This is a genomic window from Rothia uropygioeca (assembly GCF_004136585.1).
Lineage (GTDB): Bacteria > Actinomycetota > Actinomycetes > Actinomycetales > Micrococcaceae > Rothia.
This window is the reverse complement of the sequence record NZ_NOIR01000001.1, coordinates 922,103-975,077: the sequence shown is the minus strand read 5'-3', so window position 1 is coordinate 975,077 and position 52,975 is coordinate 922,103. Positions and strand designations below refer to the sequence as shown.

The 52,975-nt window shown below is 61.5% G+C and carries 51 protein-coding genes, 1 tRNA gene, 1 pseudogene and 2 riboswitches (1 of these 55 only partly in view); of the genes and pseudogenes, 7 read left to right on the top strand and 46 right to left on the bottom strand.

The window, feature by feature from the left end; translation table 11 throughout:
- Positions 1 to 81 precede the first annotated feature (81 nt).
- From rpsQ to gcvP, 31 genes and pseudogenes are all read right to left on the bottom strand, one after another.
- Positions 82 to 354, bottom strand: a complete 273-nt coding sequence (gene rpsQ / locus EWR20_RS04355; RefSeq protein WP_129359331.1) for a 30S ribosomal protein S17 — start codon at positions 352 to 354, stop codon at positions 82 to 84.
- Entirely contained in the window at positions 351 to 677 is a 327-nt protein-coding gene (gene rpmC, locus EWR20_RS04350; RefSeq protein WP_129359329.1) for a 50S ribosomal protein L29, read from the bottom strand. Before rpmC ends, rpsQ begins: the two co-directional genes overlap by 4 nt.
- Before the next feature lie 2 nt (positions 678 to 679).
- Positions 680 to 1,096, bottom strand: a complete 417-nt coding sequence (rplP, locus tag EWR20_RS04345; RefSeq protein ID WP_129359327.1) for a 50S ribosomal protein L16 — start codon at positions 1,094 to 1,096, stop codon at positions 680 to 682.
- Positions 1,097 to 1,924: a 30S ribosomal protein S3 gene (rpsC, locus tag EWR20_RS04340; RefSeq protein ID WP_129359325.1), complete on the bottom strand. Its 828-nt coding sequence runs from the start codon at positions 1,922 to 1,924 to the stop codon at positions 1,097 to 1,099. It lies immediately after the preceding gene.
- Positions 1,925 to 2,290, bottom strand: coding sequence for a 50S ribosomal protein L22 (gene rplV, locus EWR20_RS04335; RefSeq protein ID WP_129359323.1), 366 nt, complete (start codon positions 2,288 to 2,290; stop codon positions 1,925 to 1,927).
- 62 nt (positions 2,291 to 2,352) lie between these two features.
- A complete protein-coding gene (rpsS, locus tag EWR20_RS04330; RefSeq protein WP_030015038.1) occupies positions 2,353 to 2,634 on the bottom strand; it encodes a 30S ribosomal protein S19 in 282 nt (93 codons plus the stop codon).
- Positions 2,635 to 2,646: 12 nt separating this feature from the next.
- Positions 2,647 to 3,486: a 50S ribosomal protein L2 gene (gene rplB, locus EWR20_RS04325; protein ID WP_129359321.1), complete on the bottom strand. Its 840-nt coding sequence runs from the start codon at positions 3,484 to 3,486 to the stop codon at positions 2,647 to 2,649.
- 35 nt (positions 3,487 to 3,521) lie between these two features.
- A complete protein-coding gene (gene rplW / locus EWR20_RS04320; protein ID WP_129359319.1) occupies positions 3,522 to 3,824 on the bottom strand; it encodes a 50S ribosomal protein L23 in 303 nt (100 codons plus the stop codon).
- A complete protein-coding gene (gene rplD, locus EWR20_RS04315) occupies positions 3,821 to 4,444 on the bottom strand; it encodes a 50S ribosomal protein L4 (RefSeq protein ID WP_129359317.1) in 624 nt (207 codons plus the stop codon). Before rplD ends, rplW begins: the two co-directional genes overlap by 4 nt.
- A 5-nt stretch (positions 4,445 to 4,449) precedes the next feature.
- Positions 4,450 to 5,106, bottom strand: a complete 657-nt coding sequence (rplC, locus tag EWR20_RS04310) for a 50S ribosomal protein L3 (protein WP_129359315.1) — start codon at positions 5,104 to 5,106, stop codon at positions 4,450 to 4,452.
- A 16-nt stretch (positions 5,107 to 5,122) separates the two neighbouring features.
- Positions 5,123 to 5,431: a 30S ribosomal protein S10 gene (gene rpsJ, locus EWR20_RS04305; RefSeq protein WP_030015043.1), complete on the bottom strand. Its 309-nt coding sequence runs from the start codon at positions 5,429 to 5,431 to the stop codon at positions 5,123 to 5,125.
- A gap of 479 nt (positions 5,432 to 5,910) precedes the next feature.
- Complete coding sequence (locus tag EWR20_RS04300) at positions 5,911 to 6,534, bottom strand: hypothetical protein (protein WP_129359312.1); 624 nt, start codon at positions 6,532 to 6,534, stop codon at positions 5,911 to 5,913.
- Positions 6,535 to 6,548: 14 nt separating this feature from the next.
- Positions 6,549 to 7,670 (bottom strand): GMC oxidoreductase, encoded by a 1,122-nt coding sequence (locus EWR20_RS13045; RefSeq protein WP_202864768.1) that lies wholly within the window; start codon positions 7,668 to 7,670, stop codon positions 6,549 to 6,551.
- Between the two features lie 310 nt (positions 7,671 to 7,980).
- Positions 7,981 to 8,151: pseudogene (locus tag EWR20_RS13120) on the bottom strand (twin-arginine translocation signal domain-containing protein); the annotation flags it as partial.
- 335 nt (positions 8,152 to 8,486) lie between these two features.
- Entirely contained in the window at positions 8,487 to 9,677 is a 1,191-nt protein-coding gene (tuf, locus tag EWR20_RS04290) for an elongation factor Tu (protein ID WP_129359310.1), read from the bottom strand.
- 181 nt (positions 9,678 to 9,858) lie between these two features.
- Positions 9,859 to 11,973, bottom strand: coding sequence for an elongation factor G (fusA, locus tag EWR20_RS04285; protein WP_129359308.1), 2,115 nt, complete (start codon positions 11,971 to 11,973; stop codon positions 9,859 to 9,861).
- 66 nt (positions 11,974 to 12,039) lie between these two features.
- The gene (gene rpsG, locus EWR20_RS04280) at positions 12,040 to 12,510 is read right to left on the bottom strand and encodes a 30S ribosomal protein S7 (RefSeq protein WP_129359306.1); all 471 of its coding nucleotides are present in this window, start codon (positions 12,508 to 12,510) and stop codon (positions 12,040 to 12,042) included.
- Complete coding sequence (rpsL, locus tag EWR20_RS04275) at positions 12,510 to 12,884, bottom strand: 30S ribosomal protein S12 (protein ID WP_129359304.1); 375 nt, start codon at positions 12,882 to 12,884, stop codon at positions 12,510 to 12,512. Before rpsL ends, rpsG begins: the two co-directional genes overlap by 1 nt.
- A gap of 399 nt (positions 12,885 to 13,283) precedes the next feature.
- Complete coding sequence (locus tag EWR20_RS04270; RefSeq protein WP_129359302.1) at positions 13,284 to 14,069, bottom strand: IclR family transcriptional regulator domain-containing protein; 786 nt, start codon at positions 14,067 to 14,069, stop codon at positions 13,284 to 13,286.
- Complete coding sequence (locus EWR20_RS04265) at positions 14,066 to 14,791, bottom strand: 3-oxoacid CoA-transferase subunit B (protein ID WP_129359300.1); 726 nt, start codon at positions 14,789 to 14,791, stop codon at positions 14,066 to 14,068. Before EWR20_RS04265 ends, EWR20_RS04270 begins: the two co-directional genes overlap by 4 nt.
- Complete coding sequence (locus EWR20_RS04260) at positions 14,788 to 15,474, bottom strand: 3-oxoacid CoA-transferase subunit A (protein WP_129359298.1); 687 nt, start codon at positions 15,472 to 15,474, stop codon at positions 14,788 to 14,790. Before EWR20_RS04260 ends, EWR20_RS04265 begins: the two co-directional genes overlap by 4 nt.
- 6 nt (positions 15,475 to 15,480) lie before the next feature.
- Positions 15,481 to 16,671 carry a thiolase family protein gene (locus tag EWR20_RS04255; RefSeq protein WP_129359439.1) on the bottom strand — a complete coding sequence of 397 codons (1,191 nt, stop codon included), beginning with the start codon at positions 16,669 to 16,671 and terminating at the stop codon, positions 15,481 to 15,483.
- A 49-nt stretch (positions 16,672 to 16,720) separates the two neighbouring features.
- Positions 16,721 to 17,998, bottom strand: coding sequence for a bifunctional 3-oxoadipate enol-lactonase/4-carboxymuconolactone decarboxylase PcaDC (gene pcaDC, locus EWR20_RS13115; RefSeq protein ID WP_129359296.1), 1,278 nt, complete (start codon positions 17,996 to 17,998; stop codon positions 16,721 to 16,723).
- Positions 17,995 to 19,233: a lyase family protein gene (locus EWR20_RS04245; RefSeq protein ID WP_129359294.1), complete on the bottom strand. Its 1,239-nt coding sequence runs from the start codon at positions 19,231 to 19,233 to the stop codon at positions 17,995 to 17,997. The genes pcaDC and EWR20_RS04245 overlap by 4 nt, the downstream gene beginning before the upstream one ends.
- Positions 19,234 to 19,236: 3 nt before the next feature.
- Positions 19,237 to 19,881 (bottom strand): protocatechuate 3,4-dioxygenase subunit alpha, encoded by a 645-nt coding sequence (pcaG, locus tag EWR20_RS04240; protein WP_129359292.1) that lies wholly within the window; start codon positions 19,879 to 19,881, stop codon positions 19,237 to 19,239.
- Positions 19,881 to 20,714 (bottom strand): protocatechuate 3,4-dioxygenase subunit beta, encoded by an 834-nt coding sequence (pcaH, locus tag EWR20_RS04235; RefSeq protein ID WP_129359290.1) that lies wholly within the window; start codon positions 20,712 to 20,714, stop codon positions 19,881 to 19,883. Before pcaH ends, pcaG begins: the two co-directional genes overlap by 1 nt.
- Positions 20,715 to 20,959: 245 nt before the next feature.
- The gene (locus EWR20_RS04230) at positions 20,960 to 24,853 is read right to left on the bottom strand and encodes a DNA-directed RNA polymerase subunit beta' (protein WP_129359287.1); all 3,894 of its coding nucleotides are present in this window, start codon (positions 24,851 to 24,853) and stop codon (positions 20,960 to 20,962) included.
- A gap of 53 nt (positions 24,854 to 24,906) precedes the next feature.
- Positions 24,907 to 28,422 (bottom strand): DNA-directed RNA polymerase subunit beta, encoded by a 3,516-nt coding sequence (rpoB, locus tag EWR20_RS04225; protein WP_129359285.1) that lies wholly within the window; start codon positions 28,420 to 28,422, stop codon positions 24,907 to 24,909.
- 346 nt (positions 28,423 to 28,768) lie between these two features.
- A complete protein-coding gene (locus EWR20_RS04220) occupies positions 28,769 to 30,217 on the bottom strand; it encodes an L-serine ammonia-lyase (protein ID WP_129359283.1) in 1,449 nt (482 codons plus the stop codon).
- Between the two features lie 56 nt (positions 30,218 to 30,273).
- Complete coding sequence (gene gcvT, locus EWR20_RS04215; RefSeq protein ID WP_129359282.1) at positions 30,274 to 31,458, bottom strand: glycine cleavage system aminomethyltransferase GcvT; 1,185 nt, start codon at positions 31,456 to 31,458, stop codon at positions 30,274 to 30,276.
- Between the two features lie 28 nt (positions 31,459 to 31,486).
- Positions 31,487 to 34,360: an aminomethyl-transferring glycine dehydrogenase gene (gene gcvP, locus EWR20_RS04210; RefSeq protein ID WP_129359280.1), complete on the bottom strand. Its 2,874-nt coding sequence runs from the start codon at positions 34,358 to 34,360 to the stop codon at positions 31,487 to 31,489.
- Positions 34,361 to 34,386: 26 nt separating this feature from the next.
- Positions 34,387 to 34,483: riboswitch (glycine riboswitch) on the bottom strand.
- Positions 34,484 to 34,575: riboswitch (glycine riboswitch) on the bottom strand. It lies immediately after the preceding riboswitch.
- A 181-nt stretch (positions 34,576 to 34,756) separates the two neighbouring features.
- On the opposite strand from gcvP, the gene EWR20_RS04205 reads away from it, so the two are divergent.
- The gene (locus EWR20_RS04205) at positions 34,757 to 36,187 is read left to right on the top strand and encodes an MFS transporter (RefSeq protein ID WP_238147558.1); all 1,431 of its coding nucleotides are present in this window, start codon (positions 34,757 to 34,759) and stop codon (positions 36,185 to 36,187) included.
- A gap of 93 nt (positions 36,188 to 36,280) precedes the next feature.
- Here EWR20_RS04205 and EWR20_RS04200 read toward each other — a convergent pair whose 3' ends face one another.
- From EWR20_RS04200 to modA, 6 genes are read right to left on the bottom strand one after another with little or no spacing between them, the layout of a single operon-like run.
- The gene (locus EWR20_RS04200; protein WP_129359278.1) at positions 36,281 to 36,751 is read right to left on the bottom strand and encodes a molybdenum cofactor biosynthesis protein MoaE; all 471 of its coding nucleotides are present in this window, start codon (positions 36,749 to 36,751) and stop codon (positions 36,281 to 36,283) included.
- Complete coding sequence (locus EWR20_RS04195; RefSeq protein ID WP_129359276.1) at positions 36,741 to 37,226, bottom strand: MogA/MoaB family molybdenum cofactor biosynthesis protein; 486 nt, start codon at positions 37,224 to 37,226, stop codon at positions 36,741 to 36,743. Before EWR20_RS04195 ends, EWR20_RS04200 begins: the two co-directional genes overlap by 11 nt.
- Complete coding sequence (moaC, locus tag EWR20_RS04190; protein WP_129359274.1) at positions 37,223 to 37,714, bottom strand: cyclic pyranopterin monophosphate synthase MoaC; 492 nt, start codon at positions 37,712 to 37,714, stop codon at positions 37,223 to 37,225. Before moaC ends, EWR20_RS04195 begins: the two co-directional genes overlap by 4 nt.
- Positions 37,711 to 38,994, bottom strand: coding sequence for a molybdopterin molybdotransferase MoeA (locus tag EWR20_RS04185; RefSeq protein ID WP_129359272.1), 1,284 nt, complete (start codon positions 38,992 to 38,994; stop codon positions 37,711 to 37,713). The genes moaC and EWR20_RS04185 overlap by 4 nt, the downstream gene beginning before the upstream one ends.
- On the bottom strand, positions 38,987 to 39,862 hold the full coding sequence (locus EWR20_RS04180) for a molybdate ABC transporter permease subunit (protein WP_238147557.1): 876 nt from the start codon (positions 39,860 to 39,862) through the stop codon (positions 38,987 to 38,989). Before EWR20_RS04180 ends, EWR20_RS04185 begins: the two co-directional genes overlap by 8 nt.
- Positions 39,846 to 40,676, bottom strand: a complete 831-nt coding sequence (gene modA / locus EWR20_RS04175; protein WP_129359268.1) for a molybdate ABC transporter substrate-binding protein — start codon at positions 40,674 to 40,676, stop codon at positions 39,846 to 39,848. The genes EWR20_RS04180 and modA overlap by 17 nt, the downstream gene beginning before the upstream one ends.
- 216 nt (positions 40,677 to 40,892) lie before the next feature.
- Here modA and moaA point away from each other — a divergent pair, with 216 nt between their 5' ends.
- From moaA to EWR20_RS04155, 4 genes are read left to right on the top strand one after another with little or no spacing between them, the layout of a single operon-like run.
- Positions 40,893 to 41,933 carry a GTP 3',8-cyclase MoaA gene (moaA, locus tag EWR20_RS04170; RefSeq protein ID WP_238147556.1) on the top strand — a complete coding sequence of 347 codons (1,041 nt, stop codon included), beginning with the start codon at positions 40,893 to 40,895 and terminating at the stop codon, positions 41,931 to 41,933.
- Positions 41,934 to 41,936: 3 nt separating this feature from the next.
- Entirely contained in the window at positions 41,937 to 42,206 is a 270-nt protein-coding gene (locus tag EWR20_RS04165; RefSeq protein ID WP_129359264.1) for a MoaD/ThiS family protein, read from the top strand.
- Positions 42,207 to 42,209: 3 nt separating this feature from the next.
- On the top strand, positions 42,210 to 42,866 hold the full coding sequence (gene mobA / locus EWR20_RS04160; protein WP_129359262.1) for a molybdenum cofactor guanylyltransferase: 657 nt from the start codon (positions 42,210 to 42,212) through the stop codon (positions 42,864 to 42,866).
- A complete protein-coding gene (locus tag EWR20_RS04155) occupies positions 42,863 to 44,056 on the top strand; it encodes a molybdopterin molybdotransferase MoeA (RefSeq protein WP_129359260.1) in 1,194 nt (397 codons plus the stop codon). The genes mobA and EWR20_RS04155 overlap by 4 nt, the downstream gene beginning before the upstream one ends.
- Positions 44,057 to 44,503: 447 nt before the next feature.
- On the opposite strand, the gene rplL is transcribed toward EWR20_RS04155, so the two are convergent.
- The 8 genes from rplL to EWR20_RS04115 all read right to left on the bottom strand — a co-directional run bounded on the left by rplL (position 44,504) and on the right by EWR20_RS04115 (position 49,964).
- The gene (gene rplL / locus EWR20_RS04150; RefSeq protein WP_129359258.1) at positions 44,504 to 44,893 is read right to left on the bottom strand and encodes a 50S ribosomal protein L7/L12; all 390 of its coding nucleotides are present in this window, start codon (positions 44,891 to 44,893) and stop codon (positions 44,504 to 44,506) included.
- 120 nt (positions 44,894 to 45,013) lie between these two features.
- Positions 45,014 to 45,553 carry a 50S ribosomal protein L10 gene (gene rplJ, locus EWR20_RS04145; protein ID WP_129359256.1) on the bottom strand — a complete coding sequence of 180 codons (540 nt, stop codon included), beginning with the start codon at positions 45,551 to 45,553 and terminating at the stop codon, positions 45,014 to 45,016.
- A gap of 301 nt (positions 45,554 to 45,854) precedes the next feature.
- Positions 45,855 to 46,910, bottom strand: a complete 1,056-nt coding sequence (locus EWR20_RS04140; RefSeq protein ID WP_129359254.1) for an ABC transporter ATP-binding protein — start codon at positions 46,908 to 46,910, stop codon at positions 45,855 to 45,857.
- A gap of 167 nt (positions 46,911 to 47,077) precedes the next feature.
- Positions 47,078 to 47,773, bottom strand: coding sequence for a 50S ribosomal protein L1 (gene rplA, locus EWR20_RS04135; RefSeq protein WP_129359252.1), 696 nt, complete (start codon positions 47,771 to 47,773; stop codon positions 47,078 to 47,080).
- Positions 47,774 to 47,909: 136 nt separating this feature from the next.
- Positions 47,910 to 48,338, bottom strand: coding sequence for a 50S ribosomal protein L11 (gene rplK / locus EWR20_RS04130; protein WP_129359250.1), 429 nt, complete (start codon positions 48,336 to 48,338; stop codon positions 47,910 to 47,912).
- A gap of 240 nt (positions 48,339 to 48,578) precedes the next feature.
- On the bottom strand, positions 48,579 to 49,430 hold the full coding sequence (gene nusG, locus EWR20_RS04125; protein ID WP_238147555.1) for a transcription termination/antitermination protein NusG: 852 nt from the start codon (positions 49,428 to 49,430) through the stop codon (positions 48,579 to 48,581).
- An 82-nt stretch (positions 49,431 to 49,512) separates the two neighbouring features.
- Positions 49,513 to 49,797 carry a preprotein translocase subunit SecE gene (gene secE / locus EWR20_RS04120; protein WP_129359245.1) on the bottom strand — a complete coding sequence of 95 codons (285 nt, stop codon included), beginning with the start codon at positions 49,795 to 49,797 and terminating at the stop codon, positions 49,513 to 49,515.
- 94 nt (positions 49,798 to 49,891) lie between these two features.
- A tRNA-Trp gene (locus tag EWR20_RS04115) sits at positions 49,892 to 49,964 on the bottom strand.
- Between the two features lie 307 nt (positions 49,965 to 50,271).
- Here EWR20_RS04115 and EWR20_RS04110 point away from each other — a divergent pair.
- Together EWR20_RS04110 and EWR20_RS04105 are read left to right on the top strand one after the other, a co-directional pair.
- Complete coding sequence (locus EWR20_RS04110; RefSeq protein ID WP_129359437.1) at positions 50,272 to 51,483, top strand: pyridoxal phosphate-dependent aminotransferase; 1,212 nt, start codon at positions 50,272 to 50,274, stop codon at positions 51,481 to 51,483.
- A 209-nt stretch (positions 51,484 to 51,692) separates the two neighbouring features.
- Positions 51,693 to 52,724 (top strand): 6-phosphofructokinase, encoded by a 1,032-nt coding sequence (locus tag EWR20_RS04105; protein WP_129359243.1) that lies wholly within the window; start codon positions 51,693 to 51,695, stop codon positions 52,722 to 52,724.
- Between the two features lie 109 nt (positions 52,725 to 52,833).
- Here the strand turns inward: EWR20_RS04105 and ygfZ are convergent, their stop codons facing one another.
- Positions 52,834 to 52,975, bottom strand: partial view of a CAF17-like 4Fe-4S cluster assembly/insertion protein YgfZ gene (gene ygfZ, locus EWR20_RS04100; RefSeq protein ID WP_129359241.1) — the end only. The gene runs 1,010 nt beyond the window's last position; the window shows 142 of its 1,152 coding nt (coding positions 1,011–1,152); its start codon lies off the right edge, out of view; it ends in the stop codon at positions 52,834 to 52,836.

The following is a 52,975-nucleotide window of genomic DNA, read 5'->3' as shown; positions in this document are numbered from 1 at the left end:
ACCCCAGCCCCCTTAACGCAAAAACCCCCTCCCGCACGAAGCGGGAGGGGGTTTCCGTAGGAGCGGATCGCCCAGCGTGCCTTACTTGGCGCGCTCGACGATGTCCACGATCCGCCAACGCTTGTTGGCTGACATGGGACGGGTCTCCATAATGCGCACGAGGTCGCCAACGCCGGCGGCGTTCTGCTCGTCGTGCACCTTCACTTTGTGGCTACGACGCATAACCTTGCCGTACAGACCGTGGGTCACGTGGTCTTCGACCTCGACGACAACTGTCTTGTCCATCTTGTCGGAGACGACGTAGCCGCGACGGGTCTTGCGGAGATTACGCTCTTCCGTCTTCTGTTCACTCACTTGGCATCACCTTCGGTAGCGCTAGCCGTGTCGGCCTTCTTCGCTGCCTTTGCAGCCTTCTTGTCGGCCTTCTTGTCAGAGGCATCGTCCGAAGACTCGGCCTCGGGTCGGATGCCCAGTTCGCGCTCACGCAACACCGTGTAGATGCGCGCGATATCGCGCTTGACAGCCTTGAAGCGGCCCGCATTCTGGAGCTGCCCGGTGGCCTTCTGGAAACGGAGGTTGAACAGCTCCTCCTTGGACGAACGCAGCTTCTCGGTGAGAGCTCCGTTGTCCAATTCAGCCAGCTGCTCGATGGACTGATCCTTGGATCCTACTGCCATTTCTATTCACCACCTTCGCGACGCACAATGCGTGCCTTCATGGGGAGCTTGTGGATTGCCAGGCGCAAGGCCTCTTTGGCGACTTCATCGCTCACGCCGGCCAGTTCGAATACGACACGACCGGGCTTGACGTTGGCAACCCACCACTCAGGCGAACCCTTACCGGAACCCATGCGGGTTTCGGCAGGCTTCTTGGTCAGCGGGCGGTCCGGGAAGATATTGATCCAGACCTTACCGCCACGCTTGATGTAGCGGGTCATGGCGATACGAGCAGCCTCGATCTGACGGTTAGTCACATACGCGGGTGCCAGCGCCTGAACGCCCCACTCACCGAACGAAACGGTGGTGCCGCCCTTGGCGACGCCGCTGCGCTTCGGGTGGTGCTGCTTGCGGTATTTTACGCGACGGGGAATCAGCATTTATGCCTCACCGTTTTCTGCAGTCTTGGCTTCGTTGGCGGGGGCCTCCGAAGCGCTGTTCTGCTGCTCGTTGCGTCCACCGCGACGACCTGCGCCACCGGCGGTGTTACGACGACGACGTTCACCGCCTCCGCGACGATCGTTACCGCGGCGGTTGCCCTGTGCGGCCTGCTGAGCAGCAAGTTCCTTATCGGTCAGATCACCCTTGTAGATCCACACCTTGACACCGATGCGACCGAAAGTGGTCTTGGCTTCGAAGAAGCCGTAGTCGATGTTTGCGCGGAGGGTGTGCAGGGGCACGCGGCCCTCTCGGTAGAACTCCGAGCGGGACATCTCGGCACCGCCGAGACGACCAGCGCACTGGATACGGATGCCCTTGGCTCCGGCCCGCTGAGCGGACTGGATGGCCTTCTTCATCGCGCGGCGGAAAGCCACACGAGAAGCGAGCTGCTCGGCGACTCCCTGCGCCACCAGCTGAGCGTTGACCTCGGGGTTCGAGACCTCGAGGATGTTCAGCTGGATCTGCTTGCCGGTGAGCTTCTCGAGCTCGCCGCGAATGCGGTCGGCTTCGGCGCCACGACGGCCGATCACAATGCCCGGGCGCGCAGTGTGGATATCCACACGGACGCGATCACGGGTGCGTTCGATCTCGACGTTGGCGATGCCTGCGCGCTCCATGCCGTTCGACATGAGCTCACGGATCTTCACGTCCTCGCGGATGAAGTCCTTGTAGCGCTGGCCTTCCTTGTTGGAGTCAGCGAACCAGTGCGACTTGTGGTCCGTAGTGATCCCCAGTCGGAATCCGTGCGGGTTAATTTTCTGTCCCACTTAGCGGTCCTCCTCATTATCCGGGGTAGCGAGAACCACGGTGATGTGGCTGGTTCGCTTGTTGATGCGGTATGCACGACCCTGAGCTCGCGGTTGGAACCGCTTCATGGTCGGGCCCTCGTCGACGAACGCTTCACTGATGAAGAGTTCTTCTTCCTTGAAAGCGACGCTATCGCGATCAGCGAGCTGGCGGGCGTTGGCCACTGCCGACTCGACGATCTTGAATACCGGTTCCGAAGCACCCTGCGGGGCAAACTTCAGAATCGCCAGTGCCTCATTCGCCTGCTTGCCACGAATCAGGTTGACGACGCGCCGGGCCTTCATAGGCGTCACGCGAACGTAGCGCGCAGATGCCTTGGCTTCCATTGCCTATCTCTCTTTCGTCTATTGCCGAAGAGTTACACGCTGCTAAATCGGTCCGAACCGATTTAGCGACGCTTACCCTTGCGGTCGTCCTTCACATGGCCGCGGAAAGTCCGCGTGGGAGCGAATTCGCCGAGCTTGTGCCCGACCATCGACTCGGTGATGAACACGGGTACGTGCTTGCGTCCGTCGTGCACGGCGATCGTGTGCCCGAGCATGTCGGGGACGATCATCGAGCGGCGGGACCACGTCTTGATGACGTTCTTGGAACCCTTATCGTTCTGAGCGGCAACCTTCAGGAAGAGGTGCTGGTCAACGAAAGGGCCCTTCTTCAAACTACGAGGCATGTTTCAGGCTCCTTAGCGCTTGTTCTTGCCAGTACGACGACGACGCACAATGAGTTTGTCGCTTTCCTTATTGGGGCGACGGGTGCGTCCCTCGGGCTTGCCGTTCGGGTTGACGGGGTGACGACCACCGGATGTCTTGCCCTCGCCACCACCGTGGGGGTGATCGACGGGGTTCATGACGACACCGCGAACGGTCGGGCGGATGCCCTTCCAGCGGTTACGGCCGGCCTTGCCCCAGCTGATGTTGGTCTGCTCGGCATTGCCGACCTGACCGACGGTTGCGCGGCAGCGGACGTCGACGTTGCGGATTTCGCCGGAAGGCAGACGGAGCTGACCGTACTTGCCTTCCTTCGCGACCAGCTGGACCGAAGCACCGGCTGAACGAGCCAGCTTGGCACCGCCGCCGGGGCGGAGCTCAACGGCGTGGATCACGGTACCAACAGGGATGTTGCGCAGCGGCAGGTTGTTGCCGGGCTTGATGTCCGCGTTGGGGCCGGACTCGACGACGTCGCCCTGCTTCAGGCGGTTCGGCGCGATGATGTAACGCTTGGCGCCATCGACATAGTGCAGCAGCGCGATGCGCGCCGTGCGGTTGGGATCGTACTCGATGTGTGCGACGCGAGCATCGACACCGTCCTTGTCGTGACGGCGGAAATCGATCAAACGGTAGGCCCGCTTGTGTCCACCGCCCTTGTGACGGGTCGTGATGCGACCGCTGTTGTTTCGTCCGCCGTTCTTGGACAACGGACGCAGCAACGACTTCTCGGGAGTCGATCGCGTGATTTCTGCGAAGTCGGCAACGCTCGAGCCACGGCGGCCCGGCGTTGTCGGCTTGTATTTACGGATAGCCATAATTTAGTTCCTCGTTAAAGTGGTCTCCGCGGGCGCTAGGCCTGCGGACCGCCGAAGATATCGATGGTGCCTTCGCTCAGGGTCACAATCGCACGCTTGGTGCTCTTGCGGGCTCCCCAGCCGAAGCGCGTGCGCTTCCGCTTGCCGGCACGGTTGATGGTGTTGACGTTGGAAACCTTGACGCCGAAGATACGCTGAACGGCATCCTTGATTTCCGACTTGTTCGAGCGAGTGTCGACCTCGAAGGTGTACTTGCCCTCGTCGATCAGCCCGTAGCTCTTCTCCGAGACGACAGGCGCAATGATGACGTCACGGGGATCCTTGATGGTGGCGCTCACTTGGCGTCCTCCTGGTTCTTTCCAGCCTTGCTGGCGATTGCCACAAACACGTCGTAGGCATCCTTCGTGAAGACCACGTCGTCGGCGCGCAACACGTCGTACGTGTTGAGCTGGTCCGCGTACAGGACGTGGGCGAACTCGAGGTTGCGAACGGAAAGGGCGACGTTATCTTCCTTGCGGTCGATAACAACCAGCACGTTCTTGCGAGAGGTCAAGTCCCTCAGGGCGGCCTTGGCTGCCTTGGTGGAGATCTCAGTGACGAGCGAATTGACCACATGAATGCGGCCGTGGTTCGCACGGTCGGAGAGGGCACTGCGCAGAGCTGCGGCCTTCATCTTCTTGGGCGTGCGCTGCGAGTAGTTGCGCGGCACAGGTCCGTGCACGACGCCGCCGCCGGTGTGCTGAGGCATACGGACCGAACCCTGACGGGCGCGGCCGGTACCCTTCTGCTTGAACGGCTTGCGTCCTGAACCGGAGACCTCGCCGCGGTTCTTCGCCTTGTGGGTGCCCTGGCGGGCAGCGGCCAACTGCGCGATGACGACCTGGTGCATCAGAGCCTCATTGGGCTCGACGCCGAAGACATCGGCCGGCAGATCAACCTTTACGGTTTCAGTAGCCATTGGAGTTAGGCTCCCTTCACAGCGGTGCGAACCAGAACGACGCCGCCCTTGGGACCAGGAATGGCACCCTTGATCAGCAGAACATTGTTCTCGGTGTCGACACCCTGAATCGTGAGGTTCTGGGTGGTGTGGCGGTTGTTGCCCATACGTCCAGCCATACGCATTCCCTTGAATACGCGGGCGGGGTAGGACGCGCCGCCGATGGAACCCGGCTTGCGGTGGTTCTTGTGCTGGCCGTGCGAAGCACCGACGCCCTTGAAGCCGTGACGCTTCATAACACCTGCAAAGCCCTTGCCCTTGGTCTTGCCCACGACGTCGACGCGCTGGCCGGCTTCGAAGAGCTCGACGGACAGTTCCTGACCGAGGGAGTACTCGGAGGCGTCCGCGGTGCGAACCTCGACGAGGTGGCGGCGCGGAGTGGTCCCGGCCTTCTCGAAGTGTCCGACGAGGGGTTTGGTTACCTTGCGGGGGTCAATCGCACCGAAACCGATCTGAATGGCGTTGTAACCATCGGTGTCCTGACCGCGCAGCTGGGTGACAACATTGGAATCGGCCTTGACGACGGTGACCGGCACAAACTTGCCGTTCTCGTCCCAGACCTGGGTCATGCCAAGCTTGGTGCCCAGCAGGCCCTTCACCTGGCGCTCGAATTTGGTAGTCATTGGGATGCGATCCTCTTTACAGCTTGATTTCGATGTTCACGTCTGCCGGCAGGTCCAAGCGCATGAGCGAGTCAACAGCCTTGGGCGTGGGGTCGACGATGTCGATCAGCCGCTTGTGCGTACGCATCTCGAAGTGCTCGCGGCTGTCCTTGTACTTGTGCGGCGAGCGGATTACGCAGTACACGTTCTTCTCGGTGGGCAGCGGCACGGGGCCAACAACCGTCGCACCAGCGCGCGTCACCGTCTCAACAATCTTCCGAGCCGAAGAGTCGATGACCTCGTGGTCATACGACTTCAGCCGGATGCGGATTTTCTGTCCCGCCATCTGTCGGACTCTCTTTCTTCAAGTACTTCCCTGTGTAGGGACCTCGAGGGCCCCTCTGTATGGCGTCTTCTGGCAGCAACCGCTCGTATTCCGGACGATGGACACCGTCCAGATTCCGTGCGGATTCCTGGCGCCGCCTCACACGAACTGAATCCGGCATTCCCGGGTTCCTCAATTCGTTGAAGCACCGACCCCCGAACTCGGGCGTGTCGCGAAGTGTTCGCACACGTCAATCCAGAGTCGTTCGGACCGGGTCATTTTGGGCTTGGACGGACCTGCTCCGTATCCCTGGGATTCGGGCAGGTCAACGCCAACAAGCGCTTGAACAACGTTGTCTATCCTGCCAGAGGCTCTCAAGGACGCGCAAGCCCGGATTCTCGAAGTGGCCAAAGACACTCTCCACAGCGATGGTCCGGGGCCGACCATATCGATCGGTCCCGGACCATCAAGGAGATCATGACAGCCAACGGTCCAAGGTGTCAGAAGACGCTCGTGAACGGTACGTGCCCAATCCTGAGACTGTTGTCGTCGTAGTCCCCATCTCGCTCATCTTCCACCCAGGCCGCCACCAGCACATTGAAGGCTACATGCACGAAGGGTGGGTTGACGAAGTACCGCAACGGAATCTCTAGACTCTGCCCTGGTCCGAGCTGGCCAGCGCACTTGTACGTGAACCTGGCGCCGGGTCCAGATGCCGCTCCCCTCCCGTCTTCGGACCAGAGAACAGCCGGGTTGGTCGTAACTGCCTTGAGCCTATTCGCACCCCAGGGCGAGTAGTCCGAAATATAGTCGCGGATGGTGATCTCGACGGTGCCGCTAGGATTCACGGCAGTCACACGTCCGACATTCGTGATCCGAATCCGAGGAGGTAGAGATCCCCGTCCCGCGATACGGTCACCCGTTGATTTTCTGTATACGGGAATCTCTTGCTTCGGCTCCCATTTCTCTAGATCGTACGGTGGGTCGATGACGTCGATGGCCAGATCGGTCTTCCAACTGCTGGCCATCGCAGGCACGGCGCTCGTCGCCGCGATGACGGGCACGGCCCAGGCGGTCGTCATGAGGGTCCGGCGCTTGAGACGTGTATGGCGATGTTCTGCCATGGTGTCCACCTCTGCTAGAACCGTTGCGCCGAGACCAACCGGTCCATATTGCGTTCTGCGAGGGCCGTGATGGTCACGAACGGGTTGACGCCGATCTTGGCCGGAATGAGGGAACCGTCCATGACGAAAAGCCCCGGGACACCTTTGACCTCCCCCTGGAGATCGGTGACCTCCCCCAGCACCGCCCCGCCCAACGGGTGATACGTGAAGTAGTCGGAGTATGTCTTGTTCTGTTCGAAGAGATCGGCTCGGGGCCCGGTACCCGGGTTGGCGAGATTGATGCGGTTGAACAGCTTGCGCGCCGCTCGCACGGACGGTTCGGAATGCCCCGGACCCCAATCGAGCTCCATCTTGCGGCTTCCACGGTTCCATGTGAAGGTGCCCGTGTTCGGATTGTTGGTGATTGCGAGGTACACCCCGGTCCTGAGATCGATTCCCGCCGGGAACGGTGCGATTTCGGCGAACACCGAATCCACGGAATCATCCCAGTTGGACAACCCCATCACGGGAATCGTCGACTGACGCGCACCGGACCATGTCCTGAGTCTGCGGGCGTGCATTGTATTGCCGTTCGGCCCCCATCCCCGCCCCAGGGACTCCGACATGCCTGTGATAGCGCCCTCGGCCTGCGCGGAGAGAAGCAGCCTGGTCGTACCGACGGAACCCGCCGCCAAAACCACGCGGTCGTAATCCCTCGTACGCTCTTCGATGAGGTTTCCGTTGAAGTCGATGGTCTTAGTTCGGAGCTGGAAGGTTCCGTCCGCCTTGCGCTCAATGGACTGCACCTCCGTCATCGGGATGAGATTAACCCGCCCCGTGGACAAAGCCTCCTTGAGTAGCGTCTTGGGCAAGGAATTCTTGCCGTGGTCGTTGCCGAAGATCACCTGCTTGTCCAAAGCAGACCGTGGCACCTGGCCATAGACTTCCTTCCGCATGTAGTCGAAGTCGTAGACATTGGGGACCATAACGTGGTCGATGCCGGCCTTTTTGGCCTGCGCCGCACTGACCCTGGCGAACTGGTACCACGGAGTGTTCATAACCAGGTCCATCGCGGGATCGTGCACCCTCAGGTCGCTGTTCGCACGGGGGAAGTACACGTTGTACATTTCGTCCGCGTCCACTTGGGGCAGAACCATTTTCGAAGAAGGAACGGCGCGGTGTCACGGCCATGCCCCCGTTGACCAGCGACCCGCCTCCAACGCCTCGACCGACGTAGACCTTCATGTTGGCGAAGTACTCGATGTCCAAGGCTCCGGCACCCGGGTCGATGCGCCGATTGACCAAGTCCATGCCACCGAGATAGCTGAAGGGCATGTCTGTACGGGCTTTGAACCACATGGAACGTGAGGAGGGTGCAGTCATCGTGGTGAAGACCCGCCCATTGATCGGCTTCATCTTCTCCCAGTCGGTTCCCATTTCGATCAGGTCGACCTGCCTGCCCATCGAAGCCAGCTTGCGCGCGGCGACCGCTCCCCCATATCCGGAGCCGATGATCGCGATTCGCGTGGATCCCTCGGTTGCAACCGCCGGCTGTGCGGCTCCGGCAACGGCGGGAGCAGCGGCGGCGGCAACCGCCGTTGCTTTCAAAAGTGTTCTGCGAGTTATGTTGAACGACATAGTTCCACCCTTAGAAGTGCGAGTAATAGGTGAATCTCGTAAGTAACGAGCCGCTCTCATTTTATACTTTTCTTGAAATCTTCACTTCAGGTCTTCTTTTTCAGAATCCTGGCAGGGCGGGCCTACAACGCCCGCGAGGAGGCCAATTTCCCTCCCGTGGCTAACGCTTCGACGCAGAATCTGACCAGTTTCGTGGACACGAATTTCATCATTTCCCGAGGTGACCGAGACAATACATCGGAGAGCAAAAGAAAAGGGCCCCGGCAAAAGCCGGGGCCCTTTCTAGGACGGTCATCGCAATATCACGCGCTGGCCGCCGGGATCACAAAGAAATGTTACTTGGTGATCTTGGTAACGCGACCCGAACCAACGGTGCGGCCACCCTCACGGATAGCGAAGCCGAGGCCCTCTTCCATAGCGATGGGCTGGATCAGCTCAACGGTCATCTCGGTGTTGTCGCCGGGCATAACCATCTCGGTGCCCTCGGGCAGAGTGATGACGCCGGTAACGTCCGTGGTGCGGAAGTAGAACTGCGGGCGGTAGTTCGAGTAGAACGGGTTGTGACGGCCGCCCTCATCCTTGGAAAGGATGTAGACGTTCGCCTCGAAGTTGGTGTGCGGGGTGATCGAACCCGGAGCAGCAACAACCTGGCCACGCTCGACATCGTCACGCTTGAGACCACGCAGGAGCAGGCCGCAGTTCTCGCCGGCCCATGCCTCGTCGAGCTGCTTGTGGAACATCTCGATACCGGTAACGGTGGTCTTCTGGATCGGGCGGATGCCGACGATCTCGACGTCCGAGTTGAGACCCAAGGTACCGCGCTCGGCGCGGCCGGTCACAACGGTGCCGCGACCGGTGATCGTGAAGACGTCCTCGATCGGCATGAGGAACGGCTTGTCCTTGTCGCGAACCGGGTCCGGAATGAAGTCGTCAACGGCCTCCATGAGGTCCTCAACCGACTTGACCCACTTCTCGTCGCCTTCGAGGGCCTTGAGAGCGGACACGCGAACGACGGGAGCGTTGTCCCCGTCGAATTCCTGCGAAGACAGCAGCTCGCGGACCTCCATCTCGACGAGGTCGAGAAGTTCCTCGTCCTCCACCATGTCGGCCTTGTTCAAGGCGACGAGGAGGGAGGGGACGCCAACCTGACGGGCGAGCAGAACGTGCTCGCGAGTCTGGGCCATGGGGCCATCAGTAGCGGCGACCACGAGGATAGCGCCGTCCATCTGGGCAGCACCGGTGATCATGTTCTTGACGTAGTCAGCGTGACCGGGGGCGTCAACGTGAGCGTAGTGACGCTTGTCGGTCTGGTACTCAATGTGAGCAATGTTGATGGTAATGCCGCGCTGCCGCTCCTCAGGAGCGGAGTCGATCATACCGAAGTCCTGCTTCTCATTCAGGTCCGGGAACTTGTTTGCGAGAACCTCGGAAATTGCAGCAGTCAGCGTGGTCTTACCGTGGTCAACGTGACCGATGGTACCAATGTTGACGTGCGGCTTGGAGCGCTCGAACTTTGCCTTAGCCACTATGTTCCTCCTAGAACGTTTGATGGAAACTTGCGCTGGCTTTCTGCGCAGTCCGTGGTTGAAGACGGATTCCTGATCAACAATAACGGAAAATTCATCCCGTATGAAAACCAGCGCAAGCTTCCGAGGCTTTGTTTATTTGGGTTGGGAAGGCGGCCCGGAAGAGCCGCCGTGCGGAGAATTACTCCCCGCGGCTCTTCTGGATGATCTCCTCGGCAACTGCCTTCGGGACCTCTGAGTAGCTGTCGAAAGCCATCGAGTACACCGCACGGCCCTGCGTCTTGGAACGCAGGTCGCCGATGTAGCCGAACATTTCGGACAGCGGCACCAGGGCTGATACCAGCTTGACGCCGGCAACATCTTCCATGGATTGGATGTGGCCACGGCGCGAATTCAGGTCACCGATGACATCGCCCATGTACTCCTCGGGAGTACGAACTTCGACGGCCATCAGCGGCTCGAGCAGCACCGGGTTGGCGCGACGTGCGCCTTCCTTGAATACCATCGAACCGGCGATCTTGAAGGCCATCTCGGATGAGTCGACGTCGTGGTAGGCGCCGTCAACCAGGGTGGCCTTCACGCCAACCACGGGGTATCCCGCGAGGATGCCGAGCTGCATCGCACCTTGGATGCCGGCATCCACCGAAGGGATGTATTCACGGGGCACGCGGCCACCGGTGATCTTGTCCTCGAACTCGTAGAGCTCTTCGGAGTCAAGAGCGATCGGCTCGAAGTTGACCTGCACCTTCGCAAACTGACCGGAACCACCGGTCTGTTTCTTGTGGGTGTAGTCGACCTTCTCGACGGCCTTCTTGATCGTCTCGCGGTACGCAACCTGCGGCTTGCCGACGTTGGCTTCCACGCGGAACTCGCGCTTCATGCGGTCCACCAGGACGTCCAGGTGGAGCTCGCCCATACCACCGATTTCGGTCTGGCCGGTCTCGTCGTTGAGGTTGACCGTGAAGGTCGGGTCCTCAGCGGAGAGCTTCTGGATAGCGGTCGAGAGCTTCTCCTGGTCACCCTTGGTCTTGGGCTCGATGGCCACGTAGATCACGGGCTTGGGGAAGGTCATCGACTCGAGGACGATCGGATTGGCCTGATCGCACAGCGTATCGCCGGTCGTGGTCTCCTTGAGACCGATCGCGGCGTAGATGTGGCCGGCCTGGATCTCCTCGACCGGATTCTCCTTGTTGGAGTGCATCTGGAAGAGCTTGCCGATGCGCTCACGGCGACCCTTGGTCGAGTTGAGAACCTGCTGACCCGAGCTCGCGATACCGGAGTAGACGCGAATGTAGGTGAGCTGTCCGTAGAACGGGTGAGCAGCGACCTTGAAAGCGAGGGCCGAGAACGGCTCGTCCTTGGCAGGACGGCGAGTCAGCTCGACCTCTTCGTCCTTCGGATCGTGACCGATCATCGGGGGCACGTTCAGCGGGGACGGGAGGTAGTCGATGACCGCATCGAGCATCGGCTGCACGCCGCGGTTCTTGAACGCCGAGCCACAGAAGACCGGGTAGGCCTCGTTTTTGACGGTCAGCTCGCGGATGCCGGCCTTGAGCTCGTCGATCGTCAGCTCTTCGCCCTCGAGGTACTTCTCCATGAGCTCTTCAGACGTCTCCGCGACCTGCTCGACGAGCTGGTTGCGGTACTGCTCAGCACGCTCCTGAAGATCCTCGGGGATCTCGCGGGTTTCGTACGAAGCACCCAACGTCACGTCGCCCTTGGAGTCGCCAGGCCAGACGTAGGCCTTCATCTCGAGCAGATCGATGACGCCGATGAAGTCGTTCTCGGCACCGATCGGCAACTGCATCACGATCGGGGTAGCACCGAGGCGCTTCACGATGGTGTCGACCGTGAAGTAGAAGTCGGCACCCAGCTTGTCCATCTTGTTGACGAAGCAAACACGGGGAACCTCGTACTTGTCAGCCTGACGCCACACGGTCTCTGACTGGGGTTCAACGCCCTCCTTGCCGTCGAAGACGGCAACGGCGCCATCGAGCACGCGCAGGGAACGCTCCACCTCAACGGTGAAGTCGACGTGGCCCGGCGTGTCGATGATGTTGATCTGGTTATTCTTCCAGAAGCACGTGGTAGCCGCGGAGGTGATAGTGATTCCGCGTTCCTGTTCCTGGGCCATCCAGTCCATCGTGGATGCACCGTCGTGGGTCTCACCGATCTTGTGATTAATACCGGTGTAGTACAGGATGCGTTCGGTAGTGGTGGTCTTACCGGCATCGATGTGAGCCATGATGCCGATGTTGCGGACCTTGTTCAGGTCGGTAAGCACGTCAAGTGCCACGATGTTTCCCTTTCAGGTGGATCAACCGGATGGCCCACCCGCACGGAGCGGGCCAGCAGGAAGAAATTACCAGCGATAGTGAGCGAAGGCCTTGTTGGACTCGGCCATCTTGTGGGTATCTTCGCGACGCTTCACAGCGGCACCGAGACCATTGGAAGCATCCAAGATCTCGTTCATCAGGCGCTCGGTCATGGTCTTTTCGCGGCGGAGCTTGGAGAAGCCAACCAGCCAGCGAAGAGCCAGCGCGGTCGCGCGGCCCGAACGGACCTCGACCGGGACCTGGTAGGTCGCGCCGCCGACGCGGCGGGAGCGAACCTCGAGCGAAGGCTTGATGTTGTCCATCGCCTTCTTGAGGGTCGTCACAGCATCGGTATCGGTCTTCTGAGCCACGCCTTCGAGCGCGCCGTAGACGATGCGCTCTGCGGTGGACTTCTTGCCGTCCTGCAGGACCTTGTTGATCAACTGCGTCACGAGCGGGGAACCGTAAACCGGATCGACCACGAGCGGACGCTTGGGAGCGGGACCCTTACGAGGCATTACTTCTTCTCCTTCTTTGCGCCGTAGCGGGAACGAGCCTGGCCACGGTTCTTGACGCCCTGAGTATCCAGTGCGCCACGAACGATCTTGTAGCGAACACCGGGGAGGTCCTTCACACGACCGCCGCGAACGAGCACGATGGAGTGCTCCTGGAGGTTGTGTCCCTCGCCCGGGATGTAAGCCGTAACCTCGACGCCGCCGTTGAGCTTGACGCGGGCGACCTTACGCAGAGCGGAGTTCGGCTTCTTGGGGGTAGTCGTGTAAACACGGGTGCAAACGCCGCGCTTCATGGGGCTGCCCTTGAGTGCGGGCGCCTTGGTCTTCACGACCTTGGGAGTCCGGCCCTTGCGGACCAGCTGCTGAATTGTAGGCACTTTTGAGTTCTCCGTTTGATCTTGGCTTCCCCGGAAGGAAAGCCTTGAAATGTATGCCTCGTGCGGAGTGGCCGCGCTGAGAGCACTGATAAACCGGTCTAGCGTTTCTTGGAAAATGGGCACAATTAACCGATGGCATTTTGACACAAAAAAATAAAAAAGTGTGTCAGAGGACCGTATCCATACCTGCCATTGATTCCGAAGCCCATCCCGGTCGCATACTGTGAGAAGGCTTCCGAGCTCGCAACGTAGAAGAATCCTAAAAAACCGACGTCGCACCGCTCAGACACACTACACACAGCACACTCGCACTGAGACTGAGTACTTCGTGGTTAACAGTACCCCAGGATCAGCGTCTTGGCGAATGGATGTGGCGGACGTGACCCTTCTCAGCTCCACTCAGGAAGGGAAGCTGAGCCCGGCTCCGGAACGATAGGCGTGACCGATCCTGAGCGAGGTCTCCCGCAAGCGAGGCAGGATCTTCTCCTGAAGTCTCTCGGCGCGCGCATTGTCGGTTCCGACGCGCATCGAGACGTTGACCGCAGCCACGTGCCGGCCTTTTGCATCGAGCACAGGAGCGGCCACCGAACGAAGTCCGAGTTCCAATTCCTGGTCGACGATTTCCCATCCCCGCTTCTGTACACGCAGGATGCGCGCGCGCAGTTCATCCACATCCGTCACGGTGTATTCCGTAAATTCTTCGGGCCCCTGCCGATCGAGATACTCCTCAAGCTGCTTCTCCCCCAGCCCGGCCAGAAGCACACGTCCCATTGAGGTCGCGTGCGCGGGGAAGCTGGTCCCCACACTGATGGCGACGTGCATGATCCGACGGGCGTGGACCCTGGCGACGTATATGATGTCGTCACCTTCCAGAACCGACATCGACGTGGACTCCCCCACCCGGCCGGACAGCTCTCGCAGATGCGGGTATGCGAGATCCGGCAGTGACAGGCTGGAGAGGTAGGAATAGCCGATGCCCAGAACGGTCGGGCTCAACCGAAATTCTTTCCCGTCCGTGTGTACGTAGCCGAGTTCCACCAGGGTGTGGAGGAAACGCCGGGCCGTGGCGCGAGTCAGCCCCGTCTTCTGCGCAACTTCGGACAGGGACATGCTCGCGTGATCGGCGTCGAAGGCTCGCAGGACCGATATTCCGCGTGCCAAGGACTGCACGTATGCATCGCTCATGGCCGCGCCGAACCCGTGGGTTCCGATGCACCGGGTTTTTCGTCGCGGTCCGAGAGGGGACCGTGCAATTCAAGGTCGAGCTCTTCGGCGAGCTCCTCGGCATCAATCCCGAACGTCTCGCGAACATGGACTCTCCCTCGGTCCAACTCGAAGATCGCTACATCGGTGTACGCGCGCGAAACGCAACCGACCCCAGTCAGCGGGAACGTGCACTCCCGGACCAACTTGGCAGAACCGTCCTTGGACCGCAGATTCATCATCACGAAAGTCTGTTTGGCCCCGATCGCCAGGTCCATCGCACCGCCCACGGCCGGAATCGAACCGGGCGCGCCCGTAGACCAATTCGCCAGGTCCCCGTTCTCGGCCACCTGAAAGGCCCCAAGGACACAAATGTCCAGATGTCCTCCACGCATCATCGCGAAGGAATCCGCATGGTGAAAATAGGACGTGCCCGGTGTTTCCTTGACCGGGATCTTGCCGGCATTGATCAGGTCTGGGTCGATGTCCTCGCCGTGTGCCTCAGGTCCCATGCCCAACATCCCGTTCTCGGTATGCAAGGTCACGCCGTTCTCCGGATCGAGGTAGTCCGCGACTTTGGTCGGCTGTCCGATTCCGAGGTTGACGAACGCTCCCGCGGGGATGTCCTGAGCTACCTTGCGGGCCATTTCCTCCCGGGTCAGGGGCTTCTCGGTGATTCGAGGGGTCTGGTGGAGTGAGCTCATGAGCCTGCGCCTTTCGTTGTGACGTCTGCGATCTTCACGACCGTGTCCACGTAGATTCCGGGGGTCACTACGGCTTCCGGATCAATGCTTCCGGTCTCGACCTTCCGAGCGACCTGGACGATGGAATGGTTCGACGCGGCAGCCATAATCGGCCCGAAGTTTCTCGCGGTCTTCCGGTAGGTGAGATTCCCGACGCCGTCGCTTTCCTCGGCCTTCGTCAAAGCGAAATCCGCCCGCAAAGGGTATTCCAGAACGTAGTGGACACCGTCGATCTCGCGCGTTTCCTTGCCTTCGGCCAATTCGGTTCCGTAGCCGGTGGGAGTGAAGAATGCTCCGATTCCGGCGCCGGCGGCACGGATCCGTTCGGCGAGGTTCCCCTGGGGCACGACCTCGAGCTCTATTTCGCCGGAACGGTATTTTTCGTCAAAGTGCCACGAATCCGTCTGTCGCGGAAAGGAACAAATGATCTTTTTGACTCTCCCCAGCTCTATGAGCCGGGCAAGACCAACGTCACCGTTGCCCGCGTTGTTGTTCACGACCGTCAGACCGGCCGCACCGTTGTCGATCAGGGCATCGATCAGCTCAACGGGTTGACCCGCGACCCCGAAGCCACCGATCATAATCGTCGAGCCGTCCGAAATGTGGCTCACGGCCTCTGCAGCTGTGTTCACGAATTGCGTCATCGACTCTTACCTTCCCTCGTCGTTCTCCAGCACCACGGCCAGTCCTTGCCCGACGCCAATGCAGATCGCCGCGACTCCCCAACGGGTTCCGGATTTCCTCATCGAGCGCGCCAACGTGCCGAGGATCCTGGTACCGGAGGCGCCCAGCGGATGGCCGATCGCTATGGCTCCACCGTGCGCGTTGACGATGCTCGGATCAATTCCCCACGCGTTAACGCACGCCAGGGACTGGGCGGCGAAAGCCTCGTTGAGCTCGACGGCTCCCACATGAGACCAGCCGATACCGGCTCGCTCGAGGGCCCGGTTAGCCGCTTCGACCGGGGCATAACCGAAGTATTGGGGCTCATTGGCCGCCGATGCCCGGCCCGCTATGCGCGCGAGCGGATCGAGACCGATCAGATCGGACGCCTTTTCGCTGCCCAGGAGGGCGGCCGACGCCCCGTCGTTAAGCGGTGAGGCGTTACCGGCCGTGACTCGACCATTGTCCTTTCGGAACACGGTGCGCAGAGACGAAAGCGTCTCGGCTGTACTGTCTGGGCGCAATGATTCATCCCGCGTCAAGTCGGTGCCGGGCACCTGCTCGACCAGGTCATCGTAGAAACCTGACGCCCACGCCTCCGCCGTCAGCCGGTGCGAACGCGCGCTGAATTCGTCCATCTCTTCGCGTTCCACGCCGTACTTCTCGGCCAACCGCTCGGTCGCTTCACCGAGTGAGACCGTCCACTCGTCTTTCATCTGGGGATTGACCAAACGCCATCCGAGGGTTGTGGAAGCCAAATTCAGATCACCGGCGGGAAATGGTTTGCTCGTCTTCGGCAGGACCCAGGGGGCGCGGGACATGGATTCCACGCCGCCGGTGACCACGACGTCGGCCTCGCCCACGTTGATGGCACGGCTAGCTTGCATTGCGGCGTCCAGGGAAGAACCACAGAGTCTGTTGATTGTCGTGCCCGGCAAGGACTCGGGCAGTCCCGCCAGAAGGGTTGCCATCCGAGCGACGTTCCGGTTCTCCTCCCCCGCCCCGTTCGCGTTGCCCAGATAGACCTCATCGACTGACTGTCCGTCAAGCCCCGGGGCTCGCTCGACGAGTCGGCGAACCACGAATGCAGCCAGATCATCGGGACGGACGCCGGACAGTCCTCCGCCGTACTTTCCAAAAGGGGTGCGAACCGCGTCGTAGACATACGCAGAGTGCAAGTCGTTCATTGGGGTCCTTCCAGGTGTTCGTGAGCGTGGTATGTGGGTCTTAGAGGTCGCCGAGCCCGTCCAGGACTTCGTGAGCCCTGGCGAACGCCGTGTTGGCTGCGGGGACACCGCAATAGATGGCCGATTGCAGGATGACCTCCTGGATTTCTGCGACGGCGACGCCGTTACGACGCGCGGCCCTGACGTGCATCTCGAATTCAGACCAGTGGCCCAGAGCGATCATGGCCGTCAGTGTGATCGCACTGCGCGTTTTCCGGTCGAGACCCGGCCTGGTCCAGATCTCGCCCCACGCATATCGGGAAATGAGATCTTGAAAAGGAGCCGTGAAGGCGGTCGTCCGTGTCTCGGCCCGGCTCACGTGCTCATCGGACAAGACTTCCCGCCGCACCTTCATCCCTGCGGCCTTCACGTCCGCGCGGCTCATGGTCTGGTCCGGCAGGATCGGCGACGAATCCTCGGCACTTCGGGTGGAGTCCTCCGCAGACCCCGGTGACTGTGAGCGGAAGAAGTCGACAATCTCGTTCGCGGCACGCTCAGGCTGCTCGGCAGGCAAGAGGTGTGCGGCCTCGTCGAAGACCACGGCCTTCGAGTCCTGGACCGCGTCGGCGATTTGTCGGAGGCTCTCGGGAGGCGTGGCGACGTCGTGCGACCCCGCCAAAGTCAGAACCGGAACCCGGACGTCGCCGAGGCGCTCCCGTACATCGAATCGGGCCAGAGCCCGGCACACGAGACCGTAATTGTGTCGGTCGGCCTCTTGGAGGCTGTGCAGGAGTTCGGTGCCGACCACGTGCTCTTCACCCAGGAATCCGGGTGCGAACCATTTCTTGGCCGATCCGATCACTTGGGTGGGGGTACCCGAGGTCTCGACGAGCTGCGCGCGCTCGATCCAACCGGATGGATCACCGATTTTGGCCCCCGTGCAGATCGCGGCGATCGCCTTCAGCTCATCGGGGTGGGCCAGTGCCAGGGCAAGTCCGACTGCGCCGCCGACCGAAACCCCGGCGTAGAAATACGCTTCGGTCGGGGTACCGCGTTCCTCCTGGACACGGCGAGCAAGCACGTGCACGCTCTCGGCCAGCTCTTCGACGCTGAACTCCTCCTCGACGACACCGCCCCGGCCATGACCGGGCAGCTCCCACCCGACGAGATCGTATCCCTCCCTCAGGTGCTCAGCGGCAGGCGCCCACAAAGGCGTCACGGAAGTCCCGAGCGAGGGCCCGAGGACCAGCAGCGGCTTGGCGCGTCGTATCTGTTCATCCTGACGCGTTCCCTCGAGGTTCTCGCCAAGGGCCACTGGGGTAAGTTCCGGGATGCTCATTGGTTCTCCTTTGCGTGCTTCCATCGACGTGCGGCGGTGCGAGCTTGGTCGGCGCTGTTGCCGATATTCCGCTTTTCCGGTGCGTCGCTCCCGTCCAGGCACAGATTGGCGTTCATGGCATCGGCGTGAACCTCGAGGTCGGACACCAGATCGGACAACATCGTGCTCGCCACGATCCCGTGCTGGGCGACCGACCGAACAGGTTCCCACTCCAGGTGCCACGCGAGTTCGGATCTTTCCTCGACGGCGAGGGCCTCGGATTCCAACAGCGCGCCCATGGATCGGGCAGCCACGACCGCCGAGCGTCGGATGAGGATCGACATGCTCGGATTCCGTTTGTGGGGCATCGACGACGATCCACCGCGTCCAGCCGCGATGGGTTCCGCGAGTTCGGCGATCTCGTCCCTGGACGAGATCACGATGTCGCCTGCAATCTTGCCGCAGGCCGTTGCCGCTTGCGCCAGAGGTTGCACCGCATCGATCATCGGGCGACGACGCGTATGCCAAACCTGCTCGACCGCGGGGCCGTTCAAGCCAAGTCGTTGCGCCCACATCAGCCCGAGGCGGTCTGGAGCGGGCATGTTCAAGGATTCGTCATCGTGAAGGTTCATCAGGTCGAGAACCGCCGCGTTCGTTCCAGCGGCGCCACCCCCGGAGACCGGAAGCCATAGAAGTCCAGGATCCGTCGCCCATACCGCGGCCGCGACAGCGTCCAGCCATCGGCCCACCCTGGCACCGAAAGTCGTGGGCAAGGCATGCTGACCCAACGTCCTGGCCGCCATCGGCGTCTCGGCGTGCATTTCGGCCATCGCGGACAGATCGTCCGCGGCCTGGCACAGTGCCGCATGGGTTTTTCCCAACGAGTCCCTGATCACAAGCATCAGGGCCGTGTCCAGGACGTCCTGGCTCGTGAGCCCCCGGTGCACCAGAGCTGTGCCTGAGTCGTCCCCGTTCGGCGAAGCCTCTGCGACCTTGGACTTCAGCGCTTTGACCAGGCCGATCACGGGGTTGCCGCCGCCCTCGGAGCCTTCGGCGATCTCCGGCAAGTCATCGTGTAGGCAGGATTCGATCACCGAAGCGATCCGCACGGCGCTCGGGGCATCCGCGAAACCCGCGTCGGCCTGCGCAAGAACCCAGGCGGATTCCGTGCGGACCAGAGCGTGAAGGATAGCGGCATCCCCCACCACGGACTCGGCACGGTGACCTCCGGGGACCAAAAGATCCGTGAAAGACATGCCCTAGCTCTCGATTCCCGGGAACTTCAGAAACACGGTTTCGTCCTCGCCCTGCAGGCGAATGTCGTGGTGCAACGACCCGTCGTCACGTCGGGTGGCAATGAGGGTTCTGCGGCGGTCCGCTGGCAGGGACCGCAACAGCGGATCCGCAGCCAACGCTTCGTCGTCCTCCGGAAGGTAGACGCGTGTGAAAAGGCGGTTGAGGAGACCACGCGCGAACACCACCATCAGGAAGTACGGTGCGTGACCGCGGCCTGTGGCCCCGGGATCGACCGTCGTGAAATTGTACGTCCCCAATCGGTCCACGGCGTGGCGCCCCCATCCGGTGAAGGTGAATCCGTCACGGTTCAGCGACCCCGTCTCGAAAGGAATATTCCCGTTTTCGTCGGCTTGCCAGATCTCGATCATCGCGTCGGGGACGACCTCGCCCTCCCCGTCGAATATTTGACCGAAGAGGCGCACGGAATCCGGACGCGACTGACTCACGAGCTCATTGCCGCCTCGATAAGGCAGGCCCATTTCCTCGTGAGCCGTCGCGTATCCGAAGAAAGGTCCGATCGTCTGTCCGGGCGTCGGTGTGAGGTCCTCAGGCGCCTCGTCAACGGGTTGGCCGTAGCTGACAGGAATTGCGGTTTTCTCGCGGTTCATCACTCTGCATCCTCCGGTTCCATCCAGGTGCGGTTGCTGCCACCCAGTACGATGTCCCAGTTGTAGCCCAGCAGCCATTCATGTTCGGATACGCCGTGGTCGTAGGTTGCGACCAAGCGTTCGCGTGCCTTCGGATCGACAATGGACTGATATATCGGGTCCAGGGCAAAGAGCGGATCTCCCGGGAAATACATCTGCGTGATCATGCGCTGTGTGAAATCTGTACCGAACAACGAGAAATGAACATGCGCGGGTCGCCAGGCGTTGCGGTGGTTCTTCCAGGGGTAAGGTCCCGGTTTGATGGTTGTGAATTCGTAGGAGCCGTCCTCACCAGTGATGCATCGCCCGACCCCGGTGAAGTTCGGGTCAATCGGCGCCGGATGCTGATCGCGCTTGTGAATGTACCGACCCGCGGCATTGGCCTGCCAAATCTCCACGAGTTGATGGCGCACGGGACGTCCGGCCGAATCCATGACCCGGCCGCGGATCTTGATCCTCTCACCAATGGGCTCGCCCCCGCCCTGAATCGTCAAATCGGATTCCAGCTCGTGTATGTCACGATGGCCGAATGCCGGCGAGGTCAGCTCGATCAGTTCCGGATCGGTGTGATGCAGGTCCTTGGTCGGGTGCCGCAGGACCGAACTGCGATACGGCGCATAGTCGAGTCGCGGCTGGCTTTCCTCCGCTCCCGATGATTGGTACTGGTCCTTTTGTTCCCGAACTTGCCGGTTGATGAAGTCTTGGCTGTCCGCAGCGGCGTCGGGGTTCGTCACCGTCCGTTCGGTGAAGTTTTCTTCGTCCAGATTTTTCTCGGCGTGGTCTTCGACCGCCATGTCGATCTCCCTTCCGCAACGGGTGTGATGCATAACCCGTTCAGTGGTCAATCTACCGGCTGCCCGTTCGTAATGTGACTCGGCGTACGCAATGCGAACGGGTGCACAACACCTTGTGAAAGCTCGATTCGCTGTCCGTGGTCTGGAAGCCCTGACACAACGACGATGGCCGGCCCTCTCCATCGGGAGAGAACCGGCCGTCGTCAAGCGTGGGGCGGACTCAGCCGCTCACGTGCGTTTTATATTCAGTTGCTGCCGAAATCGTAGTCATCCAAAGGGATGGCCTGGAACTCGGCCGCCACGGAGGAGTCGTTCTCGGCCGCGTAGCTGAAATCACCGAACCCGGTCGAGTTGGCGTACAGCTTCTCGCGAGCTTCCTCGGTCGGCTCGACCTCGATGTTGTTGTAACGATCGAGACCGGTACCGGCCGGGATGAGCTTACCGATGATCACGTTCTCCTTGAGACCGACCAAGGGATCCGACTTGCCCTCCATCGCGGCCTGGGTCAGGACGCGAGTGGTCTCCTGGAAGGAGGCCGCGGAGAGCCACGAATCCGTCGCCAGCGAAGCCTTGGTAATACCCATGAGCTCCGGACGACCAGCCGCGGGACGCTGCTGGTTGACCATGGCCTTCTTGTTGGCCTGCTGGAATGCGACGGTCTCCACGAGCTCACCCGGAAGCAAGGAAGTGTCTCCCGACTCGATGACCGTGATACGACGTGTCATCTGGCGGATGATGACTTCCACGTGCTTGTCGTGGATGCCCACACCCTGAGACCGGTACACACCCTGGACCTCGTCCACCAGGTGCTTCTGCGCCTCGCGGGGACCGCGAATACGCAGAACTTCCTTCGGATCCACGGCGCCGGAGACCAGCTGCTGGCCGACCTCCACGCGGTCGCCGTCTTCAATGAGCAGACGCGCACGGCGGAGGATCGGGTAGGCAATCGCCTCGTCGTCCTTGTTGTCCGGGGTCACGATGATCTTGAGAGCCTTGTCCGTGTCCTCGATCGACACACGGCCTGCGATCTCGGAGATCGGCGCGACGCCCTTCGGGGTACGAGCCTCGAAGAGCTCCTGAATACGAGGCAGACCCTGCGTAATATCCTCTGCCGAAGCAACACCACCAGTGTGGAAGGTACGCATGGTCAGCTGGGTACCGGGCTCGCCAATGGACTGGGCGGCGATAATGCCGACGGCCTCGCCGATGTCCACCAGGTTTCCGGAAGCCATCGAACGGCCATAGCATTTTGCGCACACGCCGACCGCAGACTCGCACGTCAGTACCGAGCGAACGCGAACGTTCTGAATGCCCGCCTTGTACAGCGTCCGGATCACGGTGTCCGACACGTCATCGCCCGCGTTGGCTAGAACGTTTCCGTCCTCGTCCTTCACATCGACCGCAAGAATACGACCGTGGATCGAGTTCTCGACGTCCTCGTGCAACATGACCGAGCCGGTGTCCTCGTCGATCTGGACGAGCGGCAGGTTCAGTCCGCGGCGCGTCTGGCAATCCAGCTCGCGGACGATGACGTCCTGCGAGACGTCGACCAGACGACGCGTCAAGTAGCCCGAGTTGGCGGTACGCAGCGCGGTATCCGCGAGACCCTTACGGGCACCGTGGGTAGCGATGAAGTACTCCAGAACCGACAAGCCCTCACGGTAGGAGGACTTGATCGGGCGGGGCATGATCTCGCCGCGGGTGTTGGCCACGAGACCACGGATACCCGCGATCTGGCGAACCTGCATCCAGTTACCGCGAGCTCCCGAAGACACCATGCGGTTGATCGTGTTGAGATCCGTCAAGTTGTCGCGCATGGCCTGGGCGACCTCGTCGGTCGCCTTGGTCCAGATGTCGATCAACTCGGAACGGCGCTCGTCGTCGTCGATCAGACCCAACTCGTACTGGCCCTGGATCTCGTCGGCCTGCTTCTCGTAACCGGCCATGATCTCCGGCTTGGCCGGAGGTGTCGCGATATCGGAGACCGCAACGGTCACGCCCGAGCGAGAAGCCCAGTAGAAACCGGTGTCCTTGAGGTTGTCCAAGGTGCGAGCGACGTCGACCATCGGGTAGTTCTCCGCCAGATCGTTGACGAGCTGGCCGAGCCCCTTCTTGTCAGCGATGCCATGGAACCACGGGTAATCGGCAGGAAGGGTCTCGTTGAAGAGAACCTGACCGACGGTGCATTCGACCAGAACGGGCTGACCCTGTTCCCAACCCTCGGGAGCTTCCCATCCTTCGTACGGGACGAAGTCATCGAGCACGATCTTCACGCGTGAGTTCAGGTGAATCTCTTTGCGTTCCATGGCCATGAGCGCTTCGGCCAAGGACGAGAACGCGTGGCCCTCGCCCTTTTCGCCTTCGCGCACCGTGGTCAAGTGGTAAAGACCGATGATCATGTCCTGGGACGGAACCGCCACGGGACGACCGTCGGAGGGCTTGAGGATGTTGTTCGAGGACAGCATCAGAACACGCGCCTCGGCCTGCGCCTCGGGGCTCAGCGGCAGGTGCACTGCCATCTGGTCACCGTCGAAGTCGGCGTTGAACGCGGAGCACACGAGCGGGTGCAGCTGGATGGCCTTGCCCTCGACGAGTTGCGGTTCGAATGCCTGAATACCCAAACGGTGCAGAGTCGGCGCGCGGTTCAGCAATACGGGATGCTCAGTGATGATCTCTTCGAGAACATCCCACACCTGCGGGCGGAAACGCTCGACCATTCGCTTGGCCGACTTGATGTTCTGAGCATGGTTCAGATCGACCAGGCGCTTCATCACAAACGGCTTGAAAAGCTCCAGGGCCATCTGCTTGGGCAAACCACACTGGTGCATCTTCAGCTGGGGCCCGACGACGATCACGGAACGACCCGAGTAGTCGACGCGCTTTCCCAAAAGGTTCTGACGGAAACGTCCCTGCTTGCCCTTCAGCATGTCGGACAGTGACTTCAGCGGACGGTTGCCAGGTCCGGTGACCGGGCGGCCGCGACGGCCGTTGTCGAACAGCGAGTCAACCGCTTCCTGGAGCATGCGCTTTTCGTTGTTCACGATGATCTCGGGGGCACCGAGATCCAGCAGGCGCTTGAGACGGTTGTTGCGGTTGATCACGCGACGATACAAATCATTGAGGTCTGAGGTCGCGAACCGGCCGCCGTCCAGCTGGACCATCGGGCGAAGCTCCGGGGGAATGACCGGAACCGCGTCGAGGACCATGCCCAAAGGCGAGTTGTTGGTCGTCAGGAATGCGTTGATGACCTTGAGGCGCTTGAGCGCACGGGTCTTCCGCTGCCCCTTGCCGTTCTGGATGATGTCGCGCAGCGCTTCCGCTTCGCCGGCCATGTCGAAGTTCTCGAGACGGTTCTTGATGGACTCGGCGCCCATCGACCCCTCGAAGTACATGCCGTACTTGTCGACCATGGAACGGTAGAGCGCCTCGTCGCCCTCGAGGTCGCTGACCTTGAGGCTCTTGAAGCGGTCGAAGACCTGATCCATGTGTGCGATCTCGGCATCGACACGCTTGCGCACCTGCGCCATCTGGCGCTCCGAGGAGTCGCGCAGCTTCCGCTTCTCGGCGGCCTTGCCGCCTTCGGCCTCGATACGGGCAAGTTCTTCCTCGGTTTCCTTCGCGATTGCCGCAATATCGGCGTCGCGCTCGGTCTCGAGAGCTTTCTTGTCCTTGTCGTGTGCCGCCTGGAGATTAGGCAGATCGTCGTGACGACCTTCCTCATCGACCCAGGTGATCATGTAGGCGGCGAAGTAGATGATCTTCTCGAGATCCTTCGGCGCCAAGTCGAGCAAGTAGCCGAGGCGTGAAGGAACGCCCTTGAAGTACCAAATGTGTGTCACGGGCGCGGCCAATTCGATATGGCCCATACGCTCACGACGCACCTTGGCACGAGTCACCTCGACGCCGCAGCGCTCACAGATGATGCCCTTGAAGCGCACGCGCTTGTACTTGCCGCAGTAGCATTCCCAGTCGCGGGTCGGACCGAAGATCCGCTCGTCGAACAGGCCTTCTTTCTCCGGCTTCAGGGTTCGGTAATTGATGGTCTCAGGCTTTTTGACCTCACCGTATGACCAGTTTCGGATGTCTTCCGCGGTGGCCAGGCCAATCCGCATCAGGCCAAGTGAAGATTCGTTGGACATGGGGTCCTTTTCTCTCAAAAACTCTTGAAGGATCTGGTGTGGATGAGTGAGATTTAGACTTCCTCAACCGAGCTGGGCTCGTTGTGGGAGAGGTCAATACCCAATTCATCTGCAGCCCGGAATCCTTCATCCTCCGAGTCGCGCATTTCGATCGCATTGCCTTCGGTCGAGAGAACCTCGACGTTCAAGCACAGAGACTGCATTTCCTTGATGAGCACCTTGAAGGACTCGGGAACACCCGGTTCTGGGATGTTGTCGCCCTTCACGATGGCCTCGTAGACCTTGACGCGTCCGTGGACGTCGTCGGACTTGATGGTCAGGATTTCCTGCAGGGTGTAGGCGGCGCCGTACGCCTCGAGTGCCCACACCTCCATCTCGCCGAAACGCTGTCCGCCGAACTGAGCCTTACCGCCCAGCGGCTGCTGGGTAATCATCGAGTAAGGACCGGTCGAGCGGGCGTGGATCTTGTCGTCCACCAAGTGGTGCAGCTTGAGGATGTACTGGTAACCCACCGAGATCGGCTCCGGGAAGGGTTCGCCGGTACGACCGTCGAACAAGAGTGCCTTGCCCGAACGGTCGATGAGACGTTCACCGTCGCGGTTCAGATTGGTGTGATCCAGCAGGTCGAAGATTTCCTCTTCATCCGCACCGTCGAACACCGGGGTTGCAACCTTGGTCGGGCCGGATTCCTTGGGGAAATTCGGCAGGTTGTCCAGCCACTCAGGGTTGCCCTCGATCTTCCAGCCCTGCTGGGCCAGCCAACCGGTGTGGACCTCGAGGACCTGACCGATGTTCATACGTCCGGGCACACCCAGCGGGTTCAGGATCACGTCGACAGGAGTTCCGTCGGCCATGAACGGCATGTCTTCGACCGGCAGGATCTTGGAGATGACGCCCTTGTTGCCGTGACGGCCGGCGAGCTTGTCGCCGTCGGTGATCTTGCGCTTCTGAGCCACATAGACGCGGACGAGCTGGTTGACTCCGGGAGGCATGTCCTCATCGTCTTCGTCCCGGTCGAACACGCGAACGCCAATGACCGTACCGGACTCGCCGTGCGGAACCTTCAAGGAAGTATCGCGAACTTCACGAGACTTCTCGCCGAAGATCGCGCGCAACAGGCGCTCTTCCGGTGTCAACTCGGTCTCGCCCTTGGGCGTGACCTTGCCGACCAGGATGTCGCCGGCCTCGACCTCGGCACCGATGTGGATGATGCCTCGCTCGTCGAGAGCCGAGAGGACGTCCTCGGAGACGTTCGGGATGTCGCGGGTGATCTCTTCCGCGCCCAGCTTGGTATCGCGGGCATCGATCTCGTGCTCCTCGATGTGAATCGAGGTAAGAACATCCTCGGAGACCATGCGCTGGGACAGAATGATCGCGTCCTCGTAGTTGAGGCCTTCCCAGGACATGTAAGCGACCAGCAGGTTCTTGCCGAGAGCCAATTCGCCCTGATCAGTCGACGGACCATCGGCGATCAGACCGCGAGCACCCACGCGGTCCCCCTCGGAAACGACAACACGGTGGTTGTAGCAGTTGCCCGGGTTGGAGCGCAGGAACTTGGCGATCGGGTACGACGTCGTGGTGCCGTCATCGTTGGCGATGACGACCATGTCGGCCGAGACCTCGCGAACAACACCGGCCTTTTGGGCCAGCACGGAATCGCCGGAGTCCATCGCGGCGTAGCCTTCCATGCCGGTGCCGACGATCGGGGATTCCGATTCGAGCAGCGGCACGGCCTGACGCTGCATGTTGGCACCCATGAGGGCGCGGTTGGCGTCGTCGTGTTCGAGATACGGGATCAGTGACGTACCAACCGACACCATCTGGCGTGGGGAAACGTCCATGTACTGGACATCGTCGGCCGGCTTGGCCTCGGCCTCGCCGGAACCGTCCGAGGCACGGCACAGCACGTATTCCTCGACGAAGTGCTGGTCATCGGTCAACGGCGCGTTGGCCTGAGCGATGATCTTGCCCTTCTCGTCGTCCGCGGTCAGGTAGACAACCCTCTCGGTCACCTTGCCGTTGATGACCTCGCGGTACGGGGTCTCGATGAAGCCGAACGGGTTGATGCGCGCGAAGGTCGCGAGTGAGCCGATAAGGCCGATGTTCGGGCCTTCAGGAGACTCGATCGGGCACATGCGTCCGTAGTGGGACGGGTGCACGTCGCGGACCTCCATGCCCGCACGGTCACGGGACAGGCCGCCGGGGCCGAGGGCGTTGAGACGACGCTTGTGCGTCAGTCCAGCCAACGGATTGTTCTGGTCCATGAACTGCGAGAGTTGCGAGGTGCCGAAGAATTCCTTGATGGAGGCGACGACGGGGCGGATGTTGATCAGGGTCTGCGGCGTGATGGCCTCGACGTCCTGAGTGGTCATGCGCTCACGAACCACGCGCTCCATGCGGGACAGACCCGTGCGGATCTGGTTCTCGATCAGCTCGCCGACCGCACGGATGCGGCGGTTGCCAAAGTGATCGATGTCGTCGGTGTCGACCAGGATGTCCTGCTCAACGCCGTCGCGCTTGCCCTTGATGGACTTGCCACCGGCGTGCAGGGTCACGAGGTAACGAATCATCGCGACGATGTCTTCCTGGGTCAGGACCGAGGAATCGTTGTCGCCAATGGGCTTGTCCACGCCGAGCTTGCGGTTGATCTTGTAACGACCGACCTTGGCCAGATCGTAACGCTTCGGGGTGAAGTACATGTTGTCGAGCAGCGACTGGGCCGCGTCGACCGTCGGCGGCTCACCCGGGCGAAGCTTCTTGTAGATATCGATGAGAGCTTCGTCGCGAGTCTCGACCGTGTCCTTCTCGAGGGTTGCACGAATCGAATCGTACTCACCGAATTCCTCGAGAATCTTGGAGTCGGTCCAGCCGAGTGCCTTGAGCAGTACTGTCACGGACTGCTTGCGCTTGCGGTCCAGGCGCACGCCGACCTGATCGCGCTTGTCGATCTCGAGCTCGAACCAGGCACCGCGCGAGGGAATAATGCGCGCTGAGTAAATGTCCTTGTCCGAGGTACGGTCCACGGCCTTTTCGAAGTAGGCACCGGGCGAACGAACCAGCTGGGAGACGACGACGCGCTCGGAACCGTTGATCACGAACGTGCCGGACTCGGTCATGAGCGGGAAGTCACCCATGAACACGGTCTGCTGTTTGATCTCACCGGTTTCGTTGTTCATGAACTCGGCCTTGACATATAGCGGGGCCGAGTAGGTGGCATCACGATCCTTGCACTCCTCCATGGAGTACTTCGGATCAGCGAATTCCGGTTCCGAGAAGGACAGGGACATGGTGCCCTGGAAGTCCTCGATCGGTGAGATCTCTTCGAAGATCTCCGTCAGGCCGGAAACACGGGAAACGGAGTTGTCGTCGGTCTTGTCCGCTTCGGCAACGCGCTGAATCCAGCGGTCGTTGCCAACCAGACGATCGAAGCTCTCCGTCTGCAGGGCCAGCAGGTTGGGAACGCTGAGTGGTTCGTGAATCTTTGCGAATGAAATGCGTGAGGCGGAACCGTCGTGCGGGTTTCCCTCCGCTTGAGCGGCATCATAATTGGAGGTGCTCGAGGCGACCAAGATTGGATCCTTCCACAGACCTGTCTGTACACGAAGGCTTGCCCGGATCCACGGTTTCCCACGTTCCGGCGGGCGATCTTAGGCACACGAGGTTCGGCCCAGAAATGGGCGATCTCTGTGAGTCGGTGGTCGTGGTTGCCTGGAAGCGTGAGCTGGATCCATCAGTTGTACCCACCGCTATATGAAGGCACAAAAATTTAGGGAAAGCGCAAATTTTTACTCTACACGGTTCCGGCAGTTCTGTCCACCCGCGATGGTGCCAGTTCGTCGCCGTAAGCTGGAAGCTCTGCTCGGTCGGCGACGGTGGCATCCGGCCGAATTGCCACCTCGAGGGGAATTCGCTCCGTCAGCACTCGACCACGTTGACGGCCAGACCGCCCTGAGAGGTCTCTTTGTACCTGTTGGACATGTCGACGCCGGTCTGCCGCATCGTCTCGATGACTTGGTCCAGGGAGACCCGGTGTTCCCCGTCTCCGCGCATCGCCATCTTCGCTGCGTTCACGGCCTTGGCCGCGGCCATGGCGTTCCGTTCGATGCAGGGGATCTGGACGAGACCACCGACCGGATCACAGGTCAACCCGAGATTGTGTTCCATCGCGATTTCGGCGGCGTTCTCGACCTGCTCGACGTTGCCACCGAGAACCTGCGCGAGCCCCCCGGCCGCAATCGACGAGGCCGAGCCCACTTCGCCTTGGCAACCGACTTCGGCCCCGGAGATCGACGCGCGTTTCTTGTACAGCGTTCCGACCGCGGACGCGGCGAGGAAGAAGTCGATAACCGCTTTCTCGCGGACTTTTTTCCCTCCGTGGCGGATCGCAGGAATGTAGTTCACCGCGTAGTGGAGCACCGCCGGCACGATTCCGGCCGCACCATTCGTCGGAGCCGTGACGACTTTGCCCCCGAAGGCGTTTTCCTCGTTGACCGCGAGCGCAATGAGATTGACCCAGTCGATCGCGTACTGCGGATCCTTGTTGGGATCTTCATCTAGCAGTTCCCGATGCCAGCGCTGGGCCCGGCACCGGACCTTGAGGGCACCTGGCAGATACCCGATGCGCGTCAGCGAGGATCCGATGCATTCACGCATGACGCGGTAGATCCGAAGGATCCCGGCCTCGACGTCCTCGCGAGAACGCGCCGTCATCTCGTTGGCCATCTTGAGTTCCGCAATCGAAATGCGTGCCTCGTTGGCTTGTGAGATCAATTCCTCGGCGGAGTCGAACGCGTACGGAACGTCCGTGAGGCTGTCTCCCCCGGCGGCCTCTTCTCCTTCTTCGATCACGAATCCGCCGCCCACGGAAAAGTACGTCCTCTCGTCCAGCATCAGCCCGTCCGCGTCAGTCGCGGTGAATCGAATGCCGTTGGTGTGCCGTTCCAGGACGGTCAGCGGCCGCAGCACCATCGCCGCTTCGCTGACCTCGACCTCGGGTCCGGATACCAAGAGGTCCCGGCCGGCCTCGGACGGGGCCACCTCGGGGCCGAATCCAGCGAGCACGAGTTTTCCGGTTGCCTGGTTCTCGGAAACTAGCCTTTCCGCCTCTGCGACGTCAATGGTCTCCGGGACCCAACCCACGAGTCCCTTGACGACCGCGGACATGGTTCCGTGTCCTGCGCCGGTTGCGGCCAAGGAACCGTAGAGGTCGACCTTGACCCCTGCGACCTCGTCGAGGCGGCCGGCACCGATCAGTTCGGTGACGAATCGGTTGGCAGCCCTCATAGGCCCCACGGTGTGGGAGCTCGAGGGACCCACACCGATGCTGAACAGGTCGAAAATGCTGATATCGGTGGTGCTTTTCATGGCCTTCCACACCTCCCCTGGTACTTGTGCTCCGGCGGAACCGGAAGTCACGGAATCTATTTCGATCGGCTGTAGAACGGCAGTTCCACGACCTCGAAATCATTGGATTTTCCGCGGATGTCGACCGCGATGGTTGTTCCCACGTCGGCTTGTCGGGCCTCGACGAAAGCCAGCGCTACAGGGTAGCCCAGGGTCGGCGACGGAATCCCGGAGGTGACTTCCCCGATCTCCCGACGATCGTCCCCATCGCCTTCGATCAGGGTCGAACCGGCACGTGCGGGCCGTTTGGACAGGCCTTTGAGCCCGACGAGTACCCGATGGTCTGCGTCCTCTGCGGCGCTTTTCGCCTTCTCCAACGCGCTCTTGCCGACGAAGTCCGCCTTGCTCTTGAGCGCGCTGTCGACCATTCTTCCCAATCCCGAGGTATAGGGAGAGATATCGGCTCCGAGCTCGTGGCCGTAGAGCGGCATGCCCGCTTCCAGTCGCAAGGAGTCGCGGGCAGCCAGGCCCGCAGGCACGACCCCTTTGTCCTGCCCCGCCTCTTGGAGAAGTTTCCAAAGGACCTCGGCCGACTCATTGGGTACGTACAGTTCGAATCCGTCCTCACCCGTGTACCCGGTGCGGGCGAGCAGAACGTCGACGCCGCCCACGGTCGCGGGCGCGGACGCATAATACTTGAGTCCGGAAAGTTCTGTGCCCCCGTCGGCGAGGTGGAGTTCATCGAGGACATTCTCCAGGACTTCGGCCGCAACGGGTCCCTGCAATGCAACGAGCGAGGTGGCCGCGGTTTCTTCGTGGACGCTCGCATCGAATTCGGTTCCACGGACGGTGAACTCGCGGAGGACGGCGTCCGCATTGGAGGCGTTGGGAACGACGAGGTATTCCTCCTCGGCCACACGATACGTAATGAGGTCATCGACCAACCCGCCTTGTTCATTGGCCATCACGGAGTACTTCGCGCGGCCGACGGTGAGCTTGGAGAAGGAAGAGACCAGCGCATAGTCGAGAAGCGCGGAGGCATCTGGGCCCGTGATCCGTATTTCGCCCATGTGGGACAGGTCGAAAAGACCGGCGGCCTCTCGAACCGCTTTGTGTTCGGCGACGTCGTTGTCGTACTTCAGCGGCATTTCCCAACCGCCGAAGTCGGTGAAGGACGCACCGAGGGCTTCGTGAACGCCGTACAGGGCCGTCTTGCGGGGGCTTTCGGGGTTCGGAATGTAGTCCTGGTTCTGAATCGTCATGGCAATGCTCGTTTCTCTTCAGGAGTGGTTACTCGGAGGTGGATTCGGCACTCGTTGCTTCGAGGTCGAAGGCCTCGATCGGAGGGCATTCGCAGACGAAATTGCGGTCGCCCGCTGTACCGTCGATTCGGCCGACCGGTGCCCAGTATTTGTGGCGACGCAAGCTCGTCACGGGGTAACCGGCCTTCGAGCGTGAATATTCCCGATCCCACTCATCGGCCGAGAGCATCTCAGCCGTATGCGGCGCCAACCGCAAGACCGACTGCTCGGCGTCAACCTGTCCCTCGGCCACCTCGGTCATTTCGGCGTGGATTTGGGCCATTGCCTCGATGAACCGTTCAAGTTCCTCGAGGTCTTCGGACTCGGTGGGCTCGACCATGAGCGTCCCGGCCACGGGGAAGGCCAGCGTCGGAGCATGGAATCCGTAGTCGATGAGGCGCTTGCATACGTCCTCCGCGGTGATCCCCGAAGCTTGCGTCATGGGTCTGAGGTCCAAGATGCACTCGTGGGCAACCAAGCCGGACGGACCCGTGTACAGCACGGGGAAATATTCGTTGAGGCGTTTGGCCAGATAATTCGCGTTGAGGATCGCAACCTCGGCCGTTTGCCGAAGCCCCTCGCCGCCCGTCATCGCAATGTACATCCAGGAGATCGGAAGAACCCCCGCAGAACCGAAGAAGGCCTGCGAAACGGCCTCCACCCGCTTCGAGTCGGCGCCCGATTCAGCGTCGAGCTCGGCGGCATCGCCCGGCAGATACGGAGCCAGTTGTGAGGCCACGGCGACTGGCCCGACTCCCGGGCCGCCCCCGCCGTGCGGGATGCAGAACGTCTTGTGCAAATTGAGATGAGAGACGTCGCCGCCGAACTCGCCCGGAGCGGCGAGGCCCACCAAGGCGTTGAGGTTCGCGCCGTCGACATAGACTTGACCGCCTGCATCGTGGACCAGCTCACAAACCTGGGTCACGGTCTCCTCGAAGACGCCGTGGGTCGAGGGGTAGGTGATCATGATGCCAGCGAGCTGCTGTCTGTATTTGTCGATTTTGGCCTTCACATCGTCGACAAGGATCGATCCGTCTTCCGCAGTGGCCACCGAAACGACTTTCAGCCCCGCCATCACGGCCGAGGCCGCGTTGGTACCGTGCGCCGAGGCCGGAATCAGCACGACATCGCGCCCGGATTCTCCTCGGTCACGGTGGTAATCGCGGATTGCCTGAAGGCCCGCGTACTCACCTTGTGATCCGGCATTCGGCTGGAGCGAGACGGCCGAGTACCCAGTAATGGCGGTCAGCCAGTCCTCGAGGTTCTTGATCAGCTCGAGCCAGCCCTGAGCCTGGTCTCTGGGCGCGAGCGGATGAATATTCGCAAACTCGGGCCATGAGATGGGTTCCATCTCCGAAGCAGCGTTGAGCTTCATGGTGCAGGAGCCCAAGGGAATCATCGTGCGGTCCAGAGCGAGATCCTTGTCGGAAAGCTCCCGAAGGTAACGCATCATTGAGGTCTCACTGCGGTGACTGTGGAAAGTGGGATGGCTCAGGTAGTCGTCCTGGCGCAGCGACTCAGCGGGCAGGTCGAACTCCCCCGGCGCATCCGAAGGAGCGGAGCCGAACGCGGACAGCACCGCGTCGAGCTGCTCAAAAGTATGAGGTTCTCCGAGGCTGATGCCTACGCGATCGGCATCGACCCTGCGGAGGTTTATGCCCTTGTCCAAGGCGGAGGCCACGACGTCATCCGCACGGCCGGGAACAACCGCCGTCACGGTATCGAAGAAGACCCGATGAGCCAGCTCGATCCCTCCGGCTTCGAGTCCCGCGGCGAGGTAGGCGGCCTTGTCGTGGATTTCCTCCGCAATCCGACGCAGTCCTTCCGGACCGTGGTACACCGCGTATGCGCCGGCGACGATTGCGAGCAGCGCCTGCGCTGTACAGATATTCGACGTCGCCTTCTCGCGTCGGATGTGCTGCTCGCGGGTTTGCAGCGACAAGCGATACGCAGGACGACCGGTTGCGTCGGTGCTGACTCCGACCAACCGCCCGGGAAGCGAGCGCTCCAGCCCCCGGCGAATCGCGATGAACGCAGCGTGCGGTCCGCCGAAGAAGAGAGGCACTCCGAAACGCTGGGAACTGCCGATCGCAATATCGGCCCCCTGGGATCCCGGCGACGTGAGTAGAGCGAGCGCGAGGGGGTCCGTCGCGATCGTGACCAGAGCATTGCGCTCGTGTGCCATCTCGACGAGGTCGGTGTTGTCGATAATCTGCCCGTCCGCACCGATCTGCGCGGCGAGGACCCCGCACAGTTCGCCGTCCGGCAGCCCTTCCGAAAGGTCGGTCGTGACGATGTCGATCCCGAGGGTAGACGCCCGGCCTTCGATAATTCGCAGAGTCTGAGGCAGCAACCGCGAATCCACGACGACCTTGCCGGCCTTGACCTTGCGGTTGGCCCGGCGCATCATGACCACGGCTTCGGCTGCGGACGTGGACTCGTCCAGCATTGAGGCGTTGGCGATGTCCATCCCCGTAAGGTCCATGATCGCGTTCTGGAAATTCAGCAAGGCCTCGAGGCGACCTTGAGAGATTTCCGGCTGATACGGGGTGTACGAGGTATACCAACCCGGATTTTCCAGGATATTGCGACGAAGGACGGCTGGGGTGATGGTCTCTGAATACCCTTGACCGATCATTTGGACCTTGACCTGATTGCGGTCGGCGAGGCACCTGATGCGTGCGGCGGCCTCGTGCTCGCTCAGGGCTTCGGGTAGTCCGGGCAGTTCGAGTGATGCGGATTTACGGATAGAACCGGGAACCGCGGCATCAGCCAGGGCGTCCAGGGATTCGAAGCCGAGCTCCTCGAGCATCGAGGTGACGTCTGCGGTACGGGGGCCAAGGTGGCGATCGAGGAAGGACATGATCTCTCCGGGGTCGGCGGAACTATCCTCCCCGCTCTGTGCCTTGACCTGAGAGTTTTCAGCCGCGGAATCTCACGCGGCCTTGCCCCTTCGGCGGGACCATGGAGCCCCTTTCCAGAGTTGCCTGGCACTACGGTTCATTGGCCTGAGAGTTTCCCGGGGAGGGTTTGCTCCTTCGGCGCCCGGTCCAGCCGAGGCTCTCCCGCAGTGCTTGAGCGGCAATTTTCCTTAAGTGTGCCACATCCCACGGGCACGGGCGAACATCGGCCCCCGGCATCGTCGAGGTGGCGCTCTGACAAGGGAAGAAGCCCTTTTTCTCGCAAGACTGCCGTCTCGTGGCCCAGTGACGATGTGGTCCACTAGCCGGATCTGGATAGCAACGTTATGTTTGTCACCATGAAGTCAATTACCAGCTTGATCCCAGCTCGTCTGGACCGCCTGCCGTGGAGCACATTCCACACCATGGTGATCGTTGGTCTGGGAACCGCATGGATTCTCGACGGTCTCGAAGTCCAGATCGTCGCGGCCAATGGCTTCGCGCAGACCCTCAACATGTCCACGACCCAGATCACCGGGGCGGCCACTGCTTACCTCTTGGGTCAGGTCCTGGGCTCGCTGTTCTTCGGCGCTCTGACCGATCGGATCGGTCGGAAGAAGCTTTTCATCCTGACGCTTGCGGTCTACCTGATCGGTTCGGGCATTGCAGGACTCTCCTTCGCCCCGTGGTTCCTCTATATCTGGCGGTTCGTGGCAGGCGCCGGCATCGGCGGCGAGTACAGCGCGATCAATGCCACTATCGACGAACTGATCCCGGCGAAATATCGAGGTCGCGTGGACCTGATCGTTAATGGGACCTACTGGGGCGGTGTGATGATCGGGGCGATCGCGACGATCTTCCTGCTGGATCCCAACCTCTTCCCGATCGACTGGGGCTGGCGCATAGGGTTCTTCATCGGCCCGGTGCTGGGACTGATCCTCATCTTGATACGTCGCCACATCCCGGAATCCCCGCGCTGGATGCTGACACACGGGCACGGTGAACAAGCCGAATCGGTTGTGGATGGCATCGAGGACGATGTCCGCTCTCGCGGTCGGGAGATCCCAGAGGTCGACGAGAGCAAGGCTTTGCGGATCAAGCCCGAAGAGAAGCTGCCGTTGAAGTCACTCGCCCACGTGTTCCTCAAGCAATATCCGACTCGCACGGTCCTGGGTATCACTTTGATGGTGACACAGTCCTTCCTCTACAACGCGATCTTCTTCACCTATGCGATCGTGCTGGAGACTTTCTACGGGGTGAGCCACTCGGCGGCCGGCAAGTACATGATCCCGTTCGCACTCGGGTCGCTCCTGGGGCCAATCCTGCTGGGGCGACTTTTCGACACGATCGGGCGCCGCAAAATGATTTTCGGAACCTATGGACTCGCTGCGGTGATACTGGCTGCTTCCGCGATCTTGTTCTCCATGAACGTCTTGGGACCGATCACTCATACGATCTTCTGGTGCGTGGCCTTTTTCTTCGCGAGCGCCGGCGCCTCGGCCGCATACCTGACCGTCTCGGAGATCTTCCCGATCGAAGTTCGTGGCCAGGCGATCAGTTACTTCTTCTCGATCGCGCAGGTCGCCGGCGCGGTCGCCCCACTCATTTACGGTGTTCTCATCGGCACCGGCGAGCACCGCGGGCCTTTGGTCTGGGGTTATCTCATGGGCGCGGTAATCATGATGGCTGGGGGCTTGGTCGCGTGGTTCCTCGGCGTCGATGCCGAGAACAAAGGGCTGGAAGACGTGGCAGAGCCCCTGACCAAGGAAGTCCCGACGGTCCACCCCTAGGGGACGAGGGTCGGCATCGGACTGTGGCGTGCTTTTCGGGCCATCGCACGATCCGATATGCCCGCCGTAACCCGGTTCACGCACGCCCTGGTCTTACAGGCCTACCCAGTCGACCGTTCCGTCGTCCAAAAGCTGTTCTTTCCAGATCGGCACTTCCGCTTTGACCGTATCTGCCATGTCTTCGCAGGCCCGAAAGGCGGTTCCGCGGTGAGCCGCGGCCGCCATGATCGTCAGAGCCGATTCGCCGATTTCCAAGGGACCGATCCGGTGAACTGCCCACAGCCTGACTTCGGGGTTCCGTGAGGAGACCTTCGCGGCCACCTCCCGCATCATCTCCCCGACCTGCGGATGCGCTGTATAGGTCAGCCCCTGGACACCACGTCCCTCGTCGTGGTCCCGGACGACGCCGTCAAAGACCACGAGGGCCCCCATGGCGCGGGTCAGGGTCGCCGACCGTGCTTGGCCCGCCAGCGGTTCGAGAGGTTCCTCGATCACATCGGCCCTGACCACGACGCCGGTTTGCTCGGCCACGTACGCCGGGTCCCTGGAATGTTCAGTGGTCATGACGATCCTCCAATTGATCCAGAACGTGCCGGTAGATTCCATCCAAAACAGCGATTCCATCCTTGACTCCGCCCGGGGAACCGGGAAGGGTCACCACAAAGCTGCGGCCGATCACTCCCGCGACGCCTCTCGAAAGGATCGCGGTCGGTGTCGCCTCGAGCCCCTTGCGCCACAAGGCATACATGACGCCCGGGATTTCGTAGTCCAGGTGCGGAGCGACCGCCTCAACCGTTCGGTCGTCGGAGCTCAGACCCGTGCCCCCGGATGTGATGATCAGCCGTGGCCTCGCGCGCTCATTGGCAACCGCCGTCTCGAAGACTTCCGCAAAGTGCGCGTCCTCGACCACCATCGGATCCGGACTCGAAAAGCCCTCGGAGCGCAACCAGTCGACCAATTTCACGCCCGAGCGGTCCTCGTAGACTCCTCGCGCCGCCCGAGTCGAGGCAACGAGCACCAGCGCCGTCCGTCCGGTCATCGGTCCTCCTCGATGGACCAGGAGCCGGATTTACCGCCCGACTTGGCCAGTACACGCATGTCGGTGATCGTGGCATGCTTGTCAACCGCTTTGATCATGTCGTACAGCGCGAGTGCGGCCGTACTGACTGCGGTCAGCGCCTCCATCTCGACGCCTGTCACTCCGCGGGTCTTGACCCTCGCCTTGATCCGGACGCCGTCCTCGAGACGATCGAAATCCACCGTGATCTTGCCCAGAGGCAAGGGATGACACAAAGGAATGAGGTCCGGGGTCTTCTTGGCACCCATGATTCCGGCTATTCGTGCCACGGGCAATGCGTCGCCTTTGGGAAGATCCGCGGCATATATGAGTCCGACGACGTCAGGGCGGGTCCGGACGGTGCCGACCGCGGTGGCTTCCCGACTCGTCTCCTCCTTGCCGGTCACGTCCACCATATGTGCCGAACCGTCGTCGCGGACGTGGGTCAACTGGTCGTTATGTTCTGTCATGAATTCTCCTCAAGGTGCTCCAGAGCCGGGGTCAACGGATGGACTCGTACGGCGGACCCGCGGGGCAAGTCAGCTTTCGGCGGCACTTCGATCAGGCAATTCGAGGCAACGGATTGCGCAAGCAGATGTGAGCCCGGTCCCCCGACGGCCTGGACCCAGAAGGTGGCGTCGTCGCGAGCTTTGAGGAGGCCACGTCTGAACTGAGTCTTTCCCTGAATACCACGAAGTCCCTGGGACACGAAGGCAGTGACCGGGTGCCGTTCGAGCGCTGCCTCCCACATACGGGCGGCCAAAGGAGCGACAAAGAGTCGGAAGGAGACGAGGGTACTCACAGGATTTCCCGGTAGCGCGACGACGGGGACACCGGCGAGCGCGGCATAGCCTTGGGGGCCGCCGGGTTGCTGAGCGACGTGTCCGAACCAGGCGTGGACCTCCGACTCCAGGACCTGTCGAACGACCTCGAATTTCCCGTGGCTAATGCCTCCGGAAGTCACGATAAGATCAGGCTGAACTCGTCTGGCGGCTTCCGTCAGGCGGGTACGCAGCTGGTCGGCGTCGTCGCCGGTCACGATTTTCTCGGCGACCTCCAGGCCGTACTCCTGGCACAGTGCCTCGAGCATTGGACCATTGGCATCCGGGATCTGGGCGTTGTCCAACGGCGCCGTCGAATCCGCGGAGACTTCTTCTCCCCCAGTACAGATCATCACCCGGGGCCGGGCCCATACCTCGACCGTCGCGATACCTTGGCTCGCCAGAACCCCGATGGCCTGGGCGCTGAGTGGTTTGCCCGCCGGGACGAGGGTTTCTCCCCGAACGAGGTCCGATCCGGCCATACGGAGGAACTGCCCGTTCGGGACGGCAGGAACCTGCAGGTGTTCTCCGGTGGCCACGAATTCAGTCGGATTACACTTTTCCACCGGCACGACGGCGGCCGTTCCCTTGGGCAGCTTGGACCCGGTCATGATCGGGCAGACGAGGTCGGCTCGATCCAACCCTCTGGGATAGTCGCGGGCGGGGTCGGTCCCCGCGGGCAATACGGGGCCGGCAACGAAAGTACGATCCTGTGACCGGTTCGCCTCGGCACTGAGCGCGTAGCCGTCCATCTGGGAGTTGTCGAACCGCGGCGAGTCCTCCGAGGCAATGACGGGAGCCGCGTGGATACGCCCATATGCCTTACCGAGAGCTAAATTTTCGCTCCGTGGGCTCGCCCCGAGGGATGCAACCAACCGGGTCAGAGCTGTCAGGTGCTCGCCCGGTGAACGCGGTGCCGAGTCATGCATAGGAGTTCCCCGCCTTTCGAACTTTTCCCAAGAATCTCGCGAGGAGCATCAACCCCACGACCAACAAGTACAGCGCCAGTAGCATGATGCAGCTGCCGAGTGCCGCGTCGACGTCGTTGGAACTGAGACCGATCTCTATGTTGAGCGGAATGGTCCTGGTCGTTCCTTCGATATTTCCGGCGAAGGTAATGGTCGCCCCGAACTCACCGAGCGCCCGCGCGAAACTCAGGAGACCAGCGGTCAGAAGTCCAGGCCCCGCCTGAGGCAGCAGGACCTTGCGAATGATCTCACCGCGCGTTGCCCCCTCGGTGGCCGCGATCTCCTCGTAGCGGCGAGGTATCGCGGAGAGCGCCGTCACCGCCGTCGAGACGAAGAACGGCATCGACACGAATACCTGGGCCAGAATCACGGCCCACGACGTGAATGCGATGGTCACATCCGCTTCGGCGAGTATCTTTCCGAACAGTCCGTTGCGACCCCAGAAGAACATCAGGGCCAAGCCGGAAACCACGGGCGAGAGCACCAACGGCGCATACACGATGAAGGCGATCGGGCCGCTGAATGCGGATGCGAGTCCTGCCGTCCCTATGCGGCCGGATTCATTGGTTCGAGGCCGGCCGGTGCGGGTCAGCATCAGCGACAACGGAATTCCGACGACGACGCAGCACACCGTGGAGACACAGGCCGTCGTGACCGATAGCTCGAGGGCTTCCATCGCGGAAGGCTCCGTCAGGAGGTGACCCGCCCGCGACCACGGGATCTTGACGATCAGTCCGACCAGCGGCCCCAGGACCAACAGCAGTGCGATCCCGGCCGGGACGTACATCCATGCCGGGAACGCATAATTCGAATTATTCGTCCGAGCCAAAGCCGTACTTCTCGAGGATCTGTTTGGCGTCATCGCTCTTGAGCCACTTGTAGAAGTCTTTGGCCTCGCCGTTCTTCTTGCCGGTATCCGTCAGGGCCGCAGGGTACTGATTGTTCTGAATTCCCTTGAGGTCGATCGTCGAGATGTCCTCGTTGTTCTTCTGCATGTTCAGCGCGTCCGTGGAGTACACGAATCCGGCGTCCACTTCTCCCTGGCTGACTTTGGTCGACACGGCCGATACATTGGCTTCTTGGCTCGCGTTGTCGAGTTTGACGCTCGCCGCATCCAGGGCTTGCTGGGCCAAGGTCCCGCACGGTACCTCGGCGGCACAGACTGCGACGGGTTTGTCCGCGGCATCCTGAATAGAATGGACATTGCCCGGGTTGCCGGGCGCAGTCACCAACTGCAGTGTATTAGTCGCGATCACGGACGTGTCGTGGGAATCCTTGAAGGCGTCGAGTTTAAGGGCCTTGTCCATGTTCTGCTGGTCTGCAGAGACGAATATGTCCGGGGAGGCTCCCTGGTCAATCTGCTGCACCAGTGCCGAGGAACCCGCGTAATTCCACTTGATATCCGTGTCGGAATGGCTTTCCTTGTACTTTGAGGCCAATTCGTCCCCCGCTTTGTTCAGCGAGGCCGCCGCGAAGACATTGATGGTCTTGTCGTCGGCGGAGCTCGAATCATTGGATTGGCCTCCACACCCGGTCAGGAGGATCAGGCCGACCGCGGACGTCGCGATGGCTCCTATCAGTCGGCCTCGACGGCCCCGCAGACGGGCCGAGTTCTGGACATCAGTGTTCCGGTGGGCTTTCATACTTCGTCCTCCATTGGGTGCTCGTCGTGGCCATGGCCCTGACAGCGAATGTACCGCAGCACGAGGGTCCGTTGGCGGTCTGTGGCGTGAAGCCAGCTCCGCGTCCCTCCGTTATAACTCGTAGTCAACGGATGATTCGGGAGGTTCGGCGAGTTTCCCGCAATCCGACAATCACGAGTACCGTGGGAACTGAACGCTCTACGCGAGGAGGCGGCATTGGGACTCTTGGAAGACCAGTGGGGACGTGTGGCCAATGATCTCCGGCTGTCCCTCATCGACAAATGCAACCTGCGGTGTACGTATTGCATGCCCGCGGAAGGCCTCGATTGGCTGGGGAAGAACGAACTCCTGAGCGCCTCCGAGGCGGTTCGGATTGCCGACATCGGCGTCAGACTCCTGGGTATTCGAGAGGTGCGCTTCACCGGTGGGGAGCCCTTGGTCAGGGCTGATCTGGCGAACATCATCGGTGATCTCCGCGGCCTTCATCCCGATCTGCCGATGTCGATCACGACCAACGGCATCGGTTTGGAAAAGAAAATCGACAAATTGGTTGACGCGGGTCTGAACCGTATTAACGTTTCCTTGGACACGGTCTGTCCGGAAACCTTCGCGAAGATCACCCGGCGAGATCGCCTGCCTCACGTTCTCAGGGGGCTCGAAGCCGCGGCTGCGGCGGGAATACACCCCATCAAAATCAACGCTGTCCTCATGCGTGGGGTCAACGACGATCAGGCCGGGGAATTGCTCGATTGGTCCCTTCGCCACGGCTTCCAGCTTCGTTTCATCGAACAGATGCCTCTCGATGCCGACCACGAGTGGACTCGCAGTGGCATGGTCACCGCAGGGGAAGTTCGAGAACGGATTTCCGAGGATTTCGAGCTGAGGCCGCAATCGGAGCCTCGCGGCTCCGCGCCGGCCGAATTATGGGACGTACGTCCCTTGGCGGCCCAGGGTTCGGAGGAAAAGGCCGACGTTCTCGGCCAGGTCGGGATCATCGCATCCGTGACCGAGCCCTTCTGCGAAGCCTGCAGCCGTACCAGAGTTACCGCGGACGGCAAGATCCGCAGTTGCTTGTTCTCCCACGAAGAGACGGATTTGATGGCCGCTCTGCGAGACGGGTCGAGCGACGAGCAGATAGCCGATATCTGGCGCGCGGCCATGTGGGCCAAACCCAAAGCCCACGGTCAGACCAAGGTCGGACTGGGTACACCAGGATTCGTCCAGCCCGACCGCAGTATGAGCGCGATCGGGGGCTGAGTAATGGTCGCGATTCATTATTTCGCGGCTGCCCGAGCGGCCCGGGGCCAGGCCCTTGAGACCGTGGAGCCGGTTCATGCAGGGGTCGGGACGCTCGGTGAGCTCGTGGACTGGTTAGGCCGCGAGCACACGCAGCATAGAGCCTCGGACATGACCCTCGCCGAGGTCTTTCCTCGCTGCTCGTTCTTGGTGGACGGGCGGCGGGCAAGCCACGAGGCGTCTTTGGACGGCGTCGAGCGGATCGACATCATGCCGCCTTTCGCCGGAGGTTAGCCCATGGTCACTGTGCACCATCCAGATTTCCTGGCGCTCGTTCTGGCCGGCGGACGCTCGTCGCGTCTGCACGCGTCGTCACCGGCGTCCTCCCCCGACAAGCCGTTGCTGAAGAACGGCGATCGCACACTGTTGTCCGCAGTCCTTTCGGAATTGGAAGAGCACACGAGCGCGGGACCATCCGAGTCCGTCGTCGTCGGGCCGGACGATTTGCCGGTCCCCCTGGCCTCCGGAGTGGTGCGGGAAGACCCGCCGTTCTCGGGTCCGGCCGCAGCCATTCGTACGGGTCTCCGAGCACTTGCCGAACGCGGTCATGTCAACGCCCGCGGCACGTGGGTTTTTCTGGTCGCATCCGACATGCCTCGTTCCGGCCCCGGGCTCCAGGCCCTTGCCCGGGCCGTCGAGGCCGGTCCGGAGGAAGCCTCGGCCTACATCGGGTCCGACAATGGCCGCTTGCAGCCGCTCTTATCAGTTGTTCTCCTCGAGGCTGCGTTGAAAGTCTTCGACGGAACGCCGGCCGACGCTTCGGTCATGTCCCGTTTGAAGCGCCTGGATCCCGTCGCGGTGGAGATTCCCGACGGGTCGAGCGCCGACGTCGACACGTGGGAAGACGCCGTGGCTCACGGTTTCACGGCCATGAGCAAAGGGAGCGACCGATGAAACGCGATTGGTTCGACGTGCGCGAAGCCTTGCATGGACTCGCCGGTGACATCGGTCGGTCCGTGGACAGGCCAGAGGACGTCCGTCTCGAGGACGCTTTGGGTTCCACGACGTCCAGAGCCGTTGCGAGCCCTATACCTGTGCCGCACTTCGATTCCTCGGCCATGGACGGGTTCGCCGTGGCTGGTCCGGGACCGTGGCGCCTGACCTCGGACCCCGTCCGTTCTTCGGGCGAACGCAACATCCACCGTCGCACCGGACAGATCGAGGCCGGAGAGGCCTGGCCGGTTCTGACCGGTTCCGTGCTGCCCGAAGGGACCGAGGGGGTGGTCCGCGCCGAGCACACCGAGACCCTTGGGTCGACCGTGCGTTGCCTCCCGGGACATCCCTACATTCCCGATCGGGACATGCGGCGCCGCGGCGAGGAGATGGACCGGGGCACCGAGCTGGTCGCGGAAGGAACCGTGCTCGGCCCCCGACACCTCGCTCTGCTCGCGGCCTGCGGCATCGACATCGTCTCTGCGCACCGGCCCATGACAGTCAGCATGGCCTTCACCGGCAACGAAGTTATCCCCTCCGGAGTCCCGCAGGCCGGAGAAGTTCGTGACGCCTTTTCCGCCCAGTTTCCGCACCTGTTGCGGGGTTGGGGAGCGAACGTCACCGAACGAACGAGGCTCCACGACGACCGCGGCGTCATCCGCGAATGGATCTCCTGGGCGAGCGGTGACCTCGTGATCCTCACGGGAGGTTCGGGCTCCTCACCCCAGGATTTCGTGCGTCAGATCCTCGAGGAGATGTGCACTGATCTCGTCGCTACGTCGATAGCCGTCCGCCCCGGGCACCCGACGATCGTCGGCCGCCTGCCCGGCGACCGGATCGTTCTGGGACTGCCGGGGAATCCCCTCGCTGCGCACGCCTCGCTCTACAGTCTTGCACCGGTCGCTCTCGCCGGATTCCTGGGACGGGATATGCCGAGCCTTCGACCCGCCGTTCTCGGCCGCGACCTGCCACCTTCGCGCAGGGGAAGCACGAGCCTCGTTCCGTGCACGCTCAACGGCAACGTCGTTCGTCCCTGCCCAGGCACGCAAGCCCACATGCTCTCGGGCCTTGCCATAGCCGACGTCCTGGCTGTCGTGCCGCCGGACGGAGTCACGGAGGGGCAGTCCGTCCCTTGCCTGCTCTTGGATTGATGTCCCCGGCTGAGAGGCTGTCTCGGCGTCCTGGCACAATCCCGGATACTGCTGACGCAGACCTAACGGATCATTGCCTCCGTATGGCCTCGCTGGTGGCAAAGAGGGCCTTCCAGTATTCTCCCGTTTGTCCAGCATGGCTATGCTGATCACGCTGTTCAGAATATCGACATGATCCACGTCCGGATAGCGGATGCCGACGACGTTCACGACGTGTGCTGCATCGCTCATGTCGTCCTCCATATCGATCGATGACCCGCCGGATCCTCATTCCAGGATTCGCAGTTGAAGCGCAGATACATCGGCAACCTACGACGGGAAGGGCGCGCTATACCCGGGGCCAGCCAACTCCTTTGCCTCTGACACATCCCCCTATCAATTTAAAAAGAAGAAGGCTCCCCCACCAGACGGTGGGAGAGCCTTCTACCAAAGAAATTCCGGAAGGAATTACTTGAGGGTGACGGTAGCGCCTGCGCCCTCGAGCTGCTCCTTGGCCTTGTCGGCGTCTTCCTTAGAAGCGCCTTCGAGAACCGGCTTGGGAGCGCCGTCGACCAGGTCCTTGGCTTCCTTGAGGCCGAGGGAGGTCAGGGCACGAACTTCCTTGATAACTGCGATCTTCTTGTCGCCGGCCGACTCGAGAACGACGTCGAACTCGGTCTGCTCTTCAGCAGCATCGGCACCAGCGTCGCCACCGGCGGCCGGAGCAGCAGCAACGGCGGCGGGAGCAGCAGCGGTGACGTCGAAGGTCTCCTCGAAGGCCTTGACGAAGTCGGACAGCTCGATCAGGGAGAGCTCCTTGAAAGCCTCAATGAGTTCTTCGGTGGTCAACTTAGCCATGTGTTTGGCTCCTTCTTATGTCTTGTTGCAGAGGTTTCCTGCAACGGATCTTGGATTCTCCTGCTCCCCAGGCTGAGGTGCAGGGCCAACGGATTCCCGTTGATGACGTCCGGGGACGTCTTAGGCAGCGGATTCTCCACCCTGCTCCTCGACCTTCGCGCGCAGAGCCTCTGCGGTACGAACGGTCTTGGACAGCGGTGCCTGGAACAGCGCAGCGGCCTTGGACAGGGTGCCCTTTGCGGCACCGGCGACCTTGGCCAGCAGCACCTCGCGAGATTCAAGATCCGCAAGCTTCTTGATGTCAGCTTCATCGAGAGTCTTACCCTCAAAGTAACCACTCTTGATGACCAGCTGGGGGTTGTCCTTGGCGAAGTCACGCAGGCTCTTGGTCGCTTCAACCGGTTCCCCGGTGATGAAAGCGATAGCGGTGGGGCCATTCAGGTCATCGAAGTTCAAGCCTTCGATGCCGGCTTCCTTGGCCGCGATGGCGGTCAGCGTGTTCTTCACCACGGCATATTCAGCGTTCTCACCGAGTGAACGACGAAGCTCTTTGAGCTTGGCCACGGTGAGACCACGATACTCAGTCAAAACAGCAGCGTCCGAGTTGGAGAAAAGCTCCCTCAACTCCGATACAGCGGCCGCCTTTTCCGGTGTCGCCATGGTACTCCTTCCGGTCTGATTGCCGGGCGCCCATGAGCTCACAAAAAATGCCCCGCACAGATGGCGGGGCACAGCGAAACCTCAACATGCATCTGAATGCACGGAGTCCAGTTGTGTCACGTTCACCTGCGCTGGCGGTTCCTTGGGAGAACTCTTATGGCGGATAAACACACCCGAGGGGCGTGCAAAACCTACGACCGGCGGTCTTTGGTACCTCAAGTAAACCACACGCCCGCCGAGCGAGCCACCCCGTGTCGTTGATTGCGATACACCTCACTCCATCCGCAGCCCACCGCGGTTGCTAGCCGATACGTCGCCCCGTGCCTTTCTCGAATTCGTGCACGTGTTCCGGATGAACGCGCAACCGTGCGGCATCCCCGGCCTGGGGCGGTGCGCCTACCCGGCCTTCCACCCCGGAAGGCACCAAGGCCCGCAACGGGCCGAGATTGGGTTCAACGGGGTCGAAGTCGACCAACGTGGCTTCCCCCAAGAATGACGACGTCGCGACCGTGCCGTGGAAGCTCAAGCCGCGGTCCGACGGAGGATCAGTCTTTTCGAGATGATCGGCGTCCTTGACCACGACGCAGTTCTCGGGTCTGAACCCCCGGATGACCTCCCCTTCTCCGGCAACGAAGTTCATCGGATAGCTCCCTAAGAAACCGGCGACGAAATGAGTCGCGGGGCGGCGCCAGATCTCGTGGGGCGTACCGACCTGTTCCAGACGGCCCTCGTTCAAGATCGCGACAGTGTCCCCCAGGGCGAATGCCTCTTCAACCTGATGCGTTACGTAGAGCATCGTCAGCCCAGTCTTGCGCTGAATTTCTCGGAGGTCTTCCCGGATTTCGCGAGCCAGTGATTGGTCGAGATGGGCCAGTGGCTCGTCGAAGAGGTACAGCCCCACATCACGTACGAGCGCACGGGCGATTCCAACCCGCTGTTTCTGCCCTCCGGACAATTCATGGATGCGCCTCGGGCCCAGGTCCGGGATGTGCATCATGTCCAGGACTGCCTGGGCCGCTTCACGCTGTCCCCGTGAGTCCCTGCGAACCCTCGAGCCACCCGCTGATTTCAGGCGAAGGGGGAACAGGATGTTTTCCATGACGGTCAGGTGCGGGTACAGGGGCGTGTCCTGAAACGCGACCGACGCGTCTCCCAGACGAACGGAGGTGCCGTTGAGCGTCACCGCTCCAGAAGTAGGAGTTTCGAGGCCCGCCGCGACCCGCAACATCGTGGTCTTCCCTCCACCCGAAGGGCCCAAGACCGTCATGAGCGTGCCCGACTCTAGCGTCAGGTCGAGGGACCTGAGGACCTTGGCCCGCCCGAAAGACTTCGTCACGCCCTCAAAGACCAGACTCATGGCGGTTGCCCTCCCTCGATGCAAAAACGATCATGCCAGTTTAGCCCTCAGAAGGCGGGCAGTGAACGCGCATGGCCCCGCACCGTCGCTCAGGACGGCACGGGGCCATGTGTTCACTGAGATCTTGAACGATCGGTCAGATCGCGCGAGATCACAGACAAGAGAATTTACTTCTCCGCCGCGGAAGGATCCACGGGGACGCCGGGGCCGAAAGTAGTGGCCACGGTCATCTTGGAAATGTAACGACCCTTGGAGGAGGAGGGCTTCAAACGAACGATCTCTTCGAGCGCCGCACGGAAGTTCTCTTCGAGCTTCGCAGCGTCGAAGGAGGACTTGCCGATGATGAAGTGAAGATTGGCGTTACGGTCGACACGGAAGTCGATCTTGCCACCCTTGATGTCTCCCACGGCCTTGACGACGTCCATCGTGACGGTGCCGGTCTTCGGGTTGGGCATCAGGTTACGAGGACCCAGAACCTTGCCGAGACGACCGACCTTGCCCATCATGTCCGGGGTTGCCACGGCGGCGTCGAAGTCGACCCAGCCGTCGGCAACCTTCGCGATGAGCTCGTCGGAACCGACGTAGTCCGCGCCGGCTTCTTCGGCCGCTGCGGCCTTGTCCCCCTGGGCGAAGACGACGACGCGGGCGGTCTTGCCGGTGCCGTTGGGAAGGTTCACGGTGCCGCGAACCATCTGGTCTGCCTTGCGGGGATCGACCGAAAGGCGCATTGCAACCTCAACGGTTGCATCGGCCTTCGAGGAGTTGATCTCCTGCGCGAGGGCGATCGCATCGGTGATGCCGTACAGCTTGTCCTGATCGATCTTCGCTGCGGCTGCCTGGTACGCTTTGCTGCGCTTTGCCATCTGCTTATTTCTCCTTGTGCAGTTGTGGTCTATCGGACCGCGCTGGGCCCTGCCACCGACCCGTTCTAGGACGGGCCTCCCGCGTCCGGCGCGGGCTGAATGAATTATTGAAGAACTGTCGATTTATCCCGGAGGATTATTCGACGGTGATGCCCATCGAACGGGCGGTGCCGGCGACGATCTTGGACGCTGCGTCCATGTCGTTGGCGTTGAGGTCGGGCATCTTGGTCTCGGCGATCTCGCGGACTTGGTCCATGCTGATCTTGCCGACCTTGTTGGTGTGCGGAACACCAGATCCCTTGGCAACGCCTGCGGCCTTCTTGATGAGTTCGGCGGCCGGAGGAGTCTTGGTGACGAAGGTGAACGAGCGATCCTCGTAGACAGTGATCTCCACGGGGATCACGTTGCCGCGCATGGATTCGGTTGCGGCGTTGTACGCCTTGCAGAATTCCATGATGTTGACGCCGTGCTGACCGAGCGCGGGGCCGACCGGAGGTGCCGGGTTAGCGGCGCCTGCCTGGATCTGCAGCTTGATAAGGCCTGAGACCTTTTTCTTGGGAGCCAATTGAGGTCCTTTTCTTGAATGGGGCTTACCGACGCACAGGAGCGTACGACGGCGGTGGGTCGCCGTGGCGCGGCGACCTCACGTGCGCACGCCAAAGCGAACGAGCACACGCGATCACAAGTCTAGCCCCGAATGCGAAGGTTTCTCCACTTGACGGGACCAAACTCACTCCGGTAAACGCAAATGCGCGGTCTGCCGTTGACAGGCAACACCGCGCATTGCGATACGGGTCGAATGGAATCAGATCTTGGTGACCTGGTTGAAGCTCAAGGTCACGGGGGTCTCGCGCTCGAACAGCGATACAAGAACCACGAGCTGTTGAGCTTCGGGCTTGATTTCGGAGATTGTGGCCGGAAGAGTTTCGAACGGCCCCTCCTTGACGATGACGGATTCCCCGACTTCGAAACCCACGTTGAGCTGGGGCGCAACCTCTGCGGGGATCGGCTCCCCGGCTTCCTTGGCCGCCTCGGCCTGCTCGGCCTCGAAAACGGGAGCCAGCATGTCGACAACTTCGTCCAGACGGAGAGGAACTGGGTTGTAGGCGTCCTGTCCCACGAATCCGGTCACGCCCGGCGTGTGGCGGACGACGCCCCAGGACTCGTCCGTGAGGTTCATGCGCACCAGGACATAGCCGGGAATGCGAACACGCCTCACGGTCTTGCGCTGGCCGTTCTTGATCTCGACGACTTCTTCCATGGGCACCTGGATCTCGAAGAGGTCGTCTTCCATGTTCATGGACTGGGCACGGGTCTGCAGGTTGGTTTTGACCCGGTTCTCGTACCCGGCGTAGGTGTGAATCACGTACCAGTCGCCCTCTTGGCGGCGGAGTTTGGACCGGAATTCCTGCATCGGGTCGACGTCGGCATCCCCCTCAGAGGCTTCGGAGACCTGCTCGACGGTGTCGTCGAAGTTGGCGGACGCATCTTCGGAATTCTCTGAATCCTCTTGGGCAGCAGAGACCAGGGTGGACTCGGTCTGCTCGAAGCCGGATTGGCTGGACTGCTCCGCGGCGTCGGCCTGCTCTGCCTGCTCGGGAGAGGTCTCCTCGACCTGGTTCTCCGCGGCGGAGTTCTCGAGTTCCTGCTCGGACACTGCGTTTCCTGCTTTCTTGGGGGTGTTCTCACCTGCGCGACCGAGCGCTCGGTCACGCGGCGGGTTCGTCTGAAATCTCAGTCTAGCCTTGGGCGCCCGTGGGCTTCTGACCGAAGCTACCATCGCCGAAGAGCCAGAAGGCTCCTTGGCCGAACAGGTAGTCGAGGCCGAAGATCAACAACAGCATGAAAGCGACGAACACCAGGACGATGATGACGTAGTTCAGGAGTTCGCGCTTGGTGGGGCTGACGACCTTTTTCAGCTCAGCAATGACTTGTTTGAAGAAGAGAAAAATACGTCCGAAGAAGCCGCGCTTCTCGGTGCTGGCATCTTCCTCGGCGGCTCCCGCAGCGGCAGCTCTAGCCATTCGGTACCGCCCCTTTCGTTCGTTATGGCTTGGACGTTATGCAACGCTCTCGACTATATGCCACGAATTGGGTCTTCGTGAGGGGATGATAATGCAGGGCAGACAGGACTCGAACCTGCAACCTGCGGTTTTGGAGACCGCTGCGCTACCAATTGCGCCACTGCCCTTCGGCGGAAAACCACCATTCGCCTTCAGGTACGCATGTGCCGCACGGGCATACGCAATCCTCGGTGGCGAGCACCGAACGTCAACTTTAGCGGCTTTGGCCAAGCACCGCAATTTATGAATTCGCATTCGCCTCACTCCCTGCTCGCCGGCCTCGGAACCTTCGAGGCTCTCCGGCAGGAAACTTTCCACAAGAACCACTCCGGGCGTGTTTCCTGGACGGCACGACGCATAGGATTGTCCGTAGCACCGACGCGCCGCGCAAGCCGGTGCGGCTATCCGGAACCGTCTTCGACGAAAGTGAGCACCATGCCGTCCCACGAACGCATCTCCGCGCGCATTGCAGCCATAGCCCCATCCGCCACTCTGGCCGTGGACTCGAAGGCCAAGGCACTCAAGGCCGAGGGACGGCCCGTGATCGGCTTCGGGGCGGGCGAGCCAGATTTTGCGACCCCCAGCCCCATTGTGAATGCGGCCCGCGAGGCTTTGAACGACCCCGCAAACTTCCGTTACACGCCGGCCGCGGGCCTTCCGGAATTGCGCAAAGCCATCGCGGAGAAGACCTTGAGAGACTCGAAGTACTCGGTGGATCCGTCCCAGGTGATCGTGACCAATGGCGGGAAACAAGCCGTGTACGAGGCCTTCGCTGCCGTGATCGAGGAGGGCGACGATGTCCTGTTGCCAGCCCCCTACTGGACCACGTACCCCGAGGCGATCCGCTTGGCCGGCGGCAATCCCGTCGAGGTCTTCGCTGGCTCCGAGCAGGAATACAAGGTAACGGTCGACCAGCTCGAGGCAGCGTATTCTGACCGCACCAAAGCCCTCATCTTCGTATCTCCGTCCAATCCCACGGGCGCCGTGTACAGCCCGGAAGAAACCACGGCGATTGGACGTTGGGCCGCCGAAAAGGGGATCTTCGTCATCGCGGACGAAATCTACGAGCACCTGACGTACGATCAGACGCCCTTCACCTCGATCGCGACGGCGGCACCCGAGTTGGGTGAGAACGTCATCGTCCTCAATGGAGTAGCCAAGACGTACGCTATGACCGGCTGGCGTGTGGGATGGATGATCGGCCCGGCCGACGTCATCAAGGCTGCTTCGAATCTCCAGTCCCATCTGACGTCCAACGTGAACAACATTGCCCAGAGGGCCGCATTGGCCGCGATCACCCAACCGATGGATACCGTCGAGGAGATGAAAGAGGCTTTCGACCGACGGCGCCAGAGCATCGTCAAGGGCCTCAACGCGATCAATGGAATCACATGCCCCACCCCTAAGGGCGCTTTCTACGCTTACCCTGATGTCACGGGCCTCATCGGAAGCACCATTGCGGGCAAGAAGATCAATTCTTCCACCGATCTCGCCGAGGTCATTCTCGAGGAAGCCGAGGTTGCCGTGGTTCCGGGCGAGGCGTTCGGCCCCTCGGGGTACCTTCGCCTCTCGTATGCACTGGCGGACTCCGACCTCGAGGAGGGCGTGACCCGCATCCAGAAGCTGCTCGCGGGCGCACAGCGCTGAGTGCCCTCGTCGCGACTGCGGAACGGACAGACTCGAGCCTCTTGCCCGGAAAAACAACATAAAACAACATAGCCATAAACAGACCGCCCCGATGACCCACATATATCGGGGCGGTCTAGGCATTTCTTGTGCGTTGGATATCCACAAATTCCCAACTGTTCGCTACACTGAAAGCAGACACTTTGGTTGGCTCGTAGCGAGGAGACCCCATGAAAATCGGACTTCTGACAAGCGGTGGCGATTGCCCCGGACTCAATGCCGTGATTCGAGGTGCGGTGCTCAACGGCGTCAAAACCTACGACGACGAATTCGTGGGTTTCCGGGACGGCTGGAGAGGTGTGGTCGAGGGCGACATTATGGATCTGCCGCGCACGCGAGTCCGCGGATTGGCCCGCACCGGCGGAACTATCTTGGGTACGTCACGGACCAATCCTTTCGACGGACCCAACGGTGGCCCGGACAAGATTTCCATCATGCTCGAGCGCAATGCGATCGACGCGATCGTCGCGATCGGCGGCGAGGGGACTTTGGCAGGCGCGAAACGTTTGGCCGATGCCGGGCTTCCCGTCGTCGGGGTGCCCAAAACCATCGACAATGACCTCAGCGCAACGGATTACACCTTCGGTTTCGACACGGCCGTCTCCATCGCAACGGATGCCATGGACCGACTTCGCACAACCGGGGAGTCTCACCACAGGTGCATGGTCGCGGAGGTCATGGGCCGACACGTTGGCTGGATCGCGTTGCATTCCGGGATGTCGGCGGGCGCCCACGCCGTGCTCATCCCGGAACAGAAGGTGCCCATGACGCAAGTAGCGGACTGGGTGCGCGAGGTTCATGAGCGAGGCCGTTCACCGCTCGTCGTCGTCGCCGAAGGCTTCATTCCCGAAGGATTCGACGAAGTCGTGCATGAAAAAGGCCTCGAGAAGGACGGCCGTCCCCGATTGGGTGGGATCGGCGAGTACGTCACGCACGAGATCGAGCGTATGACCGGCATCGAAGCTCGCAATACGACGCTGGGGCATATCCAGCGGGGCGGCGCCCCCACCGGATTCGACCGCGTCTTGGCCACCCGCATGGGTATGGCGGTCGTTGACCTGGTGCACGACAAAGAATGGGGCAAAATGGTTGCCCTGCACAGCACGGACATCAACCGCGTTGACTTCGCCGAGGCCCTCAGCGGTCTCAAATCTGTTCCCCAGAACCGCTGGGACGAAGCAAAGGTCCTCTTCGGTCGCTGATTCGTCATCAAAAAAGACACCAAGCGCCGCACCCTCAAGGGTGCGGCGCTTGATTTTTTGTTCCTAGGAAAGTCCTCCTGCCGGAGAACTGCGGGGCACGGCCGGCTAATCAGCGCAGAAAATCGTTTCGATTGCGTCGCCCGACCGCTTGCCCGGCATCGGGACTGACCACAACGGTCTGCGCGGCTGCGTACTCGACCGACACGGGTTCGGCCTCCCGATCAGGCGATTCCCCGGGCGCGACGTGGGAG

What these genes read in the sequence shown, in the direction of transcription:
- rpmC (WP_129359329.1), bottom strand. Translation starts at nt 677, where the DNA reads ATGGCAGTAGGATCCAAGGATCAGTCCATCGAGCAGCTGGCTGAATTG.
- rplP (WP_129359327.1), bottom strand. Translation starts at nt 1,096, where the DNA reads ATGCTGATTCCCCGTCGCGTAAAATACCGCAAGCAGCACCACCCGAAG.
- rplV (WP_129359323.1), bottom strand. Translation starts at nt 2,290, where the DNA reads ATGGAAGCCAAGGCATCTGCGCGCTACGTTCGCGTGACGCCTATGAAG.
- rpsS (WP_030015038.1), bottom strand. Translation starts at nt 2,634, where the DNA reads ATGCCTCGTAGTTTGAAGAAGGGCCCTTTCGTTGACCAGCACCTCTTC.
- rplB (WP_129359321.1), bottom strand. Translation starts at nt 3,486, where the DNA reads ATGGCTATCCGTAAATACAAGCCGACAACGCCGGGCCGCCGTGGCTCG.
- rplD (WP_129359317.1), bottom strand. Translation starts at nt 4,444, where the DNA reads ATGGCTACTGAAACCGTAAAGGTTGATCTGCCGGCCGATGTCTTCGGC.
- rplC (WP_129359315.1), bottom strand. Translation starts at nt 5,106, where the DNA reads ATGACTACCAAATTCGAGCGCCAGGTGAAGGGCCTGCTGGGCACCAAG.
- rpsJ (WP_030015043.1), bottom strand. Translation starts at nt 5,431, where the DNA reads ATGGCGGGACAGAAAATCCGCATCCGGCTGAAGTCGTATGACCACGAG.
- EWR20_RS04300 (WP_129359312.1), bottom strand. Translation starts at nt 6,534, where the DNA reads ATGGCAGAACATCGCCATACACGTCTCAAGCGCCGGACCCTCATGACG.
- EWR20_RS13045 (WP_202864768.1), bottom strand. Translation starts at nt 7,670, where the DNA reads ATGGTTCTGCCCCAAGTGGACGCGGACGAAATGTACAACGTGTACTTC.
- rpsG (WP_129359306.1), bottom strand. Translation starts at nt 12,510, where the DNA reads ATGCCTCGTAAGGGTCCCGCTCCCAAGCGTCCGCTCGTGGTCGATCCG.
- EWR20_RS04270 (WP_129359302.1), bottom strand. Translation starts at nt 14,069, where the DNA reads ATGAGCGATGCATACGTGCAGTCCTTGGCACGCGGAATATCGGTCCTG.
- EWR20_RS04265 (WP_129359300.1), bottom strand. Translation starts at nt 14,791, where the DNA reads ATGAGCTCACTCCACCAGACCCCTCGAATCACCGAGAAGCCCCTGACC.
- EWR20_RS04260 (WP_129359298.1), bottom strand. Translation starts at nt 15,474, where the DNA reads ATGACGCAATTCGTGAACACAGCTGCAGAGGCCGTGAGCCACATTTCG.
- pcaDC (WP_129359296.1), bottom strand. Translation starts at nt 17,998, where the DNA reads ATGAGCATCCCGGAACTTACCCCAGTGGCCCTTGGCGAGAACCTCGAG.
- EWR20_RS04245 (WP_129359294.1), bottom strand. Translation starts at nt 19,233, where the DNA reads ATGTCTTTCACGGATCTTTTGGTCCCCGGAGGTCACCGTGCCGAGTCC.
- pcaG (WP_129359292.1), bottom strand. Translation starts at nt 19,881, where the DNA reads ATGAACCGCGAGAAAACCGCAATTCCTGTCAGCTACGGCCAACCCGTT.
- pcaH (WP_129359290.1), bottom strand. Translation starts at nt 20,714, where the DNA reads ATGGCGGTCGAAGACCACGCCGAGAAAAATCTGGACGAAGAAAACTTC.
- EWR20_RS04230 (WP_129359287.1), bottom strand. Translation starts at nt 24,853, where the DNA reads ATGTCCAACGAATCTTCACTTGGCCTGATGCGGATTGGCCTGGCCACC.
- EWR20_RS04220 (WP_129359283.1), bottom strand. Translation starts at nt 30,217, where the DNA reads ATGAAAAGCACCACCGATATCAGCATTTTCGACCTGTTCAGCATCGGT.
- gcvT (WP_129359282.1), bottom strand. Translation starts at nt 31,458, where the DNA reads ATGACGATTCAGAACCAGGACTACATTCCGAACCCCGAAAGCCCCCGC.
- gcvP (WP_129359280.1), bottom strand. Translation starts at nt 34,360, where the DNA reads ATGTCCTTCCTCGATCGCCACCTTGGCCCCCGTACCGCAGACGTCACC.
- EWR20_RS04205 (WP_238147558.1), top strand. Translation starts at nt 34,757, where the DNA reads ATGAAGTCAATTACCAGCTTGATCCCAGCTCGTCTGGACCGCCTGCCG.
- EWR20_RS04200 (WP_129359278.1), bottom strand. Translation starts at nt 36,751, where the DNA reads ATGACCACTGAACATTCCAGGGACCCGGCGTACGTGGCCGAGCAAACC.
- EWR20_RS04195 (WP_129359276.1), bottom strand. Translation starts at nt 37,226, where the DNA reads ATGACCGGACGGACGGCGCTGGTGCTCGTTGCCTCGACTCGGGCGGCG.
- moaC (WP_129359274.1), bottom strand. Translation starts at nt 37,714, where the DNA reads ATGACAGAACATAACGACCAGTTGACCCACGTCCGCGACGACGGTTCG.
- EWR20_RS04185 (WP_129359272.1), bottom strand. Translation starts at nt 38,994, where the DNA reads ATGCATGACTCGGCACCGCGTTCACCGGGCGAGCACCTGACAGCTCTG.
- modA (WP_129359268.1), bottom strand. Translation starts at nt 40,676, where the DNA reads ATGAAAGCCCACCGGAACACTGATGTCCAGAACTCGGCCCGTCTGCGG.
- EWR20_RS04165 (WP_129359264.1), top strand. Translation starts at nt 41,937, where the DNA reads ATGGTCGCGATTCATTATTTCGCGGCTGCCCGAGCGGCCCGGGGCCAG.
- mobA (WP_129359262.1), top strand. Translation starts at nt 42,210, where the DNA reads ATGGTCACTGTGCACCATCCAGATTTCCTGGCGCTCGTTCTGGCCGGC.
- EWR20_RS04155 (WP_129359260.1), top strand. Translation starts at nt 42,863, where the DNA reads ATGAAACGCGATTGGTTCGACGTGCGCGAAGCCTTGCATGGACTCGCC.
- rplL (WP_129359258.1), bottom strand. Translation starts at nt 44,893, where the DNA reads ATGGCTAAGTTGACCACCGAAGAACTCATTGAGGCTTTCAAGGAGCTC.
- rplJ (WP_129359256.1), bottom strand. Translation starts at nt 45,553, where the DNA reads ATGGCGACACCGGAAAAGGCGGCCGCTGTATCGGAGTTGAGGGAGCTT.
- EWR20_RS04140 (WP_129359254.1), bottom strand. Translation starts at nt 46,910, where the DNA reads ATGAGTCTGGTCTTTGAGGGCGTGACGAAGTCTTTCGGGCGGGCCAAG.
- rplA (WP_129359252.1), bottom strand. Translation starts at nt 47,773, where the DNA reads ATGGCAAAGCGCAGCAAAGCGTACCAGGCAGCCGCAGCGAAGATCGAT.
- secE (WP_129359245.1), bottom strand. Translation starts at nt 49,797, where the DNA reads ATGGCTAGAGCTGCCGCTGCGGGAGCCGCCGAGGAAGATGCCAGCACC.
- EWR20_RS04110 (WP_129359437.1), top strand. Translation starts at nt 50,272, where the DNA reads ATGCCGTCCCACGAACGCATCTCCGCGCGCATTGCAGCCATAGCCCCA.
- EWR20_RS04105 (WP_129359243.1), top strand. Translation starts at nt 51,693, where the DNA reads ATGAAAATCGGACTTCTGACAAGCGGTGGCGATTGCCCCGGACTCAAT.